This is a genomic window from Blautia wexlerae (assembly GCF_013300825.1).
Lineage (GTDB): Bacteria > Bacillota > Clostridia > Lachnospirales > Lachnospiraceae > Blautia_A > Blautia_A wexlerae_B.
Genome location: NZ_JAAIMY010000005.1, coordinates 57,672 through 115,342, shown reverse-complemented (window position 1 = coordinate 115,342; position 57,671 = coordinate 57,672). Strand labels below are relative to the sequence as shown.

Annotated in this window: 43 protein-coding genes and 1 tRNA gene (1 of these 44 only partly in view); 5 read left to right on the top strand and 39 right to left on the bottom strand. The window is 42.0% G+C overall.

The features are described from left to right. The first annotated feature begins 73 nt into the window (after positions 1-73). The gene (locus G4417_RS04510) at positions 74-1,162 is read left to right on the top strand and encodes a PucR family transcriptional regulator (protein WP_173682771.1); all 1,089 of its coding nucleotides are present in this window, start codon (positions 74-76) and stop codon (positions 1,160-1,162) included. Positions 1,163-1,352: 190 nt separating this feature from the next. Here G4417_RS04510 and G4417_RS04505 read toward each other — a convergent pair whose 3' ends face one another. The 3 genes from G4417_RS04505 to modA are packed head-to-tail and all read right to left on the bottom strand — an operon-like array spanning position 1,353 to position 4,008. After that, positions 1,353-2,411, bottom strand: a complete 1,059-nt coding sequence (locus tag G4417_RS04505) for a sulfate/molybdate ABC transporter ATP-binding protein (RefSeq protein ID WP_173682798.1) — start codon at positions 2,409-2,411, stop codon at positions 1,353-1,355. Continuing rightward, complete coding sequence (modB, locus tag G4417_RS04500) at positions 2,411-3,106, bottom strand: molybdate ABC transporter permease subunit (protein ID WP_173682770.1); 696 nt, start codon at positions 3,104-3,106, stop codon at positions 2,411-2,413. The genes G4417_RS04505 and modB overlap by 1 nt, the downstream gene beginning before the upstream one ends. A gap of 2 nt (positions 3,107-3,108) precedes the next feature. Further along, a complete protein-coding gene (gene modA / locus G4417_RS04495; protein ID WP_173682769.1) occupies positions 3,109-4,008 on the bottom strand; it encodes a molybdate ABC transporter substrate-binding protein in 900 nt (299 codons plus the stop codon). Positions 4,009-4,236: 228 nt separating this feature from the next. Here modA and G4417_RS04490 point away from each other — a divergent pair, with 228 nt between their 5' ends. Both G4417_RS04490 and G4417_RS04485 read left to right on the top strand, forming a co-directional pair. Beyond that, positions 4,237-4,449 (top strand): TOBE domain-containing protein, encoded by a 213-nt coding sequence (locus G4417_RS04490; protein ID WP_008706085.1) that lies wholly within the window; start codon positions 4,237-4,239, stop codon positions 4,447-4,449. Continuing rightward, positions 4,442-5,380, top strand: coding sequence for a substrate-binding domain-containing protein (locus G4417_RS04485; protein ID WP_173682768.1), 939 nt, complete (start codon positions 4,442-4,444; stop codon positions 5,378-5,380). Before G4417_RS04490 ends, G4417_RS04485 begins: the two co-directional genes overlap by 8 nt. Before the next feature lie 89 nt (positions 5,381-5,469). Here the strand turns inward: G4417_RS04485 and G4417_RS04480 are convergent, their stop codons facing one another. From G4417_RS04480 to G4417_RS04470, 3 genes are all read right to left on the bottom strand, one after another. Beyond that, positions 5,470-6,378, bottom strand: a complete 909-nt coding sequence (locus tag G4417_RS04480) for an undecaprenyl-diphosphate phosphatase (protein WP_173682767.1) — start codon at positions 6,376-6,378, stop codon at positions 5,470-5,472. A gap of 280 nt (positions 6,379-6,658) precedes the next feature. Next, positions 6,659-9,874, bottom strand: coding sequence for a carbamoyl-phosphate synthase large subunit (gene carB, locus G4417_RS04475; RefSeq protein ID WP_022380221.1), 3,216 nt, complete (start codon positions 9,872-9,874; stop codon positions 6,659-6,661). Beyond that, complete coding sequence (locus tag G4417_RS04470; RefSeq protein WP_022380222.1) at positions 9,874-10,950, bottom strand: carbamoyl phosphate synthase small subunit; 1,077 nt, start codon at positions 10,948-10,950, stop codon at positions 9,874-9,876. The genes carB and G4417_RS04470 overlap by 1 nt, the downstream gene beginning before the upstream one ends. A 411-nt stretch (positions 10,951-11,361) precedes the next feature. Here G4417_RS04470 and G4417_RS04465 point away from each other — a divergent pair. Then, positions 11,362-11,445, top strand: a tRNA-Leu gene (locus tag G4417_RS04465). A 165-nt stretch (positions 11,446-11,610) separates the two neighbouring features. Here the strand turns inward: G4417_RS04465 and G4417_RS04460 are convergent. The 9 genes from G4417_RS04460 to G4417_RS04420 all read right to left on the bottom strand — a co-directional run bounded on the left by G4417_RS04460 (position 11,611) and on the right by G4417_RS04420 (position 24,037). After that, positions 11,611-13,104 carry a leucine-rich repeat domain-containing protein gene (locus tag G4417_RS04460; RefSeq protein ID WP_173682766.1) on the bottom strand — a complete coding sequence of 498 codons (1,494 nt, stop codon included), beginning with the start codon at positions 13,102-13,104 and terminating at the stop codon, positions 11,611-11,613. 158 nt (positions 13,105-13,262) lie between these two features. After that, a complete protein-coding gene (locus tag G4417_RS04455; RefSeq protein ID WP_173682765.1) occupies positions 13,263-13,865 on the bottom strand; it encodes a DUF7575 domain-containing protein in 603 nt (200 codons plus the stop codon). 61 nt (positions 13,866-13,926) lie between these two features. Beyond that, positions 13,927-15,342, bottom strand: coding sequence for an ATP-dependent Clp protease ATP-binding subunit ClpX (gene clpX / locus G4417_RS04450; protein WP_173682764.1), 1,416 nt, complete (start codon positions 15,340-15,342; stop codon positions 13,927-13,929). Positions 15,343-15,557: 215 nt separating this feature from the next. Continuing rightward, positions 15,558-16,979 carry a S1C family serine protease gene (locus tag G4417_RS04445; RefSeq protein ID WP_173682763.1) on the bottom strand — a complete coding sequence of 474 codons (1,422 nt, stop codon included), beginning with the start codon at positions 16,977-16,979 and terminating at the stop codon, positions 15,558-15,560. Between the two features lie 175 nt (positions 16,980-17,154). Continuing rightward, positions 17,155-18,165 carry a glycosyltransferase family 2 protein gene (locus G4417_RS04440; RefSeq protein ID WP_173682762.1) on the bottom strand — a complete coding sequence of 337 codons (1,011 nt, stop codon included), beginning with the start codon at positions 18,163-18,165 and terminating at the stop codon, positions 17,155-17,157. A 107-nt stretch (positions 18,166-18,272) separates the two neighbouring features. Next, positions 18,273-19,685, bottom strand: coding sequence for an LCP family protein (locus tag G4417_RS04435; protein ID WP_173682761.1), 1,413 nt, complete (start codon positions 19,683-19,685; stop codon positions 18,273-18,275). A gap of 16 nt (positions 19,686-19,701) precedes the next feature. After that, a complete protein-coding gene (locus G4417_RS04430) occupies positions 19,702-21,105 on the bottom strand; it encodes an undecaprenyl-phosphate glucose phosphotransferase (protein ID WP_173682760.1) in 1,404 nt (467 codons plus the stop codon). Positions 21,106-21,188: 83 nt separating this feature from the next. Further along, complete coding sequence (locus tag G4417_RS04425) at positions 21,189-22,145, bottom strand: glycosyltransferase family 2 protein (RefSeq protein ID WP_173682759.1); 957 nt, start codon at positions 22,143-22,145, stop codon at positions 21,189-21,191. Continuing rightward, positions 22,145-24,037 carry a glycosyltransferase family 2 protein gene (locus G4417_RS04420; protein WP_173682758.1) on the bottom strand — a complete coding sequence of 631 codons (1,893 nt, stop codon included), beginning with the start codon at positions 24,035-24,037 and terminating at the stop codon, positions 22,145-22,147. Before G4417_RS04420 ends, G4417_RS04425 begins: the two co-directional genes overlap by 1 nt. Positions 24,038-24,188: 151 nt before the next feature. Between G4417_RS04420 and G4417_RS04415 the strand changes: the two genes are divergently transcribed. Then, a complete protein-coding gene (locus tag G4417_RS04415; protein WP_173682757.1) occupies positions 24,189-25,472 on the top strand; it encodes a D-alanyl-D-alanine carboxypeptidase family protein in 1,284 nt (427 codons plus the stop codon). Between the two features lie 94 nt (positions 25,473-25,566). Here G4417_RS04415 and G4417_RS04410 read toward each other — a convergent pair whose 3' ends face one another. The 24 genes from G4417_RS04410 to G4417_RS04295 form a co-directional block, all read right to left on the bottom strand. Beyond that, positions 25,567-28,038 (bottom strand): YfhO family protein, encoded by a 2,472-nt coding sequence (locus tag G4417_RS04410; RefSeq protein WP_173682756.1) that lies wholly within the window; start codon positions 28,036-28,038, stop codon positions 25,567-25,569. A 10-nt stretch (positions 28,039-28,048) separates the two neighbouring features. Continuing rightward, positions 28,049-30,493 carry a glycosyltransferase family 2 protein gene (locus tag G4417_RS04405; RefSeq protein ID WP_173682755.1) on the bottom strand — a complete coding sequence of 815 codons (2,445 nt, stop codon included), beginning with the start codon at positions 30,491-30,493 and terminating at the stop codon, positions 28,049-28,051. Further along, positions 30,486-32,999 (bottom strand): glycosyltransferase family 2 protein, encoded by a 2,514-nt coding sequence (locus G4417_RS04400; RefSeq protein WP_173682754.1) that lies wholly within the window; start codon positions 32,997-32,999, stop codon positions 30,486-30,488. Before G4417_RS04400 ends, G4417_RS04405 begins: the two co-directional genes overlap by 8 nt. Positions 33,000-33,035: 36 nt before the next feature. Then, on the bottom strand, positions 33,036-35,228 hold the full coding sequence (locus tag G4417_RS04395) for a class I SAM-dependent methyltransferase (RefSeq protein WP_173682753.1): 2,193 nt from the start codon (positions 35,226-35,228) through the stop codon (positions 33,036-33,038). A gap of 2 nt (positions 35,229-35,230) precedes the next feature. Further along, positions 35,231-36,460: an ABC transporter ATP-binding protein gene (locus G4417_RS04390; protein ID WP_173682797.1), complete on the bottom strand. Its 1,230-nt coding sequence runs from the start codon at positions 36,458-36,460 to the stop codon at positions 35,231-35,233. A 111-nt stretch (positions 36,461-36,571) separates the two neighbouring features. Continuing rightward, positions 36,572-37,387 carry an ABC transporter permease gene (locus G4417_RS04385; RefSeq protein WP_173682752.1) on the bottom strand — a complete coding sequence of 272 codons (816 nt, stop codon included), beginning with the start codon at positions 37,385-37,387 and terminating at the stop codon, positions 36,572-36,574. 12 nt (positions 37,388-37,399) lie between these two features. Continuing rightward, positions 37,400-37,954 carry a dTDP-4-dehydrorhamnose 3,5-epimerase gene (gene rfbC, locus G4417_RS04380; protein ID WP_173682751.1) on the bottom strand — a complete coding sequence of 185 codons (555 nt, stop codon included), beginning with the start codon at positions 37,952-37,954 and terminating at the stop codon, positions 37,400-37,402. Between the two features lie 20 nt (positions 37,955-37,974). Beyond that, the gene (locus G4417_RS04375; RefSeq protein ID WP_173682750.1) at positions 37,975-39,246 is read right to left on the bottom strand and encodes a D-alanyl-D-alanine carboxypeptidase family protein; all 1,272 of its coding nucleotides are present in this window, start codon (positions 39,244-39,246) and stop codon (positions 37,975-37,977) included. A gap of 54 nt (positions 39,247-39,300) precedes the next feature. Next, positions 39,301-40,431, bottom strand: a complete 1,131-nt coding sequence (rffA, locus tag G4417_RS04370) for a dTDP-4-amino-4,6-dideoxygalactose transaminase (protein ID WP_173682749.1) — start codon at positions 40,429-40,431, stop codon at positions 39,301-39,303. Continuing rightward, positions 40,424-41,434 (bottom strand): glycosyltransferase family 2 protein, encoded by a 1,011-nt coding sequence (locus G4417_RS04365; protein ID WP_173682748.1) that lies wholly within the window; start codon positions 41,432-41,434, stop codon positions 40,424-40,426. Before G4417_RS04365 ends, rffA begins: the two co-directional genes overlap by 8 nt. Positions 41,435-41,514: 80 nt before the next feature. Continuing rightward, the gene (locus G4417_RS04360; RefSeq protein ID WP_173682747.1) at positions 41,515-41,859 is read right to left on the bottom strand and encodes an EamA family transporter; all 345 of its coding nucleotides are present in this window, start codon (positions 41,857-41,859) and stop codon (positions 41,515-41,517) included. Further along, positions 41,852-42,241 carry a DMT family transporter gene (locus G4417_RS04355; RefSeq protein WP_173682746.1) on the bottom strand — a complete coding sequence of 130 codons (390 nt, stop codon included), beginning with the start codon at positions 42,239-42,241 and terminating at the stop codon, positions 41,852-41,854. The genes G4417_RS04360 and G4417_RS04355 overlap by 8 nt, the downstream gene beginning before the upstream one ends. 15 nt (positions 42,242-42,256) lie before the next feature. Further along, complete coding sequence (locus G4417_RS04350) at positions 42,257-43,444, bottom strand: ATP-grasp domain-containing protein (protein WP_173682745.1); 1,188 nt, start codon at positions 43,442-43,444, stop codon at positions 42,257-42,259. 2 nt (positions 43,445-43,446) lie between these two features. Continuing rightward, complete coding sequence (locus G4417_RS04345; RefSeq protein ID WP_173682744.1) at positions 43,447-45,552, bottom strand: pyridoxal-phosphate dependent enzyme; 2,106 nt, start codon at positions 45,550-45,552, stop codon at positions 43,447-43,449. Positions 45,553-45,652: 100 nt separating this feature from the next. Then, complete coding sequence (locus tag G4417_RS04340) at positions 45,653-47,098, bottom strand: glycoside hydrolase family 25 protein (RefSeq protein WP_173682743.1); 1,446 nt, start codon at positions 47,096-47,098, stop codon at positions 45,653-45,655. Positions 47,099-47,371: 273 nt separating this feature from the next. Next, positions 47,372-49,987, bottom strand: a complete 2,616-nt coding sequence (locus tag G4417_RS04335) for a L,D-transpeptidase family protein (protein ID WP_330598148.1) — start codon at positions 49,985-49,987, stop codon at positions 47,372-47,374. 255 nt (positions 49,988-50,242) lie between these two features. Beyond that, positions 50,243-50,506, bottom strand: a complete 264-nt coding sequence (locus G4417_RS04330; RefSeq protein ID WP_173682742.1) for an HPr family phosphocarrier protein — start codon at positions 50,504-50,506, stop codon at positions 50,243-50,245. Positions 50,507-50,522: 16 nt separating this feature from the next. Continuing rightward, entirely contained in the window at positions 50,523-51,836 is a 1,314-nt protein-coding gene (locus tag G4417_RS04325) for a YbbR-like domain-containing protein (protein ID WP_173682741.1), read from the bottom strand. After that, positions 51,811-52,701 carry a diadenylate cyclase CdaA gene (cdaA, locus tag G4417_RS04320; protein ID WP_173682740.1) on the bottom strand — a complete coding sequence of 297 codons (891 nt, stop codon included), beginning with the start codon at positions 52,699-52,701 and terminating at the stop codon, positions 51,811-51,813. Before cdaA ends, G4417_RS04325 begins: the two co-directional genes overlap by 26 nt. Before the next feature lie 67 nt (positions 52,702-52,768). Then, the gene (locus G4417_RS04315; RefSeq protein WP_173682739.1) at positions 52,769-53,866 is read right to left on the bottom strand and encodes a hypothetical protein; all 1,098 of its coding nucleotides are present in this window, start codon (positions 53,864-53,866) and stop codon (positions 52,769-52,771) included. Then, positions 53,863-54,297: a hypothetical protein gene (locus G4417_RS04310; protein ID WP_173682738.1), complete on the bottom strand. Its 435-nt coding sequence runs from the start codon at positions 54,295-54,297 to the stop codon at positions 53,863-53,865. Before G4417_RS04310 ends, G4417_RS04315 begins: the two co-directional genes overlap by 4 nt. Positions 54,298-54,448: 151 nt before the next feature. Then, positions 54,449-55,159: a ComF family protein gene (locus tag G4417_RS04305; protein WP_243872072.1), complete on the bottom strand. Its 711-nt coding sequence runs from the start codon at positions 55,157-55,159 to the stop codon at positions 54,449-54,451. Between the two features lie 112 nt (positions 55,160-55,271). After that, positions 55,272-57,536 carry an ATP-dependent RecD-like DNA helicase gene (locus G4417_RS04300; protein ID WP_173682736.1) on the bottom strand — a complete coding sequence of 755 codons (2,265 nt, stop codon included), beginning with the start codon at positions 57,534-57,536 and terminating at the stop codon, positions 55,272-55,274. A 105-nt stretch (positions 57,537-57,641) separates the two neighbouring features. Beyond that, on the bottom strand, positions 57,642-57,671 hold the final stretch of the coding sequence (locus G4417_RS04295) for a rod shape-determining protein (protein ID WP_173682735.1). It continues 960 nt past the right edge of the window; only the last 30 of its 990 coding nucleotides appear in the window; its start codon lies off the right edge, out of view; it ends in the stop codon at positions 57,642-57,644.

Below are 57,671 nucleotides of genomic sequence, written 5' to 3'. Positions count from 1 at the left end.
TGATTACTTCGATCAGACAATTTGCAAGGATTGCTATAAGCTGACTCATACCCCAAAAGAAAGGATTGACCTTATGAAAATACAACAGATTTTACAGAAATGCCTGACAGACTGGAAGAATATCAGCCAGATTGATTTCTGTCTGCTGGATTCTGATAACCATATCTTTCTCTCTACCTGCGATAAAAAACTTCCTGCAGAATCAAAACTGGAAGAATTTCGCCAAAGCAGTGCCCTGTGTGTTTCCAATACAAGCTGCTGCCTGTATAAGATCATGGAGAACCATTCCATCTCCTATATTCTGATCGTATGGGGAAAAGCAGAAAGTACTGCTACCATCGGAGAGCTGGCCGTATGCCAGGTACAGAGTCTCCTGGCTGCCTATGCAGAGAAAAGCGACAAGAATACCTTTATGCAGAATCTTCTCCTTGGTAGTTATTCCGATGTAGATGTCTTTAACCGCGCCAAGAAACTGCACATTGCAACTTCTGTTCAGCGTGCCGTATTTCTTGTGGAAACCAAACAGACCAAGGATGAGAACGCTCTCGCTACGATCCGGAATATTTTCTCTGCCCGTACCAGAGATTTCATCACAGCTATTGATGATACAGGGATTATCATCATCAGAGAATTACAGTCTACAGAAACTTATGAGGATCTGGAATCAATTGCATATATGCTTGTAGATATGTTAAATACAGAAGCAATGACTTCCGCATGGGTTGCCTACAGTAATCTGGCAGAGGATATTTCCAGGCTTCCAGACGCATACAAGGAAGCACATACAGCCCTTGAAGTAGGCAAGATTTTCTACGCAGATAAAAATGTATTCGGATATAACCAGCTTGGAATCGGCAGACTGATCTACCAGCTTCCTGTTTCCATATGTGAAATGTTTATCGACGAGATCTTCAAAGAGGAAACTCTGGATTCTATTGACGAAGAAACCCTGATCACCATCCGTACCTTCTTTGAAAATAACCTGAATCTCTCCGAGACCTCCAGACAGCTTTATGTACACAGAAATACTCTGGTGTACCGTTTCGAAAAACTCCAGAGAAAATTCGGACTGGATATCCGCGCGTTTGAAGATGCACTGACATTTAAACTGGCGATGATGGTTGTGGACTACATAAAATATTCTAAGAATCATCCGTCATAGATTTCTCAGACAATTTGATAACATCCATCTGCGTGATCAAACCGGCAGACTCTTACAGCTACGTGGCTACGCGATTCTACACCGAATAACTGCTCCACAGGGGACTTACTTGATCCGGTTAAAAAAGCGTTATATCTTCGGCAGGAATCTCTGTCATAGATACAACGCTTTTTATTATTTCTTATATATTCTATTTTGCTTCTTTCAGCAGCATCAGATGCTCTTCCGGAAAATGAATATATTTCGGAACTTTTGCATGCGGATCTTCCTCAAAATTTCCTTTGGGACACATCCACCAGACCGGCTGACAGTCTCCGCCTTTCTTGTTCTTCAGTAAATACTGATGTTCAAAGGTCGTTTCAATATATTCCACAACTTCCACTTCCATGTGGTTCTCTCCGCCTTCAGATGCACCTTTCATCCAGTGACCGCGGATTCCCACATGCGTAACATCATCCGGCACCACATCTTCGGTCTGCAGCATCAGATCCCAGTCCACTGCATAAATACTGTGTTTTCCCATTTTCTGTACAGTTGAGAAATTTTTACACCCTGTCAGTCTGGCTGCCTGCAGAATACCGGGTCGTTCAAAGAGTTTCTTGGTTTCTCCTGTAGTAAGTGCCTGACCGCTGTCCAGAATTGTCAGATGTCCGCAGAACTTGTAAGCCTCATCACGGCTGTGAGTGACCAGAATCATATCACCTGTGTACTCATTAAGAAAGTTCTGCATATCACGCTGCATGATATCTTTCAGATATCCATCCAGTGCTGAGAACGGTTCATCCAGAAGGATGACTTCCGGTTCTCCGATCATCATTCGTGCCAGTGCGACACGCTGCTGCTGACCTCCGGAAAGCTGTCCCGGATAACGTTTCTCCAGCCCGTTAAGCTGATAGCGCTCTATGTAATCTGCCACTTTTGCCTTAAAATGTTTCTTATCCCCTCTGTATCCGCATGCGATATTCTTCTCTACAGTCATGGTAGGAAAAAGTGCATAGTTCTGAAAAAGATAGCCGACCTTCCTCTCCTGCGGTTTAAGATTGATTTTCTTTTCTGAATCAAAAAGAACTTTATCATTTACAACAATTCTTCCTGAGTCCGGTGTCTGGATTCCTGCAATACAGCGCAGAGTCATACTTTTTCCGCTTCCGGATGCTCCAAGGATCCCCATTGGAGAACCATCACTCTCCAGCTTTACTTTCAGAGTGAAGCCATGAAGTTTCTTCTCAATATCCACACTGACTGCCATTACATCCACCTGCCCCTCTTCATTCCCTTACCGGAAACGATATTGATCGCCGCAACGATCACAAATGAAATGATCAAGATTACAACTACCCAGAAACCGGCCATGCCATAATTTCCTGCCGCAGTCTCCGAAGCAATGGCAACGGAAACGGTTCTGGTCTTGCCAAGAATGTTTCCTGCGAGCATGGATGTAGCACCGTATTCTCCGATTGCTCTGGCAAAGGCAAGGACTGTACCGGATGCGATTCCGGGTCCTGCTGTCGGCATGACAACTGTCCAGAAGATTCTTCTGTCACTCATGCCAAGTGTCTTGCCTGCTGCGATCAGATTCACATCCACCTGTTCAAATGCAGCGCGTGCATTTCGATACATCAGTGGAAACGCAATTACAGATGCTGCGATCACGCAGCCCTTCCAGGTCTGTACGATCTTAATATCAAAATTATCCAGCAGAAATGCCCCGAACGGACGTCTCAGACTGAACAGCAGAAGCAGAATGAAACCGGCCACTGTCGGGGGAAGTACCAGAGGCATGGTCAGGATACCATCCAGTATGCCTCTGGAAACAGGTTTCATCTTCATTACCAGTCTCGCAAAGAATATCCCCAAAAAGAACGCGATCACAGTAGCCGCGAAACCTGTTTTCAGTGAAATCCATAAAGGACTCCAGTTTATTTCTGCCAGAAATTCACTCATTCTTATTTAGCTTCCTCCGTTGTCTCTGTCTCAGCATTTGTTTCTGTGTCATCTGCTTCTTCTGTTGCTTCTGCATCTTTATCATCTGTTTCGGAAGCATCATCTGCTTTGTATGCTGTGAATCCGTATTTCTCGAATACTTTCATAGCGTCGTCAGATTTGATGTACTCAAGGAATGCTTCTGCAGCTGCTGTATCATCTTCAGATGCCTCTTTGTCTTCGATAAGGCCTACCGGATAGAGAACAGATGTCTTCAGTGCATCTGCCGGAGCTTCTGCGATAACGTCTACTTTATCTGCAACGGAAGCTGCATCTGTAGCATAAACGATACCGATCTCATTACTTCCTTCACTTACTGCAGCAAGAACTTCAGATACATTTTTACCTTCATTGATTTCCATCTTATTTACTTCATCTGTAATTCCAAGATTGTCGAAAATTTCTCTGGAATACTGTCCAACAGGAACGCTGTCCCCTGCAAGTGCGATGTTGGCTGCATCTGTGATGTTCTCGAATCCTGTAACTTTTGTTTCTCCATCCTTAGGTTTGATCAGAACGACTTTGTTCTCAAGGATATCTTCTACAGTATCTTTCTTAACCAGATCTTCGTCTACCAGAGCGTCCATCTGCTTGTCAGCTGCTGAGAAGAAGATATCGCAGCGTGCGCCTTCTTCGATCTGTGTCTGTAATGTGCCTGAGCTGTCTGCATTGTAGAGGATTTCAACATCAGGATATGTCTCATTGAAATTTTTCTGGATTTCTTCCATTGCATTGCTTAAGCTTGCTGCGATGAATGTGTTGACTTCACCTTTTAAGTCTGTATCTGCTGCGAAAACTCCTGTGCTGAGTATTCCTGCGCTCAGTGCTCCTGCCATCATTGCTGCAATTAATTTCTTTCTCATGTTTTTTACCGCCTTTTATTCAGTTTTGTTTTGTTTTATTGAGTTTTGTTTCCTTTTGTGTTTATTGTACAAAACTTTTGTATTCTTGTCAATTTTATTTGTATATGTTATCATGTAAATGATAGCAGATTGAAAGCCTTATTTTTACCGGCAAAAACAACTTTCCGGCCTTTGATCGGGTATCAGATAAATCTATAGAAAAAAATAATAAACAGTGAGGTAATTATCATGAAATTAAGTGCACGCAATCAGTTAAAAGGGAAAGTAGTAAGTATCAATAACGGAGCTGTAAACTCCATCGTTTCTATTGATATCGGCGGTGGAAACATTATCACAGCAACCATCTCCTGTGCAGCAGTTGAAGAATTAAACCTGAAAGTAGGTTCTGATGCTTATGCAGTGATCAAGGCTACTAATGTCATGGTAGGTATTGATGAATAAACTTTACACAGCTCAGGAGGTCGCAGACCGTCTGAAGATCAAAAAGACGACGGTCTATGAACTTATCAAGCGCGGTGAGCTGGAATCTTCCAAAATCGGAAAACAACTCAGGGTCAGCGAAGAGCAGTTGACACAGTATCTTAACAGAAGCAGTTCCGGCAATTCCGGAAGCGGGCAGGATATTCCATACACTTCTGTTAATTTTGAACCTGAGAGCTCTCTGCTGAAGAGAGATTATCTGCTTCATTCCAGTGGTATCATTTTAGGCGGCCAGACTTCTGCCGCCCTGGAGCTTCTTCTCGGCAAAATGTCCGCTCATCCTGATGGACTTCCTGTCCTGCAGTCTCATATGAATGACTATAACGGACTTTATTCCCTGTATTTCGAAAAGGCACATATCGCTGCTACCAGTCTGGATATAGATGATATCCGTCACCTGGTTCCCGGAATCCCGCTGGTACTTCTTTCTTTATATAAATACTCTGTCGGCTTCTATGTACAGGCCGGAAATCCTGAAAAAATTTCTTCTATGGAGGACCTGACGGATCCGAAAGTTGTTTTTATGAATCGTGAAAAGGGAAGTGCCCGCAGGGTTTATCTGGACCGTCTGTTGAAAGAACGGGGAATCTCTTCTGAAAAAATCAGCGGATACAGAAATGAAGCTGTCTCTGATATGTCATCTGCATCTGCTGTTTTTGAGCACAGAGCGAATGTTGCTTTTGGAGAAGAAATGATCGCACGTTACTTTCCGGGACTTGATTTCGTCCCTGTGACTGATATGCAGATGTATCTGACAATTCCTGCGGAATCTGTGAGAAAGCCGGGGTTCTCTGCTCTTGTGGAAATTGTACAGTCTGAAGATTTCAAAACTGAGATTCATCATCTGACAGGTTATGATACCTCTTATACCGGCGAAATGATCTGCATATAAGAAACCTGTAACATAATAAAAAGCCCTGCTGTCCGGGATATACGCTTATGACGTACATGCCGCTTATACAGCAGGGCTTTTCTTATACATTATTTACAACCAAGAAGTGTTTTTCCGATAAAGTATCCAAGCACCAGAATACCAAGTGCGATTCTGTACCATCCGAATGCCTTAAAGTCATGTTTCTTTATGTATCCCATCAGGAATTTGATCGCAATAATGGAAACTACAAATGCCACTACCATTCCCACGATCAGGATCATCACCTCTGTTCCTGTGAAAGAGAAACCGAATTTCAGAATTTTCAGAAGACTGGCACCGAACATAACCGGAATTCCCAGGAAGAAGGTAAATTCTGCTGCTACTGTACGGGATGTTCCTGCAAGGATACCACCGATAATGGTGGAACCTGAACGGGATGTACCCGGAACTACGGAGAGTACCTGAAACAGACCGATGATGAGCGCAGTCTTAAATGACAGATTTTCCAGATTTGTACAGGTTGGTCTTCTTCTCTTGTTATAATTCTCAATGACAATGAAGAGGATACCATATACGATCAGTGCAATGGCAACTACTACATAGTTATTAAATTTCTCTTCAATGACATCATTAAACGGAAGTGCGATAACAATCGTCGGTATACAGGCTACTATAATTTTAAACCAGAGTACCCATTTCTCTTTATCACAGAACTTCTCCACAAAAGTAAGAATTCCTCTGGATACTGCACCATGCCTGTTAAGCACTGTCTGTTGTTTCTTTGAAATTGGTCTGATATAAAACGGCCACAATTTGTTCCAGTAGAGAACTACAACTGCGAGGATCGCACCAAGCTGGATCACTACAAAAAATAAATTCTTAAAATCCTCTGTCACATTCAATTTCAGAAACTCATCCACCAGGATCATATGTCCGGTACTGCTGATCGGGAGCCATTCTGTGATTCCCTCTACAATCCCAAGGAAAATGACCTTTAACAGTTCAATAAAATCCATAATCTTTCCCTTCCTGTTTTCTTTTTTGTTGTTATTTTTATTTACAACGATTTTCAACCAGATCAGACAGGTTTCTGCCAGATAATAAGTAATGCAAAAGATCCGCATATATCTATCTGACCCACTGTAAATACTCATATGATTATATTACACACCATGCCACTAATACAACTGTAATCTGTATTTTTCCTGCTGATTCTATAAAATAAAAGCAGCCGCCTTTTCTCCGACAGAGAAAATTACGGCTGCTTTTCATCATTTCATATTATTTATCAGTTCTTTATCTTCTTGCAATCGTAGCAATATCAATAAGAGATAAATTATTCAGGTCTGTGTTCTCAAGGCTGGTTGCCAGTGCTTCTGCTGTATCCAAAGAAGTAAGGACATTGACACCTGTCTCGATGGCGTTACGTCTGATGACAAAACCATCTTTCTGATGCTCTACACCCTGTGGCGGAGTATCGATGACGACGTCGATCTTATGACCAAGGATAAGGTCCATAAGGTTCGGTGCAGGCTGCTCCAGCTTGTTTGTACGGATAACTTTGATTCCGTTTTCTTTGAGGACTTTGGCAGTTCCCAGTGTAGCATAGATTCTGTATCCAAGCGCTTCGAATCTTCTTGCGATCGGGATGATATCCTGTTTGTCTTCGTCTTTGACAGTGATGATCATGTTTTTGTGTTTCGGAAGACGGATTCCTGCTCCAATAAATGCTTTGTAAAGCGCTTCATTGAACGTCTCAGCAATACCAAGGCACTCACCTGTTGACTTCATTTCCGGTCCAAGGCTAATATCAGCGCCGCGGATCTTCTCAAATGAGAATACAGGCATCTTGATCGCATAATGTTTTGCTTCTGGCTGAAGTCCCGGTTCATAGCCCATGTCTTTCAGCTTGTATCCAAGGATTACCTTCGTTGCAAGAGGAACGATCGGAATTCCTGTTACCTTACTGATGTACGGTACAGTACGGCTGGAACGAGGATTAACCTCGATTACATATACATCATCTCCAAGAACAATAAACTGGATGTTGATCATACCGATAACATGCAGTGCTCTTGCAAGACGTCTGGTATATTCTGCAATTGTCTCTTTTGCTTTCTCACTGATGGTCTTTGCCGGGTATACAGAGATACTGTCACCGGAATGGATTCCGGCACGTTCGATATGCTCCATGATACCAGGAATCAGGATATCCTCGCCGTCGCATACTGCATCGACTTCGATTTCCTTACCCATCAGATATTTATCAACAAGGATCGGGTGCTCCTGTGCGATCTGGTTGATCACACCGATATACTCTTCTACGTCCTCATCACTTACAGCGATTCTCATGCCCTGACCACCAAGTACATAAGAAGGACGAACCAGAACAGGATAACCCAGCTCATTTGCTGCTTTCTTAGCTTCCTCAGCAGTAAATACTGTCTGTCCCTTTGGTCTCGGGATCTCGCATTTTTCAAGAATCTCATCAAAGAGCTCACGGTCCTCTGCTGCATCTACGTTCTCCGCAGATGTTCCGAGAATCTTAACGCCCATCTTTGTCAGTGCTTCTGTTAATTTGATAGCTGTCTGACCACCGAACTGTACAACTGCTCCGTCCGGTTTCTCGATATTTACCACATTCTCAACATCTTCCGGTGTCAGAGGCTCGAAATACAGTTTATCTGCAATATCAAAGTCTGTACTAACTGTTTCCGGGTTGTTGTTGATGATGATGGTTTCATAGCCTTCTTTTGCAAATGCCCATGTACAGTGTACGGAACAGAAGTCGAACTCAATACCCTGGCCGATACGGATCGGACCGGAACCAAGTACCAGGATTTTCTTTTTATCCGGTGTTGCTACTGCTTCATTCTCTGTGCCTTCATCGCCGTATACAGAATAGTAATATGGTGTTGCTGCCGCAAACTCTGCAGCACAGGTATCAACCATCTTATATGCTGCTTTAATCTGATATTCTTCACGAAGAGCTTTAATCTCTTCTTCTGTCTTGCCTGCCAGACGTGCAACGATGTAGTCCGGGAATTCCATGCGTTTTGCTTCAAGGAGAAGCTCTTTTGTGAGCTTTCTGGTCTTAAGAGCATTTTCCATGCCTACAAGGATTGCAATCTTATCGATAAACCAGATATCAATCTTTGTGATGTCGTGAAGCATGGACTGCGGCATACCACGACGGATTGCTTCTGCAATCTTCCAGATTCTACGGTCATCTACGATTTCCAGCTCTGCAAGGAGTTCCTCGTCTGTAAGCTGTGTGAAATCATAGGACATCAGACTGTCTACGTGCTGTTCAAGAGAACGGATGGCTTTCATCAGGGCACCTTCGAAGTTATGGCAGATACTCATAACCTCACCTGTTGCCTTCATCTGAGTAGTAAGGGTTCTCTTTGCAGTAATAAATTTATCAAATGGAAGTCTCGGGATCTTAACTACGCAGTAGTCAAGCATTGGCTCGAAACTTGCATATGTTTTTCCTGTGATCGCATTCGGGATCTCATCCAGTGTGTAGCCCAGGGCAATCTTTGCTGCAACCTTTGCGATCGGGTAACCTGTTGCCTTACTTGCAAGTGCAGAGGAACGGCTTACACGTGGGTTTACCTCGATTACACAGTATTCAAAGCTGTCCGGTTTCAGAGCGTACTGAACGTTACATCCACCTGTGATTCCAAGTTCTGTGATGATGTTCAGGGCTGAAGTACGGAGCATCTGATATTCTTTATCTCCCAGTGTCTGAGATGGAGCAACTACGATAGAGTCACCTGTGTGGACACCAACCGGGTCAATGTTCTCCATGTTGCAGACTGTGATGCAGTTTCCTGCGCTATCACGCATCACTTCATATTCAATCTCTTTCCATCCTGCGATGCAGCGCTCTACCAGAACTTCACCTACACGTGAAAGGCGGAGACCATTCTCCAGGATTTCACGGAGTTCATATTCATTATGGGCGATACCGCCGCCGCTTCCACCGAGTGTGTAAGCAGGACGGAGAACTACCGGATAACCAATGGTGTTTGTAAATGCAAGACCATCTTCTACTGTTGTAACAACCTTGGATGCTGCGATCGGCTCACCGATCTTCTCCATGGTATCTTTAAATTCCTGACGGTCCTCCGCTTTCTTGATTGTCTGGGCAGTTGTACCGATCAGTCTTATATTGTGTTCTTTGAGGAAACCTTTCTCATCCAGCTCCATGGCAAGGTTTAATCCCGCCTGGCCGCCCAGTGTAGGAAGGACGCTGTCCGGTTTCTCTTTCAGGATAAGCTGTTCTACTACTTCTACTGTCAAAGGCTCGATATAAACTCTGTCAGCGATATCTTTATCTGTCATGATGGTTGCAGGGTTGGAGTTAAGAAGAACAACCTCAATGCCTTCTTCCTTCAGGGAACGGCATGCCTGTGTTCCTGCATAGTCGAACTCTGCTGCCTGGCCGATGATAATCGGGCCGGAACCAATTACAAGTACTTTTTTAATGTCTTTATTTCTTGGCATTATTTATTTCCTCCCATCATATCCATAAATCTGTCAAACAGGTAACTGGAATCCTGCGGTCCCGGGCATGCTTCAGGATGGAACTGTACAGTAAAGATATTCTTTCCTTCGTATGCCATACCTTCGTTTGTGCCGTCATTGACGTTAACAAATGCAGGTTTTGCAATGTTTTTCTCTTCAAGTCCCTCAGCATCTACTACATAGCCATGGTTCTGGGAAGAAATGTAAACACGTCCTGTTGCAAGGTCTTTGACCGGATGGTTTCCGCCTCTGTGTCCGTATTTCATCTTATGGGTATCTCCGCCTGTTGCAAGTGCCATGAGCTGATGTCCAAGACAGATTGCAAAGATCGGAACTTCAGAATCATATAATTTTTTTATTTCCTTTATAATAGAAGTACATTCCTTTGGATCTCCAGGGCCGTTACTTAACATAATACCATCCGGATTTGCCTCCAGGATCTCTTCCGCTGGTGTCAGTGCCGGATAAATTGTAACTTCACATCCTCTTTCATTCAGGGAACGTGCAATGTTTCTCTTTGCTCCCAGGTCAAGAAGTGCTACTTTCGGACCGTCGCCTTTTAAGATTTCTTTCTCGCGGCATGTTACCTTCTCTACTACCTTACCTGTTGTATATGCTTTTAACTGGGGGATAATTGTATCTAAATCATAATTTTCATTGACGGTGATCATACCGTTCATGGTACCTTTCTCACGAAGGATTTTCGTTAAGGCTCTGGTATCAATTCCGGCAATACCTGGAATATCATGCTTTGTTAAGAAATGCTGAATCGTGTCCACGCTTCTGAAATTACTTGGGACACGGGATAATTCGCGGACAATAAAGCCGTCCACCCATGGCTTTGATGACTCCTGGTCATCATAACAGATTCCGTAATTCCCAATGAGGGGATAAGTCATACATACTGCCTGTCCTGCGTAGGAAGGGTCGGTCATTACTTCCAGATAACCGGTCATGGAAGTATTAAAGACGATTTCGCTGATAACGTCTCTCGTTGAACCAATGCTTGTACCTTTGAACACATGGCCATCTTCTAATATCAGAAATGCTTTCATACAATCTCCCTTTCTTATCTTTATATTGTGTCTATCACTTATTTTTTCCTAAATCTTCAAGATTGTATCACAGCAAAGTGCTTTTTTCAACCTTATAAGGTACTAAAAATAATTAAGTTGATATTAAAAACTTTTTTGTAATTTCAGGCAGATCCAATCACATGCATTCACTGCTTTCTCACATCCAAATACCTCTATAAAATTTAAATCATTCTCTTCTCTGTGCAACTCTACACCAGATAACTGCTCCGCAGTTTATCAGAAGAAGCTTACACTTCTACGTAACAAATTGTGCGTTTTGAGGATACTGTAAAAAAAATTAAAAAAATTTCAAAAAAGCTATTGACTTTTATCCATACATCGGTTATTATAAATGAGCAGTCGCGAGAGAGCGATTGATAAATAAGAAATGCAGAAGTGGCGGAATTGGCAGACGCGCAGGCTTCAGGTGCCTGTGGTAGCAATATCGTGTGGGTTCAAGTCCCATCTTCTGCATTGTTTTTTTATTTTCAGGAAGCTTGTTTAAGCTTCCTTTTTTATTTTCCTTTTATATCCATAGAAATATTATGACATAAAAAAGCCGGCAGTATCAAAGATTTCTCTTCTCATTCTTCCGGCTTTTTCATATATTGATTTTTACAATTATTTAGTTTTTAATGCCTATTTGACTTTAATTCCCTTTACACTGCTGTAAGAAGTGTATACTTTCTTTCCGTCCACAGTTTTGTAACCGATGACCCTGAAGTAATAAGTCTTTCCGCTTTTCAGTTTCTTAGTTTTGCTCTTGGCTGTTGTTCCCTTTACAAGTGCTGTTTTTACAGAATTCTTTTTCGTTCCGTAATATACATTATATCCTTCTACATCTGTACCGCTCCATGAAACAGACGCAACACCTTTTTTGGTGGATTTCACAGAAACTGTCGGTTTCTTTGGTGCTGCTTTTACGCTGAGTTCTGCTGAATTGGACCAGGTTTTTTCGTTCTTATCCTTATCTTTGACCTTTACGGTAGCTGTCAGTCTGTATGTATAAGTAGTACCTGCTGCAACCGTAGTATCTTCATAGGCATCACCAAACTCAGGATCATCAAGTTCGCCCTCAGCCCATGTTTTAACAGTAGTATATGCACCATTTCCTGTCTTTCTCTCAAGCTTGTAAGTTGCATCCTGAGAGCTTGAACCAATGTTCAGAGTAATTTTATCCCACGCAGAACCTGCTGAAATCTTTGCCTTGACCATCTTAACCTTGGATGCAACGCTGGCATCACAACTGAACTGCTGTGGTTCACTGATCCATTCCGGCGTAAAATCTACGGAAGATGTTTTACTTAATGTATTTCCGTCAATAAACAGAGAGGTTGCCAGACATCCCTCTGTGGCATTAGATAAAGATAATTTGGTAATCTTGTTATTCCTCAGATCGATCATTCCTCTGAAACCTGCACAGTTAAATGATGTAATTGCATTATGGGATGCGTCTATCTGGGACAGGTTTACAAGTATATCGCTGTTTCCGATATTAAGTCCTGCATTTGCCTGGGTAGTAAATTTATTATAACTTGCATCTATATAATCCAGATTCTTCAGATATTTCTTGTTCGGCATTGTTACTTTTGTCAGACTGTTATTAGAATATATAACAATCTCAAGCTTGGTACATTTACTGAGATTTAATGTTCCGCTTAAGCTGTTTTTGCTGAGATTGAGATAAGTCAGCTTCGTATTTTTTGTAACATCCACAGCTTTCAGCTTATTGCCGGAAGCATTCAATTCTGTCAGTGCTGTAAATTTCTCTACGCCTTTCAGATTGGCAATCCCAAGTCCGGATACATCCAGTTTGGTAACTGCTTTGATCTCTGTATCAGAAAGCTTCTTATCTCCATTTGTGTCAAGATTATCCAGCACATACTTGCGGAATTTCGCATCCGGGAAATTAGTACTGCTGACTGCAAGATCTGCTGCTTTGGCTGCGTCTGCCTGAAATTCCGAACCATCATCTACTGCCGGCGCCTCTTCTTCCTTTGCATTGTCCAGAATCTGTTCCTGGGCAGATGTATCATCACTAAAATCAGATGCGCTGACACTGATTCCGGAAGTCATCATTGTTGCACTGATCACACTTGCGATAAATAACTGATATAATTTTCTGTTTTTCATCTTTTACACTCCTCGTTCTTACTTCTTTATTCTTTGATGCGATATCAGATTATCATATTTTATGACAATTTGCAATATATTGATACCATATAGCACTGATTATAATATGACTATCTTACCGTTCTGTAAAAATCATTTTCTTTCTCTTGCATGATATCTTATTCTTCAGGAGTATCCTCCGCCTTCTGATCATTTATTTCTTCTGCAGGCTGTTCTTCCATTGTTTCTTTTTCCAGCGGCTGTTCCTGTGATGCTCCGGACGCATCAGATGTCTCTGCTGTCTGTGCTGTCTCAGTCCCATTACTCCCATTACTCCCTTCGGCAGTTTCCTCCGCAGGCACAGCTTCACCTTCTACATCTTCTGCCGCTTCCGGTGTCGGGCATGGAGTTCCACAGTATGGACAGAAGCTTACATTAATATCTACTTCTCTCTCACAGGACGGGCATATTTTCTCACCTTTCAGGTTAGCGGCATTATCCTTATATTCTCTGATCTTCAGATAGTGCCGGTCAATTTCCTGACATAAAGAACTCAACTCATTATCAATTCCGTCTCCCTGTGAATGTCGGCTGTAGATAACATCTCCGATATCCACTTTGATCTTCTCAATAATGCGCTCTTCCCCTGTGATTTTATTTCTGATCTTCTGTGCCTCAATCGTCTGCTCTGCGCGGGCTCCTAATTCCTTAGTTGTCTTTCCCAGCTCTTTTGTTGTCTTTGAAATTGTCTTAACTAATCCATCAAAAAAATCTGCTGCCATAATAATTGCTCCTTTCCGCCCTTTCTTTTATACAAAGGCAAAAAACATTTTCAGGTATCAATTAATGAGTTCCTTCCAGTAAGACCGGTTCCTGTCCACGGAGAAGAATTCTCGGACCACCATTCCCTTCTATATATTCCCTTGTGATCACAACTTCTCCTATACTGTCATCTTTCGGAATTTCATACATAATATCCAGCATGTACTCTTCGAGAATCGCACGAAGTGCCCTGGCACCTGTATCTCTCTCCAGTGCCTTTGCAGCAATCGCATGAAGTGCACCATCTTCAAATTCCAGTTTCACTTCATCCAGTGCCAGAAGCTTCTGATACTGTTTGAGAATTGCATTCTTCGGCTCCTGCAGAATCTTCACCAGCATATCCTCGTTCAGTCCATCCAGAGTAAATATAATCGGAAGTCGTCCGATAAATTCCGGGATCATTCCGAAACTGCGGATATCCTCCACTGTTACTTTCTGAAGCAAATGAGGATCATTGTCATATTTATCCTTAAGATCTGCATAAAAACCAATGGATGCCTGTTTATTCAGTCTTTCCTTAATAATATTTTCCAGATCAGGGAACGCACCGCCACAAATAAACAGAATATTACGGGTATTAACAGTTACAAGCGGCACCATGGCATTCTTACTGTTGGCACCTACAGGAACTTCCACCTCACTTCCCTCAAGAAGCTTCAACATTCCCTGCTGCACTGCCTCACCACTGACATCTCTCTGATTGGTATTCTTTTTCTTGGCAATTTTGTCAATCTCATCAATAAAAATAATGCCATGTTCAGCACGCTCTACATCATTATCTGCTGCTGCCAGAAGTTTGGAAACCACACTCTCGATATCATCTCCGATATAACCGGCTTCTGTAAGCGAAGTAGCATCTGCGATAGCAAGCGGCACATCCAGGAGTTTTGCCAGAGTTTTAACCAGATAGGTCTTACCGCATCCGGTAGGTCCGATCATCAACATATTGGATTTCTCAATCTCAATCTCATCCATTGTATCTGTTGCCACACGTTTATAATGATTATAAACTGCTACAGACATTACTTTCTTGGCTTTCTCCTGACCGATCACATACTGATCAAGTGTTTCCTTGATCTTATGGGGAGCAGGAATGTTCTTCAGATCCAGGACTGGCTTCTCCTGTTTCTTTTTTTTCTTTTCTTTCTTTGGCTGCTGCACCGGATTCTGGAAACTTCCCAGATCGATCATGCTTACATTCGGCATATTCAGCAGATCAGAATAATTAAATTTACCCTCATTGAACTGCTGGTTCATGGAATTAAAGCTCTTTTGCATACAGTCTGTGCAGACATGTATATTATTGGGAAGCTCGATCATCGGGCCTGCCTTGCTTTCAGGTCTGCGGCAAAGAAAACAGAATTTCTCAGAATGATCTTTCTTTTTCTCTGCATCTTCATTATTATCTATTATTTCATCATTATAGTTCTCGCTCATAATGACTCCTTTCCACATCTTTCCATATCCATTTATTCAAATGAATTATATCATACTATTTCCTTATAACAAAATGAAAGTTTTATAAATTCCGGAAATCCTGCAAATAAGAAAGAATCCTGCCCGAAAGGCTTTATTATGTTACAGGAACATTACGGAGTAATCTTCTGCAATCTAATAAAGACACCGCCTTATATATGGCGATGTCTTATAATTTACTCATTGTCCGGTCTGGTACCGAGAGTCAGTTCTATGGTATTTTCTTCATATTCTCCATTGTTAGCTCTTGCCACAACTGCTTCTATTTTCTCTCCTGATTTATAATACTGCAGCTTATCCAGCAGATCATCGCCATCACTGACCTTCTGTCCGTCAAATTTTACGATGATATCACCTTTACAAATTCCACACTCCTGCGCCGGAGAATCGTTTTCTACTCCCCGTACAAAAGCGCCGGTCGGCATATTGTACATCTGGATTGCCTCTGAAGTCAGATTTGCGAGGACAACTCCCAGATATCCTTTTTCACTGCTGTCAACTTTCTCTCTGGTCTCACGGTTCATTAATTCTTCCAGAATTGGTTTTGCTTTGGAAATCGGAATGGCATATCCCATGCCCTCCACGGCACTGTCAGCATACTTTGCAGAGTTAATACCGATCAGTTCACCTTTCATATTCAGAAGTGCACCACCACTGTTACCCGGATTAATCGCAGCATCCGTCTGGATCAGCCCTGTACTGTTCGTTCCGTCATCAGTAGAAATCGAACGGTTCAATGCACTTATCCAGCCTGATGTCACAGACTGTCCATATCCCAGCGCATTACCGATCGCCACCACCTGCTGCCCTACTGTCAGGTCATCCGAGCTTCCTATCTGTGCAATCTTGATCTGTTCCAAAGTATCTTCAGGAATATCTGATTTCTTTACTGCAACAACTGCCAGATCATTATCAGCATCTGTACCCTTAATCTTGGCACTGACCGCATCCTCAACATTCAGATCTCCATTGTCTCCTGCATTCACAGTCTCAGTCTCTGCATTTGCCACATCATCTCCAATAAAACAGACACTCAGAGTTGTAGCGCCCTCTACCACATGATTATTCGTTGCGATCAGAAGTTCATCATCATTATCTCCCACAATGATGCCCGAACCGGTTGCCGCACTCTTGTACTGATGAGAACTGTACCCAAAAAAACTTGGTATTTCCTGAACACTCACAGTAGTGATCGCAACTACAGAAGGCATAGAAGACTGAGCTACTGCCGCTACTGTTCCGTTCTCAGAAGCTGTCTCAGATACGGTTTTATCAGAAGTACTGTCATCTGATTCAGTCTCCTGCAATCCCACACTGTCTGTAGTTCCAATCTGTACCGAAGATTTGCCTCTATTCAGGAATCTGTCCGCCGTAAAATTCGCCGTCTGAAATACAAATGATGCAACCAGGCCAAAAATCACAGCAAGTGCAGCCGTTGTCCCTGCTTTCTTCTGAAAAGAATTTTTATTTCTTTTGTATTCGGAGGGATTGGATGGCTTCAAAACAGTTCCCTGTTCTTCATGGAACTGATAATGTTCATATCTGGGCTGTTGACCGGAATTATCTGGTTTTTCGCCCAGGTCTTTTTCATTGTTCATGTAATCTGCTCCCTTCTGTTCCTCTATAGCGTTCATCAAAAACACACTTTTTAATGAACAGTAACCTGTAACCATTTTGTGCTTTCACGGCTACAACATCTCTTATCTGAACTCTGGAATCAGTATAGCAATTAATTGTGTTCAAAATGTGACAATTATCGTAAATTGGCGTGTCTTAAGTACTCTGTTTCCGGTCATCGAATGCTTTTTCCTGCAATTCTTTTCTGTTCCAGTAATAAGGACTCATGGTACACGCAAGAATAATTTTTCGCGGAAGTTTTCTGTACCTTTTTCCAAGAAAATATCCCGCATATTTCATTCCGCTCTGCCAGACAAGTTGAGGGATCAGCCAGATGTGTCCTGTTCTGACCAGATAACCCAGACTTCTTTTCACCAGACGGATTCCCTCGCCCTCAGAAGGTACTCCTTCAAAGATTTCCGGATGCTCTGCCTGGGATACTCCCAGATCAAAGTTTCTGTGAAACTGCTGTCTGCCTGAATAATTATGGGAATGATACACTCTCGCATCTGCCGCATAAACTACTGTATAGCCATTCTGAACCATTGTTCCGGCATAGATCATATCTTCATTAAAGATTGCCCGTTCTGTAAAGCCTCCCATTTTCTGATAAACTTCTCTGTCATAAGCTGCACACACATTAGAACAGAAATAAGTTTTGATTCCGCATTTATCAATATCCGTCTGTGACTTTACCGAAGACTGCTCCGGGTAATTAAAAGAACGGGTATAGCGCTCCAGAAAACGGCAGTCTGCTTTCGGAAGCTGTCTTGCATAAGCTGCACCTGCATCTGGATTTTCGCTGACAGCACGGACAAGATTTCCAATTAATTTCCTGTCGGCAGGAAGTGCATCCTGTGTCATAAATATCATAATATCTGTATCTGAAAGTTCTGCTGCTCTTCTCCTGGTTCCACCATGGTCAAAATCTTTCTGTTCCAGATGGTGTACTTCAAGGAGCGGACATTTCTCCCATTCTCTGTTCCAGTACTGTTCGCCTGTATTCATAACCAGAATCCTGTCAGGACGGTATTCCTGCTCTTCCAGCCTGTGGAGCAGCTTTTCAAATTCTCTGTCTGGACGATAAGTAGGAATGATCACATCCACGGTCTTTTTCTGTCTGTCAACTGTAACACTGTCTCTGTTATATTTTTCTGCATGAGCCATCTTTAACTCTCCTTATCTAAAAAGAGGACCATCCTTTCTGACAGATGGTCCTCTTTCTATTATACCTGATTATCTGCAGCGTCTCATAGGATTGCTGCAATTTCATTTTACTGTTCTTCAAAACCTGTACCGTAATCCACACTGGAATCATCGGTAAATCCGTCATTGCCGCCGGCATAGTCTCCTCCGCCGGTGTCGTCAGTATCGTAGTTGCCGCCATTGTCATAACTGCCATCATTATCGTAACCACCGCCATTGTCATAACCGCCACTACTATCGCTGCCACTATTATCGTAGCCACCGCCATTATCATAACCGCCACTACTATCGCTGCCACTATTATCGTAATCATTGTCATAATTATAATCACTGCCGGAAGTGTTATCTCCGGACCACACGAAAGTATCTGCTGTATTTGCAGTATCAGTATCCTGTGTTGTAGTCTTGGCAGCATCATCCAGTTCGCCTTCCCCACCAACAATCTCAAGAATCTTATTGCTTCGTGCCACTACCTCAGAAGACGGAGTATAATCCTGATCATTATACAGGAATTTATGAAGTTCAACCACATTATTCACAAGATCAGTAGGAACGATAATACTTCCTTTGATATTGGAGAATTTAAATTTCTGCGGGAATCCTGTACTGTCCGTAAATTTATATCCGATCAGAGTCGGAATAAGTCCCAGAATATCCTGCTTGGAAAGAGATGTCTGAACCATAGGGAATACATCATCCATAATCTTAAAGATAGAAGAAAGTCCGGCTATCTTCGCCTTGTCAAAAAGCATTCCAAGCACTCGTCTCTGACGTTCTGTACGTCCCATATCAAGACTTGCCGTGTAACGGATACGGCAGTAAGATGTAACCTGTACACCGTTAAGATGATAAGTTCCTACAATTGCCTCCTCATCTTCCGGTTTTGGTTCCGGTTTCTCGATAGGCGTATAATCTTTACCTGTCAGTTCAGACGTTTCCACACAATAGTTATTCATATGTTCAATTTCAGCATATGACAAAGGAATATCAAGACCGCCCAGATCATCCACTACTTCTACAAGTGCTGAAAAATCAGCTGTGGCATAATCGGAAATATCCAGATCCAGATTTGTGTTCAACATGGAAATCGCCTGTTCCGGTCCACCCAGTGCATAGGCTGCGTTTGCCTTCGTATATGTGTCATCACCAACATTAAGAAGTGTATCCCTGTACACAGAATCCATCCGTACTTCTTTTGTATCATTATTTACACTTACAATGATCATAGTATCACTGTTCTGAGCGGAATACTTGGAGTCTGCCCCTCTGGAGTCAATACCGAACAGCACATAGGTCTTATATCCTGTCATTTTCGGTGCTTCCTGATTTACGACTATTTTTTCTTTTTTCAATTCCGGCTGTTCAATCTTATCAAGCCTGGAAGAAATCTGTCCATATACATACAGCCCGCCAATAAACAGCAGAAGTACAATAATTTCAAGCACAAACAGTATTTTTTTCTTTTTTCCTGGTTTAGCCATTCCTTTTCCCCTTATCTTAATATGCATTCTTGTTTATAAATCCCTTGAAAAATGTAAGGAATATAATCTTGATATCCAGCCCGATGCTCCAGTTTTCAATGTAATAAAGGTCATATTCGATTCTTTTTCTTATAGAAGTGTCTCCGCGGTAACCATTTACCTGAGCCCAGCCTGTAAGTCCCGGGCGAACCTGATGCTTCACCATATATCTCGGGATTTCTTCTCTGAATTTCTCCACAAAAAACGGCCTCTCCGGTCGTGGTCCCACAAGACTCATGTTTCCCTTCAGTATGTTGAAAAGCTGTGGCAGTTCATCAATACTGGTGTGACGCATAAACTTTCCGATGGGTGTTACTCTTGGGTCATTCTTTACTGTCCATGCCTTTTTCTCTTCTGATTCCAGCTGTACCTCCATAGAACGGAACTTATACATCCAGAATGTCTGGTTATGAAGCCCAACCCTCTCCTGTTTATAGATCAGTGGTCCCGGTGATGTCAGCTTAATGATCAGACACATCAACAGCATCAACGGTGAAGTTACTATGATTCCAACAATAGATCCCACAATGTCCATCACCCGCTTGACCAGTGCATTGAATGTATTGTTTAACGGCACATAACGGATATTGATAACCGGAAGTCCCAGTATATCTTCTGTATATGGTTTCGTTGGAATGATCTTATTATAATCCGGGATAAACTTTGTGTGTACTCCGGACTTTTCGCACAGTGCCACAATCTCTTCCAGACGGTAGTACTCACTTAATCCCAGCGTGATAGCTATTTCATCCAGCCGGTTCTCCGGAAGTATCACATTCAGGTTGGCAATCCTTCCAAGAACCTTGATTCCTTTATACTCTGTCCCTGCCGGAACATTATCATCCAGTATTCCACGGATCACATATCCCCACTGGGGATTAGCCAGAACCCGGTCAATGTATTCCTCTGCCGCGCGACTGTATCCCACACAGATCAGCTGTTTCTGATTCAGCCCTTTTTCCCTCATATCCCGGAGCAACATGAATATCAGCATCCGCACACACCACTGAAGCACAATATTGATCACATAGAACATGATGTAGGTAGAACGTGAAAAATCACTCTCATCTATCATGTAAAATGTAAACATGAGAATAAGGAGCCCAAGCGAGTTGGCTTTTATAATATTAGCCAGTACAAGCCGACGCCCCTGCATCCGCATGGGAGTATACAATGTAAACGCCTGATACAGCAGCAGATAAACCGGTACAATGAAAACCAGCATCAGCATATACTGCCGGAAGCTTCTGGTTCTGACTGCGGTTGCTGCCATAGGACCAACGAAACGGATCAGCCACGCCAGGAAATAGGACAGTACCAGTACAACTGCATCAATGATCATATGGAGACGACTGAAATTCTTTTCATTGTCCTTTAGCAATCTTTTGTCACCTCATTTTTTTATCGTTTCTATATTATAATAGTTGATTTACAAAAGCAATAAAAATTTATTTTTCTTTTTTATCATCCGCATAAACGCCTGAAGATATTCGCCCACAATTCAATCTGGATCCTGAAATAGTTTGAAAGATTCCGAAGTCTGAAAGGTACTTTCCGATTTTTTCTGCTGATCTGAAACCCATTCTTAATTCCTGCAATATACTCTCTCCCGAATCCTTTTAATGCAAAAAACAGAATTTTGATTCCAAATCCCGCAATAAGAAAGGGAAGATTTATAAGAATCTGAAAAAACGGCATATTTTTATAAATCAGATAAATATTATTTCTGGAGGAATACCGGATCTTAAACTGATTATATCTGGAGCCACTTGTACCGCTTCCCACATGATATACCATGGCATTAGGTACATACCAGTTTTCATATCCATAGATCCTGGCCCTGTATCCCACATCCATATCCTCCAGATACGCAAAATGTTCCTCATCAAAATATCCTATCTTTTCCAGGATTTTCTTTCTGTAAATAGCAGCACCTGCACAGGAAGCAAAAATCTTCTCTTCCTTCTCATAAGTATGGATATCTTTTCCCTTTCCTCTTGCATATGCCCATCCCAGTGCACAATAATAGTTTCCGGCATCGTCAAGTCTGTCCCTGTCATGAAACTGAATCATTCTGGCTGCACATGAAAAAGCCTTCGGATGTCTTTTAATAGCATCTGTCATTTCTTCTATGAAGTTATCCGTTACCTCGATATCATTATTCAAAAGCAATACGTAAGGGGAACGTGATGCCCTGATCCCCTCATTCACAGCTTTACAGAAACCGAAATTCTCCGGCAGTTCAATCAGATGCACCCAGGGATATCTCGCTGCTACAAATGCACAGCTCCCGTCACTGGATCCATTATCCACCAGAATCACTTCAAAATCATCCACTGTCTGGCATTCAAGTCCTGCAAGCACACCGTCCAGATAAGCCATCCCGTTAAAGTTCGGAATAATTACTGATACTTCCTGCATTATTTCCTCCCCGTTTTCTCTTTCTTCTGTCCATCTTCTGCTGTTTCCATTCCCGGAATCGGTTTCAGAGAGTAATTCCACTTGGCGAGAGAAAGGTTTTTATTATAGTATGGATCTCCATTCTTAAGAATATCAATCCAATGACAGCGCATATATTCTATCTCTGTCTGAAAACGGCGTACTTTTTCCACACTGTCCTCAGCACCCCGGGTTTTCGATTCCATATGATAAAGCTTCGCATACGGATCATATACGATCAGATGCTTACTCTTTCTTACTTTCAGGCACAGATCAACATCATTAAATGCCACTGCCAGTTCTTCGGTAAATCCGCCTGCCTCCTCAAAAACTTCCTTCTTCATCATCAGACACGCTGCCGTAACTGCGCTCATATCCTGCAAAAGGGATGCTTTATGGAGATAGCCGGTACGGTCTGCAGGCATATCAACAAACATATGTCCTGCAATCCCGCCCATTCCGATCACACAGCCTGCATGCTGGATCGTATTATCCGGATATATAAGCTTCGCGCCAACTCCGCCAACTTCCGGACGCTGACACACACCAAGCATTTCTTCCATCCAGTCCGGATTAATAGATTTTACATCATTATTCAGAAACAACAGGTATTCTCCCCTTGCATGGGAAGCACCAAAATTATTAATCGCAGAATAATTGAATTCCTTTCCCCACCGCAGAAGGCGGATCCTTGGATCAGATGAGAGTTCTTTGTAATATTTGAAGATTTCTTCAGTAGTGCTGTTATTCTCAATGATAATAATCTCAAAATTCCGGTAGGAAGTATTCTTCTCCAGCATTTCCAGACAGGTCTGAAGAGTTTCCTTCTCATCTTTGTTTGGAATGATCACAGAAACTAACGGCTGTCCCTGCACCGGATATTTCACGCGATAAAATCCCAGATCCTGTGTATGGCTTACTACACCCTTTGTACCGGTTCTCAGAAGATTCGCCTCTATCGCTCTCTTACCGGCTTCAAAAGCATACATCTTACTGGCAGGGTTATCTGCAGTGGATGCCTTGTGTGTTCTCCAGTGATAAAGGATTTCCGGAACATGCACCACTTCTCTGGCATTCTCTGTGCAGCGAAAAATGAAATCATAGTCCTGAGCGCCATCAAATTCCCTTCGGAATCCGCCAGTTTTCTCCACAATACTGCTGCGTACAACAAAGAAATGACAGATATAATTATTGGAACGGAGCAGATCAAGGTTGAAATCCGGTTTCAGATGAGGCTGAAAATGTTCGTCCAGTTCTGTCGTAACTTTATCTTCATCCGTATATAATACATCCGCCAGCGGATGCTCCTGCAATGCTTTTACAACCTCATACAGTGCATTCGGAGCCAGAAGATCATCATGATCAAGGAGACCTGTAAATTCTCCCTTCGCCATAGCAAGAGCCCTGTTAGTATTCTCAGCAATCCCAAGGTTCTCTTTTAAATTATGAAATCTCACACGCGGATCCCGGGCTGAATAGTCTGCCAGCACCCGCTGCATCTCCTCATTGTCAGGGCTTGCATTTGCAATGCATAATTCCCATTCTCCATAAGTCTGGGCAATCAGTGATTCAATCATCTGCCTGAGAAATTCCACAGGTGTCTGATATGCAGGTACTGCAATACTGATCAGTGGTGACCAGGCAAATTTCTGTTTCTTCTGTGCTTCCAGTGTTTCTTTATCCGGAATATATGCCGCATACCATGGACCATACGGTATTTCTTCCGGCTCAAAACGTTCATGAAGCCTGATCCAGAATTCTTTCGGACCATAGTGCTTCAGATAACGAAATCCTTTCTGGATCGTATAGGGAGAAAGTTTCTTCAGCATTCTCGTCCACTGAATCTTTCCTCCTGCTGATTGTTTCTTACTCATATGATAACCTCGGTTTTTATTATGATTTTTTATTTTAACATTGTATGATATTTTTTGCAAGAAAGGCTGAAAATGTGTTATACTGTTTCCACATATAATAATTTAAAGACAGAAAGTTACAGATTTTTATAAACAGGAGTATTATCATACCATGAAGAAAAAAAGAATTGCCGCAGCACTGCTGGCTCTGGGACTTGGTACAGTTACTGTATTTTCACAGATTCCCGCATTCGCTGCTGAAGAAACCTCTGACAACACAGCCGCCGCTGCACAGCAGGTACAGACTGCCGATCCTTCAGTTGTCGCTACCAACGGGATTGAGGGATGGCCACAGGCATCTGACATCTCTTCCACGGCTGCAATCGTAATGGAAACCTCAACCAATACGGTTCTCTATTCCAAGAATGCAGATCAGGCACTTTATCCGGCCAGCGCAGTAAAGGTTATGACCTGTCTGCTGGCACTTGAAAACAGTAATCCGGATGATCAGGTAACCATGACTGCAACCGGTGTATCCGGTGTCACTGACGGAGGGGCCAATATTTCCGCTCAGTTAGATGAAGTATTTACCATGGAACAGTGCCTGTATGCGATCATGGTTGCTTCTGCCAATGATATCGCACTGCAGGTAGCAGAACATATCAGCGGTTCTGTAGATGCCTTCGTGCAGGCAATGAATACCCGCGCGCAGGAGCTTGGCTGCACAGATACTGTCTTTACCAACCCTACCGGACTTCCGGATGAGAATCAGCACACAACTGCACGTGACATGGCACTGATCATGGAAACCGCCATGGAAAATGACACTTTCCGCACAATTGCAGCTACTACTTCCTATACCATCCCGGCAACAAATGTTTCCGGAGGTGACCGTGTGCTTACCAACAATTTTACAATGATCAATAACACAAGCGATGGTTATTATGATGCCTGCATCGGCGGAAAAGAAGGATACACGGAAGCTTCCGGCAGTACTCTGGTCTGTGAAGCATCCAAAAATAATATGAAGCTTGTATGTGTGGTTTTGCACGGTGCCTCCGGTGCCACAGATAATGAGGCCATCACACTTCTCAACTACGGATTTGATAATTTTTCTCCTCTGACGATTGCAGACAATGATTTTAACCGTCTTTCAGGTGGAACTGTGATCGTGCCAAACGGTACCGGTGAGGACGGTCTTACAACAGAGGACACATCTTCTGACGGTCAGATTATGCGTCAGTATTACTTCAGCAAAACCCCTGTGGGAACTGCAGTCCTTGAAGATACACAGCAGGAAACCGACGATGCTGCCATTACCGGTCAGAAAAATATGGAAGCAGCCAAAGCCTTTTCGGCTTCTCATACAGATGTTCCCTATTATATCATCGGTGCGATCGGAGCAGCGTTCCTGCTTTTCTTCCTGTTCCTGATGATCAGAGTGATCAAATCCTGATGTAGCGGATTTGCCAGACATCTCACAAATATTATAATTACAAAATGGCTGTCGCATTTTATATGGATTTTTCCCTGTGCGACAGCCACTTTATTTATAAATTTCTTTTCTTTTTTCTGCTCTGATAAAAGCATATGGAAATATAGATAAACCAGCAGACCACACCTGCAGCCATTCCTGCCTTCAGTCCCGGAACCTGATAAGTCAGTTCCAGCTGGTGTTCACCTTTATCAACCTGAAATGCAAGAAATCCCAGATCTCCTTTCTGGGTCTGCACTTTCTCTCCGTCAACAGTCACCGTCCAGCCTTTTTCCCACGGAATCATGCACATTACATAACCATCTGCCTGCGCCGATACACTTCCGGTCAAATATGAATCTTTCTCTGCCGCATCTAATGTGACTGCAGATTTTTTCTGTTCTTCCAAAACCTCTGTCAGTTCAGAAAAATCCGAAATATCTACCCCATCCTCTGTTACCAGATAATTTTCCAGAATACGCTCTCTGTTCTTCTTTCTTTTTTTTCCGGTACATAATTTTCTAAGACTTTCTTCAGAAACAGTATTCTCATAAAACCTTGCAACATCTGCCTCTTTTACATTTTTATATAAAAAAAGCTGACCAAACTGTCGAAGATATTTATATTTCGTATCATCAAGGTCCGGTTTCTCCGAAATAAGATACCTCACACCCATAAAAGAAGCAAAAAATGTATCCTGTGCAATGGGCCAGAACGTATATCGGTTCCTGTCCATGTACAGGAACTCCGGATAACAGGTATTCACAAATTCTTTTACACTTCCATTCATAACTGAATTATATGTACTGACTCCTCTGTAACCCTGGATCTGTGAATCCATGGAAACAGTTCCTGACGAGAAATCTTTCTCCACTCTGTAAAATTCATGATCTGTTTCCTTTAAATAATTCAATGCATCCTGAATATCCTGATTATACAGACTTCTGTAATAGGTCTGGGGTCTGTTCAGTACTGCCCTTGCCTGGGTTTCCGAATCCTCCGATGCTTCAAGACGTGCAGTTTCTTCTGCCAGTGCCGCAACCTGTTCCTGTGGGGTATCTGTTTTTCTCAGACAGATACGATCCGTATACGTTATCCCACCTTCTGATATTACGTTAACAAATACCATTACTGTCAGCAATCCTGTAACCAGTTTTCTTCCCTTTTTCCCGGAACTGACGCTCAGATACAGCACACATACGATCATAACAGTACCTGTTGCTGCAAGAATCATGGCATTTTCTCTGTATTCCCCAAAAACACTGTCCGAATACCCGCAAAAATATGCCCTCAACATCAGTGCTTCTGTGATCATCAAGGCCAAAATACTGATTCTGCCTCCCTGCCTGAGATAATCCCACATCCAGGCAAATGCTATCAGAAAAAATGCTATGAATATATATGTATAACGATTCGTAGGCGTTTCTGTGAATGCATTAAACACACGTCCGCCAAGAGGCAATAATAATGTAAACAGCATTAATACCGCTGCGCAGTAAACACATCCTCTGACTTTTCTATCCTTTTCTTTTTTTCGGAATACAATAAGAAACTGAACCAGAAATATCACGGAAAGTGTCGAACAGAATAATATGGGATCTTCGTAGTAATTCTTATATCCCTCATACTTTGCCTTTCCCAGTTCCTGCAGGTTTTGCAGATTGGTAGAAAACGGGCGGATCAAAAGCGAATTATAATAATTGACATTCTTATATGGCAGGAGATAATTTTTCAATATTTCCAGTATACTGCCTGATGCAGAAGAAACCCTGGAAGAATTCATAATGCCCTCTGCCATAGGCAGAAATATTCCCAGACTCATACCAATTCCCAGAACGATTTGTACGCATCCGATAAAAAACTTCCGGCATGCTGCACCCGGCTTTTCTTCTGTCATAATGGATCTGAACAGCAGATAAAATCCAATTCCGATCAGGCTCATATAAGACAGATATACGCTGTAGATTCCACTCAGAAATACAGCCACACAGAAAAAAGTTTTCCCCTTTTTTCCGCGTATATATTTCTCCGCAAACAGAAGCATAAGCGGAAAATACACAGTGACCATTCCAAATTGATAATGCTGTCCCCATACCAGCAGATAACCATTCATTCCATAAGCAAAGGCCGCTATAAATTTCGCCTGTTTACTGTAAGAAAATTCCGAGAGAAACATATAAAACACAATTCCGGCTGCCAGAATCTTCATAATCTGTAAAATCACCAGATAATACAGCATGTGTGCAGGTCCAAGTATAACCCCGATCATCAGAAGGAGGATCAGGGACGGATCCATCTGAAACCATGAAAAAAGATTAATTCCGATTCCATTGGTAAAATCCCACAGTGCAAAGTTCCCCGCCCGCAAATGGTTCACAACACTTGCATAATACGCAGTATACTGCTGCCATGTATCGCCGCCCACATCATTATATACCATAACAAGATCACCAGACAGATACTCCCGGAACAGAAACAGGCAGCTTACAGACAAAGCTGCCATAAGCAGCAGCTTTGTTTTAGATTCCTCTGACATATTTTTTCTCATAAATCTGCCCCTATATCCGTTTCAGAGAAAAATCCTGACTCTTTAATGTAAGATTCGGATTATAATACGGATCACCATTTCTCAGAATATCCGGCCATCTTTTTTCAAAAACAGAAATCTCTCTGTTGAAACGTGCCACCTTTTCCGGAGTATCCTCCAGTCCTCTTGATTTGGATTCATAATGATAAAGTTCAGCGTAAGGATTATATACGATCAGGTATCCGGCCTGCCGCAGTTTCATACAAAAATCAATGTCATTAAAGGCAACCTGAAGTTCTTCGGAAAGACCTCCCACCTTTTCAAATGCAGACCTTTTTACCATCATGCAGGCAGCCGTAACAGCACTGTAGTCCTGTGCACAGATAATTCTGTGACAGTATCCTGTTGTTCCTCTTGGCTGAAGTACAAAGCAGTGTCCTGCAATTCCTCCAAATCCGATGACAACTCCGGCATGCTGGATCGTATCATCTTCATAGTATAATCTGGCACCTACTGCGCCTACATCACTGCGCATACAGTAGCCTAATAATTCTTCCAGGCAGTTCGGATTAATGATCTCTGTATCATTGTTCAGAAGAAGAAAATATTCTCCCTTTGCAAAGGAGGCACCATAATTATTGATAGCAGAATAATTGAATACCCCGTCCCAGTAAACTACATGGACTTTTTTATTCTCCGCTTCCAGTTTCTTATAATATTCAAACGTCTCAGGATCTGTGCTGTTATTCTCCACGATCACATATTCGTAATTTCTGTATGTGGATTTCTGCTCTATGGAATCCATACAGCGTTTCAGATCATCAATGTGATCTTTATTCGGAATAATAATGGAAATCAATGGATCATGATCACGGATGAACTCTGTTCTGTAAAGTCCCGGAAATTCTCCGTCAGATACTTTTGCATGAACTCCCACCCTGTTATAATGCTCCTGAACTGCCCTTCTTCCTGCATCAAAAGCATAGGTTTTGCTTTCCGGATTCTCAGCAGTAGAATTCTCATGACACCGCCAGTGATACAGGATCTTCGGTACGTGGTAAATTTCCTCATCCTTTACAGCTTCCACACATCGGAAAATGAAATCATAGTCCTGCGCCCCGTCAAATTCTTTGCGCAGCATTCCCACCTTTTCGATCACGCTGCGTGATACCACAAATAAATGGCAGATATAATTCACTGTGCACAACAGATCCGGATTATAGTCTGGTTTGAAATGTGGCTGAAAAAATTTATGTCCGTCCATGGACATTTTATCTTCATCAGAATATACCACCAATGTTCCCGGATGATCATTCAACGCCTTTACACATTCAAATAATGCATGAGGGGTCAGTTCATCATCATGATCCGCAAAAGCAATAAAATCTCCGGATGCAGCTTCTATGGCACTGTTCGTATTCTCCGAAATCTGAAGTGTCCTGTCATGTGTGATCACTTTAATCCTTGCATCCTTCGCACAAAGTTCTTTCAGAATTCCGGTAAGAGGTGAATCTGTGCCACTTCCATCGGAAAGACACAGCTCCCAGTTTGGATAGGTCTGCTGCTGCACAGACTCTGTCAGTCTTCTCAGATACTTTTCCGGAGTTTTGTAAAGCGGAACAACGATAGAAATCTTCGGACTGTATGACAGTTTTGTTCTTCTCTGTTTCTCAAGCTCTGCTTTTCCCGGAAGATGACGGACAATCCATTTCTGATATGGAATTTCTCTTGTAGAAGCTGTCTTTATTTTGGAGACAATCTTCCCTGCAAGTGCAGTGCCTCCCTGGGTTTTCCAGTAATGAAGTCCTTTTTTTGCATATCTGTCCACTTTCTTTGCCAGAACTTCCATTCTTCTTAAGGGAACAACCTTCACTGTTTTTCTGTTTCCTGCCTTAAAAACCACATACAGACATTTACCGTGAACATTGGTTACTTCTGTGAAAAATCCTGTTTTCTCCGGATTTTCCAGTTCTTCATAAAGCTGATTCACATCCACACGGTCTGTTCTCTGAATATCTGCATCCAGAGGTTTCTTATTCTCATCAAAAATCTGGATCGCAACCGGCTTACTGTCAATCACCCATCCTCTTAAACGCACCATTCCCTGCTGTACTTTTTCTTCTTCAAAGTAAACCTGCGGCCTGTCTCTTTTCTTTCTCAGTTCGCCGGCTGATATGGAAAACCATACTTTTTTCCTGTCCGGCATATCTGCGTAGATCACCAGCTTCTTGGATTCTTCCAGACTGTCCGGTATCTCCAGCGTAGCTGTGATCTGCTCTCCACGCATAAGATCCGGATCCTTAAAACGCTCCAGGGCACTGACCATCTCTACTTTCTTCACCGTCGTCTTCAGCTTATGACCGTCCAGATATGCTTCCATCTTCGCATCTTTTGGCCAGCTTCCCTGCACGATATACTGATTTCTGTCCAGCAGATGAAATCTTTCTCTTGTTACTTCAAATATTTCTTCAGGCATGTGATTCCCCATTTCTTTCTTCTTTTCTCAGGGAACAATTCCCCTCTTTTAATGACAGGTTAGGACTGTAATAAGGATCTCCCTTCAGCAGTTCTCTTTCCCATTTCCGTCGGAAACATTTCATTTCCTTCGAGAAACGCAGTTGCTTCTCAGGTGTATCTTCAAGACCTCTGGACTTGGATTCATAATGATATAACTCCGCATAAGGAGTGAATACAATCTTCTGTCCCATATGTCTTACCTGCATACACAGATCAATATCATTAAATGCCACTCTCAGTTCTTCATCAAACCCGCCTGCTGCCTTAAACACAGAAGTTTTCACCAGCATACATGCAGCAGTAACGGCACTGATCTCCTGAACACAGACCATGCGGCCCATATATCCGATGTCTTCCCTTCCGGCCTTACACATAATATGTCCTGCAATACCTCCAAGCCCAAGAACCACACCGGCATGCTGAATGGTATCATCCGGATAATAAAGCTTTGCACCCGTAATTCCCACGCCATCCTGCTGGCAGATCTGAAGCATCTCTTCCATCCAGGAAGGAGTGATGATCTCCACATCATTATTCAGGAACAAAAGATACTCCCCTCTTGCTTCTCTTACTGCAAAATTATTGATGGATGAATAATTGAATTCTTTCTTCCATACAAGAATCCTCACATTCTCATACCTTTGTTTCAGTTGCTCATAATAGGCAAAAGTTTTCTTATCTTCACTGTTATTCTCTACGATCAGAATCTCATAATTTTTCCAGGTGGATTTCTCTTCTACAGAGGCAATACAGAGTTCCAGATCATCAATATGATCCTTATTCGGGATAATAATGGAAATCAGCGGTTTTCCTTCTATTTCCACATGACTTCTGTACCATCCCGGGCGTTCTGTCAGCTCTACATCTGCCCGGATTCCCGCACGTTCATAGTGTGCTTCTATCGCTCGTTTTCCTGCTTCAAAAGCATATCGTTTACTTTCCGGATTGGCCGCTGTAGAATTCATATGACTTCTCCAGTGATAAAGGACTCTTGGAATATGAACAATCCTTTCCGCCTTCTCGCAGCAGCGAAAGATCAGGTCAAAATCCTGTGCTCCATCATATTCCCGGCGAAATGTTCCTGCCTGATCCAAAATCGTTCTTTTTACCACAAAAATATGACAGATATAATTATTCTCTCTGAGTCTGAACAGGTTAAAATCCGGTTTAAAGTTTGGCTCAAAGTAATGCTTTCCATCCATGCTGATCTTATCTTCATCCGTATAGATCGCATCTGCTTTTTTCTCAGTGATCGCCTTTACAATATGAAAAAGTGCATCCGGTGCAAGAACATCATCATGATCGCAGAGCATGATATACTCTCCCATTGCAAGCTTAACGGCTGCATTTGTATTTTCGGAAATACCTTTGTTTTCTTTCAGCTTCTTATAAGAAATGCGGATTTCCTGTTTGTATTTTTTTCTCAAGAATTCGCTGACTTCATCTCCCTCGCTGCCGTCTGCCAGACATAACTGCCAGTTGCCATAGGTCTGTGCGAGCACTGAATCCACCATTTCCTTCAGATATTCTAAGGGAGTGTTATACAGTGGGATTACAATACTGATCAGAGGTGTAGTTGAAAAAACTGCTGCCCTCTGCCTTTTCAGTTCTTTTCTTCCTGCTACATGGTTTCTCAGCCACGCTTCATAATCCTGAGACGAATTATCCTGCTGATAAGTTCCCACATAACGAACAAAATCTCCCAGACCTTTTTCTCTGATATATGCAAAGTTCTTTTCTCTGTTCTCCCAGGATAAAAGCTTCATTCTCTGGTGAAATACTGATTTTTCTGCCTTCAGTTTCTTTATGTCCACCACATGACATTTTTCTGTCTCCGCACCTTTAAAATAAACAAAAAATTCATTTCTGCGCTCATCAGAAAGATCTATTGAAAGCGAAAAACCTATCTCATTATTTTCTTCACGTCTGATTTTTCTCTCTTCCAGCACATCAGGACGGCGCATACGTCTGATCTTACAATTGATCACTGTATGAGACTTATCTTCTACAATAATCTCATCTGACCCCAGCTGATCCAATACCCATCCCTCGATCAGCAGTGTGGTCTTTCCCAGTATTTCTTCTCTGTCAATATGATATTCCAGCAGACTGTCTGTGCAGAATTTCTCCAGTTCTTCTGTATTTGTTTCCCACAATACTGCACTTTCCTGTTCTGCTGTCACTGTCAGTTCCAGCCTTTTATATCTGCCGGTCAGTTCCCGGATTTCCGGGATTTTTACTGCAAACCCGATATTTGAAGCTTCCCTGAGTTCATCCAGACTGTGAGATACATCTGCTCTGTCAAAACGTTCCGGCGCAGATATTGTAATCTCCTCCCCGTCTCCTTTCAGAGAAAATTCACACTCTGCACCCTCAGTCTGCGCAGCCCAACCTTTCAGGATCAGAGTATGTGCAGTCTGATCATTATATATCTTTTCATCCACACTCCAAAGTATTTTTGCCATAATTATATCCTTTTACGTTACTGCTTTGCCTGTATGTTATACCTTCTTTACATTTCTGTACATCTTCCACAGTTTACTGTTCTCCACTGTCCGGAGTACATTCTCCTGTTTCTGAAGTTCTGCCTCACGTATTCTGAAATTCTGCTCCCGTTTCTGATATATATTCCAAAATTTCTCAGAGGTCTCTTTCTCATCCTCGAATTCCAGTTCTATTTCAATAGTTCCGACATTCTCAGGAATCCTCTGAATCTGAATCTGCGGATCAGCGGCGCCAAAGTAATACAGATTTTCACCTAACGAAACTCCATTTGTACAAAACTGTGCAGAAGTTCCATCTTCCCAATGTATTCTGCAGACACGTATCCCTGTTCTTAATTCTCCAGGATCAAGGCGCAGACTCTGTATCCGCCCGGGAAGTTCCATTTTCACTATACATCTGCGGTCTTTAATCGGGAATTTCACTGAGTTTTCCTCGCTGAATCCACTGCCTGTATCCAGAAAAATCTGCAGTTTCTGTGCAGCTTCTTTTTTCTTCTCCTCATAGAATATTACAGCATCGGCTTTACCGGGTGAAATTCTTCTGTAAAGACTGAGCATGGATGCATGGCTGCCCAGCATATATTGCTGAAAGTTTCTCTCCATCTCAGCAAATACCTTACAATCTTCCTCTGTAAGCCCTGCTTTCTCATAAAAATTTCTCTGTCTGAGTACTTCCCGTTTCCCATCACTCTCCAGATAATAATGAATCATCCGATATACAATAAACTGTGACGGTACAGGAAAAGAAAATGTCCACTCATAATCAATCACAGATGCCCTTCCCTGTTCCAGGATAATATTCGCCGGTACAAGATCAATATTTGATATAGCAGCACATTTCAGTCCGGGCTTAAGTCTTACATTCCCGAATACTCTTACAAAATCTTCTGTTTTGTAAAATTCCTCTCTTTCATGGATTTTCTTTACCATGTCTGTATAAGTAAACAGAAGTTCCTCTGCCTGATCTGTTTTTCCTTCTTTAAGTAACGTGTCAAGCTTTTCTTCCAGTGTGATCCCGTTAAGAAATTCAAACTCAGCATAATTCTTTCCGCCTTTACACTTATTTACGGAAATACCGGACTCTTTATATAATTCACTGAGATTCAGGGAGATCTTTTCCAGCCTGCTGATATGTTCAGATGCTTCCTCTGTTTCCGGATATTTTCTCACTGTTTTTTCTCCGGACTCTGTACCGGATATCTCTGTCCGGATATCAAAATGCCTGTCTCTTTCATTGGAAAATTTGGCATATAATGTCTTTATTTCAGGCTGCTCCCTGCCGATCAGAAGCAGGAAAGAGTTGGCAAACTGCGGATACAGATCATTGTCCAGAAGTGTATCATATACAGAAGATTCCTGAAAAAGCTGCAGACGGAATCTGTCAAAATTGTATTCTGTACGGTTCAGCTCACCTTTTGCCGGAAGATATCCGTCAGAATAGACTGTCATCGGAAATTTGTAATCCGGAAACGGATAATACCAGGATGCTTTTAAATCTCCTGCACTCTTCAGGATTTTTCCAAATTCCTTCTTTGTGAAAGTCTTTACCCCGCTGGTACGCGGGTATCCTTCTATTCCCTCAAAAAGAGTTCCGAAATGATCCTCTGTACAGCCGGCCCAGTATTTCAGTCCCAGCCGGTTTTCAATGGCAAGAATAATCTTCCCATCCGGTTTCAGATGTCTGGAAATAATCTTCAGAAAATCCACATAAGGATCTTCACTCTGAATATATGCCTCCCCGTACTCAAACACACCAATCAGAGTAATATAATCGTATTTTTCTGTCAGATTCTGTTCAATCTCCTGGAAATTTCCCACAAGGATTTTCAGATTATCCTGATCTTTGTGTCTGTACGCATTGATCCTGCTTCGTTTCATAGACAGATCAATACTGGTGACTTCTTTTGCTTTTCTGCAGAGTACTCCGGTAACAGCACCGCATCCTGCACCTACCTCCAGAACCTTTTCTTCGCCTGTAAAAGGAAGCCAGCCTAAAATATTCTCTCTGATATGTGAAAAGTGATACAGGATTGGCCAGCTCTCCTTCTCTCTGATCACATTGTTAAACTCCTGCGGTGTATAATCTCTGGCAATGGCAAGCATCTCATCTTCGATCGCACCGTCACTGTATAGATCCTTTCCCGGATAATACGTGGTATCCAGATATACTTTTCCAATCATCTCTCCCATGGTTATCCCTCACACTGTACTTCTATTTTTGAATTCATATCATAAAATCCAACCGTATTCTTACTGGAAACCACAGTAATATTACATGCATCGTAAAGTCTGTGGAACACAGTAAAATCTCCGTCCTTATATCCTGTACATCCGAAGGACAGAAGATATTCACCGCCCTGCAGATTCATATCCTGTGTAAATGTCACAGTGCATATATCTCCTTTTCCTGACCTCTCGATCTGTACTTTCTCGAACATGGTATTGGTTCCGGTGATCTCTGTACCTTTTATATTCTTAAAGGTATATGCAAGAATAGGCTCCTGAATATCTTCATTAAATCTTGCTTTCAGCCTGATCTTAAAAGAAGTCCCCTTTTCAATAGTATTGGAAAGCATCCCCTTATCATCAAGCACTTCAAAATCTATGATCTCAGCCATACGGTTTCCATACTCCAGAAGATTGGGATTTGCCTGAAAGCTTCCATGATCTTTTTCTGTTTTCGGCGTGTTTTCTCCGCTGTCAGTTCCATTCTGTTTCACAGGGTTCTGTCCTACCAGAAGCTGCTTATACAGATCTACCATCTGCTTCGGTGAACCTTCATCCAGCTTTACACCCTTATTTAAAAGAATTACCCTGTCACAGTATTTGGATACGCTGCTCAGGTCATGGCTTACAAACAGGATTGTCTTTCCCTGTTTCTTAAACTCTTCAAATTTGTGGTAGCATTTTGCCTGGAAAAAGACATCACCTACAGATAATGCCTCATCTACCACCAGGATTTCCGGATCAATATTGATCGCAACAGCAAAAGCCAGACGCACGAACATACCGCTGGAATATGTCTTTACAGGCTGATGGATAAAATCTCCAATGTCTGCAAATTCCAGAATATCGTCCAGTCTGGCATCAATTTCTTCTTTTGAAAAGCCGATCATGGTACCGTTAAGATACACATTTTCAAGACCTGAATATTCCATATTAAAACCGGCACCAAGCTCCAGAAGTGCGGAAATCCTTCCGTCTACCTTTACTTCACCCTCTGTGGGAGTCAGCACACCGGTAATGATTTTAAGGATGGTAGATTTACCGGAACCATTGGTTCCGATAATTCCCACGCACTCCCCTTCATTAATATCAAATGTCACATCATGCAATGCATAGTGCTCTTTATAAAGTTTCTTTCTGGTAAGCCCCAGTGCTTCTTTCAGTCTGTCAGATGGCTTATCATACAATTTATACATTTTGGTGAGATCTTTCACCTGAATTACTTTCTTACTCTCCACGTTATCATTATTTCCTTTCTGCCATACCTGTTTCTCTGACACTTTCTTTATTACAGGATATCTGCCTTTTTACAGCACATCTGCAAAATGTATGCGCAGGCGTTTAAATACCCAGCTTCCAAACAGGAAACACAGAATTGTAAATACCCAGAAATAAACAGTCCATCCCGCATGTTCCCAGAACCAGTTTTTCATCAGAAATGTATCCCTGTATCCTGAAACAATATAATACATAGGATTCAGTTTCAGGATTTTCATGATCATGGGATGTCCCTGCAGAGGTGAATTCTCCACGATCCACATTATCGGAGTCAGCCAGACTCCCACCTGAAGCACAATATTGATGATCTGTGTCAGGTCTCTGAAAAAGATAACAATTGCACTTGTTGCATAGGAAAGTCCTAATACCAGAAGGAACACACATCCACTGTAATAAATGATCTGCAGATAATAGATGTCAGGAAATTTTCCATAGGCTGCATACAAAATAATGGTAAACAGCACAAAGAATGCATGTACAAACATGGCAGAAATAATCTTCACCACAGGAAGCACACTGATATTAAAAACTACTTTTTTTACCAGATAATTATATTCCAGCAGGGAATTCGTTCCCCCGATCAATGCGTCCTGAAAGAAGAACCACGGTACGATTCCTGCAACCAGGTAAAGAACAAAGGGAACTCCCAGATCTCCTGTGCCTGAACGAAAACCCACAGAGAATACAAACCAGTATACCAGAATTGTGATCACAGGCTGAATAAATGCCCACACGATTCCCAGATAGGAACCTGCATATCTGGTCTTAAAATCATTCTTCGCCAGCTTACCCACAAGACGTCTGTTTTTATAAATATCCATCGGTAATGAAAAAATCGTATTCAATCTCACGTTCTCCTATTTACGGTAATCCTTAAAGCTTCCCCATTTTGTATCTTTATCAGAAAAGCTTAATTCCATTCCTTCCGGAATCGGCCATTCAACCCCGATATCCGGGTCATTCCAGATCAGTCCGCCCTCATCATTCGGATGGTAGAAATCAGAACATTTATAGACAAATTCCGCATGGTCAGACAGAACAAGAAATCCGTGCGCAAATCCCTTGGGAATGAAAAACTGCTTTTTATTCTCCGCTGAAAGAACAACGCCAAACCATTTGCCATATGTCTCAGAACCTTCACGAAGGTCTACTGCCACATCAAATACCTCGCCGTTTACAACACGTACCAGCTTATCCTGAGGATAACTGATCTGGAAATGGAGTCCGCGGAGAACACCTTTATGAGAGCTTGACTGATTATCCTGTACAAACTCTACATCAATCCCGGCTTCTTTAAAATCATTATAGTTATAGGTTTCCATAAAGTAGCCTCTTGCATCTCCGAAAACTGTAGGTTCCACAACCTTTAAACCTTTGATTCCACCACATTCTGTAACTTTGATTTTTCCCATTTTCTTTTCCTCTTTTCTATTTATCTTCTTTCTTTTTTTACAAGTGCTATGACCAGAATGATCAGAAGCAGTACCATCCCGGCCATTATGATCAGCAAAATCTGTAACAGGCTATGTGATGTTTTTTTTTCTGTTACGGCATCTGTACTTTCTGTACTTTCATTTTCAGCCTCATCATTATCTGCCCTGTTATCAGTGTCAGGTTCTTCTGTCACGGCCGGTGTATCCGGTACCTGTGATACCAGAGGAACTGTTGCCGTTCCCACCATATAATCCCCCAGATAATAGGTTTTCTGTTCACTGTCATTGCCTGTCTGTGTATCTGCTGTCAGCGAATTTATATCTGTTCCATTTGGAACCAGAACACTTCCGCCCTCAACCTCAATCCTGCTGAAATTATCATATGCATAATCAAACATTGCTGCTGAATCAGCAACCGCATATCCCTGTTCCTGTGCCTTCATGGTAACAGCAATATAAGTTCCTGCTTTTCTCTTCACCACTGTGACAAGTGTACTTCCCGCAGCATTTGTAGATCCTGTTTTTCCTCCAATGCAGCCCTCATAATGATAGGGAGATTCCTCGGCAAACATAGGATGATGTGTATGAAGTCTTCTTGACTCACTGTTCATATTCGTCGGTTTTATCGTATAGGTCTGCTTCTTCATGATCTTTCGGAAAGTTTTATTTTTTATAGCTTCCCGCATGATAAGTGCCATATCCCTTGCAGTCGAATAATGATTATCGTCCGGAAGTCCGCTTGCATTGGTAAAATGCGTGTTCGTACATCCAATCTCTGCAGCCCTCTTATTCATCATATCAATAAAATTCTGCTCTGTACCTCCCACATATTCGGCAATCTGAGCAGCCACTTCATTGGCAGACTGGATAAACAGAGCGTAGAGACAATCCCTCATACTCATCACTTCTCCAAGCTGCATTCCGATATTTCCGGAATCCCAGGAAATATCTCTGATACCTGTTTCCGTAAATGTAACCTGATCATCCAGAGAAGAATTCTCTACGGCAACAAGGAGCGTCATGATTTTTGTGATACTTGCCGGATAACGCTGTTCATCACCACCCTTATTATATAAAAGGATTCCACTGTCTGCATCCATTAATACACCTGTATCAGAGGTAATCTCCGGACCTGTGGGCCATCCCGGGATCTGATTTGAAGAAATATCATATTTTGCATTCAGATCCACTGCTGCTGATACATCTGCTGCCGGAACTGCCAGCATACAGGCAGATAGTCCGATCAGCAGTAACCGTTTCCATTTTTTCATAATAATCTTTTAATCCTCTTTAAAACCTTCCAGTTTCCGACAGACAGATAATCGTTAAAATCCATCAAACTGATCAATGGTATCCGTCACATATTTTACATCTTCCATATCAAGATTATAAAACATGGGCAGACGAACCAGCCTTTCACTTTCTTTTGTTGTATAAACATCTTCTCCGGCGAATCTTCCGTATTTTACGCCTGCAGGTGCAGAATGCAACGGTACATAATGAAACACGGAGCAGATTCCCTTTTCTCTCAGATACCTGATCAGTCTTGTCCGGACCTCCATATCATGTACCTTAATATAATACATATGTGCATTATGAATACATTCCTCCGGCACAAATGGCTGCTCTATTTTTCCCTCTGCTGCCAGATGTGCCAGATTTCTGTGGTAATACTCATAAATTTCCATACGTTTATTATAAATCTTCTCCCTTTCCTCAAGCTGGGCAAAGAGATACGCTGCATTCAATTCACTTGGAAGATAGGAGGAACCATAATCCATCCAGCGGTATTTATCCACCTGTCCACGGAAGAACTTGCTTCTGTCTGTTCCCTTTTCCCTGAGGATTTCTGCTTTCTCCTGATATCTGTCATCATTGTAAAGCAGAGCTCCGCCCTCTCCCATGGTATAATTCTTAGTCTCATGGAAACTGTAACATCCAAAATCACCAATAGTTCCAAGTGCCTTTCCCTTGTAGAATGCATCCACACCCTGAGCAGCATCCTCCACTACCTTCAGTCCGTACTTTCGGGCAATCTTCATGATCGTGTCCATCTCACAGGCAACTCCTGCATAATGAACTGGTACGATCACCTTTGTTCTGTCAGTAATCGCCTGCTCGATCAGCTTCTCATCCATATTCATGGTATCCGGTCTGATATCCACAAATACAATCTTCGCCTGCCGTAAAACAAAAGCATCGGCAGTGGATACAAACGTATAGGAAGGCATGATTACTTCATCCCCGGGTTCTATCTCACAGAGATAGGCTGCCATTTCCAGTGCATGTGTGCAGGAGGTCGTCAGCATCACATGACCTGCGTGAAATCTCTCTTCCATCCATGCAGAGCATCTCTTTGTGTACTCTCCGTCTCCGCAGAGCATCCCTCTATGTACTGCATTCTTAATATATTCAAGTTCCCTACCTACATACGCAGGTCTGTTAAAATCAATCATCTGTTACCTCATCTGTTTTTCCTGTATTTTCCGGTCTTCCGGTTCCATCAGATATCTCAGAAGGTTCTGTTTCTGCAACCTTCTTTACATTGCGTGTCTCACGCACAACATACTGTGGCGTTTTATTAATATTAAGGATCAGCTTTCCTATGTATTCTCCAATGATCCCCAACATCAGGAAACAGATTCCAAACAATACAAGAAACGCACACATCAGAGAAGACCATCCGATCGCGATCGACGGATCCAGAAGCTTCCTTATAAAAACTACAATCGCCCCCACAAAACCGGCCGCTGAAAATACTGTTCCGAAAAAGGTTGCCAGACGCAATGGAATGACCGTAAAATTCAGGCAGGACATAAACAGCTTCAGCCCTCTGCGGAAATTGTAATTGGACTCTCCTACCTCTCTGGCAAAATGTTCGATTTCTATATTTGCGATATTATGTGTGGTGCGGAAAAAAAGTACCTGAAGAAAAATATTATACCCATCATATCTGACCACTTCATCCCTGACATACTTCCTGCAGCACCAGAAGCTGCTCATCTGGATATCCTTCGGTCTGTCCAGAAGATGCCAGAGCAGAAATCTGCTGACAGCTCCTGTGATATTCTTTATCACAGAAAATTTTCTCTGCTTAAATACCCCAAAAACAATGTCATATCCCTCTTCAATCTTTGCCAGAAACTGAGGAATCTGGGACGGATGGTTCTGCATATCATCATCCATTCCCACGATCAGATCACCTTCCGCCTGAGACATTGCTGCCATGATCGCATTATGCTGTCCAAAATTCTTTGCCAGATTAATGCCTTTCACATTGGGATAACGATCAGCCAGACAACAGATAGAGTTCCATGTACCGTCTCTGGAATAATCATTTACAAGAACAAACTCACATTCATATCTGTCCAGTTTATCAAATTCCTGTATAGCCAGTTCCACAACTTCTCCGATAGTGTGTTCTGAATTGTAACATGGTATAACAATAGATACCAACATTTCCTTTGTCTCTCCTTAATATCTGTTTATCACTTTCATATTACCGCCATATGATATGACGAAATTTTAACTTATAATATCTACAGGGAAAAAATCAGAATCCCCAGCATGATCAGTCCGATCCCTGCAAACTTTCTCTTTCCTATCTTCTCTCCTAGGAATAAATATCCCATAACCGTCACAAAAATATACCCTGCCGATTCCAGGATTGGCTGCATGGACAGGGGTATATTCTTCAGTGACAACATAGTCAGAATCACCGAACCAAAAAACATCCCGTATGCAAAAATAACCAGGGGATTGATATATTCCCGAATATGGTCTTTATAAGTTTTATTTGCCGCTTTTTTCAAAAGGATCTGAGAAACAGAAGATATAAATACCGAAAATAAAAGCAGACACACTGCACCTACGGATTTACTCATGCATCTCTCCTCCCTCATTCTCTGATTTCCGGCTGATTACCAGATAAATCCCCAAAAATATTACTGCGGCCCCTGCCAGCATATTCCATGTTATCTTTTCCCCAAAGATCAGTCTTCCCCAGATAATGCCCCAGATCAGAGTAACCGGTTTGTTTGCATATGCGACCGTCAGCGGCATCCTTTTCAATACCTGCTGCCAGATAATGGCATAGCCAAACATAATCACAAAAACCAGACCAAACCAGAATACAAACTGTATAGAAAAAATATTATCTGTATAACCGGATGCAAGCTTCGAACACACCCCGCTTAAAGAACTGAACAGAAGACTTATATGTAACAGTAAAAACAGGCTCTTTTTTTCATTTATATAATCACTCATGCTATTTTCTCACAATCAAGCTATAAATTCAATGCTAATTTTAGACAAAACCTCAACCAGACGATTCTCACATCCCTGCAGGTTTTTCCCTGTCAGAATCACCTGTCCGAGCCTGTCTCTTCCGTTTTCATAATGGCGGATTTCATCACCCGGGCTCACATTAAAAGAAAGATCGGTCAGATCCGGCTGCGGATTGTTTTCATTATGTATCTGTTTCAGGATTCCATCTTTATCAGAAGTAAGGATATGAGACAAAACTGCCGGTCTCAGGCTTTCTCCCGCAAACAGATTCTTTACATCCATATCCATGGCAAGCCTGACGATTGCTTCATAATAGTTTATTCCATAATAAAGCCCTGCGATTTCCGGCAGACAGTTTCCTCCTGCCCTTCCCGTAATTTCAATCACATAAATCTTTCCGTCCTTCTCCATCAGATCGCAGTTTACAGGACAATTATCCATTCCAAGAGCATTCAGGGCCAGAATTACCTGCCTGCGCACTTCTCCTCCGAGAGTTTTCTGCTTTCTGTATGGAACCGAATGTCCGATCGGTGTGGGCACAAACCCCGGATAATTTTCAATATTATTCGGAAGGCAATACAGAAGTTCCCCATCGCAGATCATTGCCTCACATCCCAACATCTCGCCTTCAATAAATTCTTCCAGCAGACAATAATCTTTTCCGGTTGCTGTCATTGTATCTGCATAATGAGAGTAAACTTCTTCTTTTGTATTGCATCGAAAAATCCCTCTGCTTCCCATAAGATCTACTGCTTTAAGGATTACCGGGAATTTCAGGGTTCCGACTGCTGTTTCCAGCTCTTCTCTGTTTCGTATACAGATATGCCGTGCACAATTTACGCCATTCCTTACAAACGCTTCTTTCATAAGATATTTATCTGAGCATAACTTTCCTGCTTCCGCTGAAAGCCCCTTAAGTCCCATATGTTCACAGACATATCCCACAGAGCGGATTCCCGCATCCAGACAACAGGTAGCAATTCCATTGATCTTATGTTTCTGCGCTGCCTCCAGAACAGCTTCCGGATCTGAGATATCTGTATAAGAACACTCATCTGCCAGTTGAAATCCCGGCCAGTCTCCCGGCGTACTGACAGCCACAGTTCCAATCCCCAGATCAGCGGCAGCCTTATACAGGGGAAGCTGAGAATAACTTGCCCCAAGAATCATCAGTTTCTTCATTTCTATTTATCATCCTCCAGAAAATCAAAGAATAGCGGAAGACCTCCTGTATGGAGAAATAAAATATTTTTCCCTGTAATCTTCTGCTTTTTCAGATATTCCATCATACCATAAAAAGCCTTTCCTGTATATGTCATATCAAGAGGAATTCCTTCACGGTCATAGACCTTCCGGATAATCTGCGCTACTGCTTCGGAATAAGAAGCATACCCGCCTTCCATATATTCATCTGTAAAATATATTTTCTGTTCCCAGTTCTCCGGCAGCATCTGTGAATAAAGTTCTGCATACTTTCGAACATTTCCGGCAATCACTTCTTTTCCGCGTTTCTCATTTCGGGATACGGAGATTCCTACGATTTTACAGTTATCTTCATATTTCAGGCTTCCTGCCAATAGACCAGACTGAGTAGCGTTGGTACTGGATGCAAGGAAAATATAATCGAAGAATGTATGATTTTCTTTCTCCCAGTTGTACAGTTCATCATATGTTTTCTCATAGGACCGCATAGGAATATGCTCATTTCCCTCACCCCTTGTATTTCCGTAAATATAATAGGGACGGTATCCTTTTTCCGTAAGTTCATCCATGGCCGTCTGCACAGCCTCTGCTATCGTCTGTTTGCCGCAACGGATTTCTCTAACTCCCATCCTGCGGATAATACGGCTGTTATTCGTCTCACGGTTATCCTTAATATCTTCTGTATTGTGGATCATATAACACGGAACAGACAACTGATGGCAGAGAGTTGCCAGTATCCTGCAGAGATTGGAATGATAATTCCCATAAATGATCATACTGTCACAGTGCTTCTCTTTCATATCCTCCACAAATTCCCGGGCAAACCGAACCTTATTCCCCCCGAAAGAAAACGGAAGCAGATCATCTCGTTTCATATAGAAATGATTTTCTTTGTCATAACTGCCCAGTTTCTGAACTGGTGTTTCAAATATCTGGATTGGATTCACTTCCGGTCCCGGATGCAGAAGTTTCTCCATTTCTTCCATAGAATCTGTCTGAAGAATATAAAATCCCGGTCTGCTTCCACTATCCACAATAGATGCTCCCTCCACAGCACTTTCCTGCACAATTTTTCTGACAGTCTGTGGATAATTCTCCTTTATCCGGTTCAGATTGTGGATTTCTTTCATATTCATCAGAAAACGTATGGCAGAAACATGCTGTTTCACATTCTTCTTTATCTGAGGCGGATTTCCGGCAGCTACATCTATTACCATGCCCACAAAATCCTGTCCGGAAGATAATGGCACAAGATCTGAGCCTATACAGTCACCGCCCATTCTTGAACCAATCTCAATAATTCTTACATTTCCATCTCTGTCAATACGCAGCTCACTGTGCCCTGCGCCATTCTCCACTTTCAGGGCATCCAGTGCTGCAAAAACTGTTTTCCTGATTTTCTCTTTTATCTCCGGTTTCAATGGTGCAGGTTCCAGATGTCCGACTTCTATGTAATGAGGATTTCCTGTAGTATATTTCTTTGTGACAGCCAGAAGAGTGTGTCTGCCCTGATAACTGATCGTCTCTACACTGTATTCCGAACCTTTTATATATTCCTCTATGATTGCTTTCTTTTCAAAAGACTGTTCTATTGCCCTGGAAACTGCAGCCTGCAATTCCTCCTCACATTCTACTCTGGTAATCCCACGGCTTCCTGAACGGTCTGTAGGTTTCACAATGACCGGATATCCCGGAACCTGTATTACGTCATTCTCCCCCACAACGCCAAAAAACGGAGTCCAGATCCCTGCCTTTAAAAATGCACTGCGCATCTGAAATTTGTTAGTGGAATTTTCAATACATTCTCTGCTGTTTCCCGGAAGTCCCAGTTTTTCTGCCAGATACTGTACTGTAATATTTGCCAGATCTGATCCTATGGTAGTGACTGCCTGCGGTCTGATCTGCTGACATATCTTCAGGATTTTTTCTTTTTCCGTAATGCTTATTTCATAAAAATAATCTGCATCTTTGGCTCCTGTCGCACCTTCTCTCCAGGCAAACACATGAGTTTCATATCCCATTTCATGAGCTTTCTGAATTAACGGCCTCTGAAAATCATTTGCACCTATGATCACAATTTTCTTCATATCCACTCTCCTCACATTTATGATTGCTATAGTTATTGTTTCTGTATTTCCATTTAAAAAAGACTCCGCAATTATAAGAGTCTTTTTTGTCAGGTTACTTCTATTTCTTTTTATACTGTTTCATGCAGACACCTGCGGAATTGAAGACAGATACTACTTTCCTGGAACTGGTCAGCGTAATGTTCTCGGCACGTGTTCCTGAAACTGCAGAACTGCCTTTAAAGAAATAGTATTTCTTACCTTCCAGTGTCAGCCATCCTTTATATGCTTTTCCATTTTTCTGAAAATAATAAGTATGAACTTTTCCATTCTCATTTACCTGCGTCATTCCGCTCTCATACCTGACACCATCACTTCCGAAATAGTAAATATCTCCATTTGCTCTGGTCACCCGGCGGTTTTCATACATATAACAGTATTTTTTGTTAAACCAGTAATACTTCCCGTCTACTTTTTTCATACCTTTGAGAGCATAACCGTCTGTGCCAAAATAATAGGTTTTGCCATTTATAGTTTCCCATTTATCTGATACACGATCACCATCTTCATCAATGAAATAGTATTTCTCATCTTCTTCATACAGACCACTCTCTATTTTATCCTGCCCGTTTGAAACAACTGGTTTTTTTGATGGAACATAATCAGACGCCTGTTCTTTTCTCGGTGTGACTTTTTTTGTATAATCTACATATCCAAAATTAACATCAACATCATTACCTGCCGGTATTCCGGCTACAAGTCCGCTGGTACTGTTCAGTCCGCTTTCAGTATTTCCATCTGTACATTGCCAGATAGTATAATTATATCTGTCTTTGTCCGGTGCCTGGATTGTATCTCCATATCTTGCGATCCATACATCAATTCCCGATAAAAGAGACCAGTCTATATAATTATCATACCAGTTTGTATTACAGTATACCATTGGATAGTATCCCGCCTTGCGGACCTCATTGCAGAAGGCAAGTGCCATCTGAGAAACTTTTTTTGGTGAAAGATTACTTGCTTTGGCATATTCCAGATCAAATACAACCGGATAGGAGACTTTATATCCCTGCATTTTCTCAATTGCATACTGTGCCTCCTTTAATGCCGTTTCAGCAGATAAAGCCGTACTGTATACATAGGTTCCTACAGGTACTCCTGCCTGTTCCGCTTTTATCATATTAGACTCATAAATATAATCATAATGATTCAGGCCATAAGAAATACGGACAAATGCAAAATCAATGTCTGATTTCTTTACCTTTGTCCAGTCAATATTCCCCTGCCATTCAGAAACATCTATTCCTCTTGTGATAGCTCCCGGGATAACTTTGCCGCTTCCATTATAGCAGACTCCGTTTATCTTCTTCCATGCTTTAGCATTTACTTTGCTTCTTCCCTTATCTGCAGCCACGCCTCCTGCTGCCGGTACCATTTCCTCTTCAGCTACTGTATCACGCCTGTCATAGTGTGGATTTGCCATTACCGGAGATGCATATGATCCCACTGTAATCGTGGCCGCCATCAGACAGGTCATAAATTTTTTTGTGATTTTTCTGTTCATCCTCTTCTCCTGTTCATACTTTTTTGCTGACACTTTTTCACTTTTTATGTAACTGTTCATTTTCTCCTCTGTCAGGAACTGCTGAATAGTTACTTTTTTATTACAATTTTATTAATACATTATACACGTCCCGTTACCTGTCTGCAAGTCGTGTCCTGTCTTAAATCAAATATTTTAAGAAACGCATCAGGAAAATATCCTGATGCGTTTCTTTACATCCCCATCACTGCTTATTGCTCTTCATAACTCCCGCAGGGGACTTACTTGATTCAGTTAAACCGCCGGGTCTGTCGGATCGTAATTTCCAGCTCCTCTTAATGGAGTCAGAGGTTTCTTTCCAAGAGGTCCCTTTAAGGCATCATCAGCCTTATAAGCACCGTCAAAAATGTAAATAACCGATCCGTTACAGTTATAATATACCCATTTTGCATCGCCAACGCAGGCTCTGATACATCCGTGTGATGCCGGATATCCCAGTTTATTGTATTCACCTGCCGGAAGGTTGAAAGAGTTCGCCTGACCACACGCTACAGAATGAACAAAGATTCCTCCCTGACCAGCTCTGTCTACATGAGTTCCATACTGTCCCCATGACGGTCCCATCAACGGCTGCCATCTTGAACTTCTGCTCAGCGTAAATCTTCCTGTAGGCGTCGGTGTGCCAGGTAATCCTACTGATACACGGATTGTCTTCACCGGAATTGTTCTGGCCGAATCGGCAAAAATCGTCATAACACCATTGGTTCTGTCTACCTGTACAGTATACGGTCCGGTATATCTGCTGGTCAGATCTGTGATACGGTTTCCATTTTTGTCAAAGTAATACAGCATACCATCGATCCACTTACTTGTATTAGTCACAAATCCTGTTCCATCCTGATTAATATACTTCACAGTATTTGCCGCATTACTTATAACAACCCAGCCTGTTCTGAATACTCCGTTTGAATCAATATAACCATTTACACCATTACGAGCCACAAACAAGTTGGTCTGAACTACGTAATCTTTCAGATAATAATACTTTTTATTAAATTTTTTCCATCCGTTTTTATACAGACTTCCTGTAGAAGATGCGATATACCATTTCTTTTTATAACGCACCATAGTGTTTTTGTATACTTTACCTTTATGTTCTGTAGCAGAAGAAACTTCAAACAGATAACCCTTACCATTAATTTCCACAAAACCACTTGCCAGTTTTCCTGACGGCATGAAATAGTATCCATTAGATGTCCATTTATCAGTATAATGATTTCCATTAGCATCAAAATAGAACCATCCGATAAACTTGCCCTTTGTATTTGTTATTGCATTCCATCCATGTTTCTCAACTACACGTCCGGCTACACTTCCAAAATAGTAATAATGGGTTCCTACTTTTACCCATCTCTTTTTCCATGTAGCTCTTTTGCCGCTTGATCCGAAGTAATATCTGTAATTACCAAATTTAACCATTGCGTTTTTATAAATGATACCATTACTGTCTGAACCATAGTAAGCACCGTTGGAAGCTTTCTTAAGCTTTGACTTGAGAACATAACCATTGCCATCAAGCAGATATGTAGGTGTATCTGTACCAAGTCTTGTAGCTATCACGCCACGTTTATAATATTTACCCACATTTGCAGGATTACTTCCCTGATTATAATATAACCAGCGTTCTCCTTTTTCATCATCTGCACGGCGCCATCCCTCATGGAACATTCTTCCGGGGATTATACTGTCTTCTTCAAAATAATACAGATTTGATTCTCCGTTAACAGTAAGAGTGATATCACCGGTTCTCGGTTTACCATCTTTATCCAGGCAGTAGTACTCATCATCAATCTTAAAATAACCGGTATAAGTGTCTGCTGCTTTTGCTTCTTTCTCAAGCTGCTCTACTGTTTTCAGTTTACCGTCTTTGTCATAATACTGAAAGGCAGTTCCTGTCCATTTCCACTCATTCCTTACCTGCTGACCTACAGTAGATGTATAAGGTGTAACAGTCTCACCCTCGCAGCCACTATAAATGACAGCATCATCTGTTTCTGTAAAATACATAAGATCTGCTGAAGTTTCCGCAGCCTCATCAGCAAGAACTACCGTCCCATCATCTTTAAGCTGCACTTCAGCCTGTCCGGTTACAAGAAAACCGTTTTCATCAAACAGATAATATCCTGTATGGCTCTCTCCCTTATACACTGTATTGATCTTTATGATTCCATCCATTACTGTATAGAAATCATCCTTTCCGGATGCATCCGTATCCGGTAAAGTTGTATCTGCAGTATTTGCTGTATCTGCGGCATTTGCTGTGTCTGTAACAACATCTGCATCTGACGCACTGGTTGTATCTTCTGCCACATCTGTATCTGACGCATTCGCTGTGTCTAATATAACATCTGCATCTGTTATCTCTGTGTTTGCAGAAGCTGCATTCTCTGTTCCTTCTTCAGAAACATCTGCCTTATTTTCTGAGTCCGCATTACCTGCTTGCTGTTCGTTTGCAACAGGAGCTGTCTTTTGGTGTTTCTGAAGCTTAAACTCATTTCCCTCACGGATCCAGTCTTCTGCATTTACCACAAGTGCTCCTGACGCATCTGCTGTCACTGCCTCTGACGTTGCTGACGTTATCTGAGCAGATGCCGGTGTTTCAGTACCGTCTGCTGTTGCAGAGAAGACATCCTCTGTCTGATCCTGAGGTGCTGTCTGCTCCTCTCCGGAAGTGAAGATGTCTTCAGTCACTTCTGTTTCCTGCTGCTCAGTATCATTTACTTCTTCTGACTGCTGTACAATTACATTGTCATCTCCGTCAGGAGAAGTAAATACCGCTGCTCCGGCTTCACTGACAGTTGCCATTGTCATAATCAGACTCAATGTAACTGCAACTACTCTTCTTTTCACAATAATATCCTCCTCTTTTACTTTATATTGTTACTGTCCAACTGGTGCACCGACAAGATTGTTACAAGAATCAACTTATCGTCACACTGTACACTGTCCGCATAATAGTTATATATTTACTCTCATCACTGAAAACGCCTCTCGACAGATTCCTGCCTGTGCTCAACAATTATAAATAATCTGCTATTGTGCGAAAAATGTAGGAATGTCCAGCAGCTTTAGATTTTATAACAGTTTTTAAGATTTCTTTACTGCCTATTCTCCCAATCCACTGTCAATAGCTCCTGCCAGGTTATCCAGTGCCTTCTGTTCATCAGGACCCTCGCAGAAAATTTCTATCTCATCTCCACATTTTACACATGCTCCGAGCACACTCAGCACACTCTTGGCATTGGCCATTCCTCCTCCATATGCAAATGTGATCTGTGACTGATATTTCATTGCCTCATTACACAAAATCCCCGCAGGCCTCAAATGAAGGCCTGTGGGATTCTTAACTGTTACTTTTCTGTTAACCATTTCCATGTTCCTCTTATCACTTACTGCTGTCATCTGCAGCTGTTCCGGATGAGATTACAACTTCCGTAGTCACATCTTCTACTGTCTCATATCCATCAGGCAATACAATCTTAACAGGAACTTCATAATCCCCTTCCTTTTTACCATCCAGATCTATAGATGCCTTAATATCTCTCTCAGAATCCAAATCATCCATATCCTCAGTATCTGATTTAATACGGACTGCTATCTGCGCTGTTACAAATGTCACCTGCAGATCATCCGGTTTATTCCTTACCTCGATATTCTTGGTCGGAACATCAAACTCACGGCTTCCTTCCGGCAGAATACTTACTGTCACCCATACATCTTCACTGGAATCGCTGGTCAGTTTCACATTATCGGGAAGCAGATTTTTAATATTGATTTTTTTCTCAACATCCTTCGATTCACCGGAAATATCTATGCTGTCTGACGGTATCGTGATCACATTATCATTTGCAGCCAGACTCTCCAGACCTTCTATGCTACCTGCAACACTGATCGTATCAGGAACTGTCTTTACAATACCTGCCTGATACCCTTCTGCCGGTGTTCCGACATATCCGGCTGAAATCCCTACTCCCTGCCGGATCTTCCAGAGTTTCGCCGTTACTACAACCTTTGCATTATTCTCAATCCTCAGGGAATTCATTTCAGAATCAGAAAGGACTTCCTGATTTTTATCAATAATCGTAAGATTGGCATCCTGTGTAAAATCCTGGGTATTTCCATCCAGATCAATTGCAGCATTTACCTTATCTATTTTATTTATCAGAGTCTTGGGTCCTGTAATTCTTACTTTCTCAGGATTAGCTGTAAGGCTTCCCACCTCATAATCCTTGCCCGGCTTTGTATCCCCACGACTGACATTGACCACAAATTCCTGAGTTTCTTTCTCATCAAGGTTTACACTCAGATTCTGTGGAGTAACTTTAATGTCATTTGCAGATACACCGGGTGTGGAACAATTTACTGTAATCGGAACCATTACCGGATTTGTATCCAGGCTGACTACCTGCTGCAGATCAGCTGTTGCAGAGATATCCGTAATTTTAATTTTATCCCTGACCTTCTTCGTTGCAGTAATAGCAATTTTCACGTTATCCTGATTCTGCTCCGGCATACACATTTTTCCGATCGTATCTGACGATTCTACATATTCTTTATTTATCAGTTCTACATCATTGATAGTATAATAATTGGTTCCTATGGGATTATCAATATTCATGACAATCAGCCACACTACGACAGCAACAGCGACAGACATGATTTTAAGAGGTATGTTATCCGTTATTTTTCTCTTCTTCATGTTTCATTCTTCCTTTCAGTAAATGACGAAGTTTGCTGTTGTCTACTACTTGTTTGTTCTGTGCTTTCACAAGAATTTCTCTGAGGCCTGCACTGGTCAGCCCTCTGGTCAGCCTTCCATTCTGCGCTACGGAAACCTGTCCGGTCTCTTCAGACACGATGATCGTAACGGAATCTGTCTGTTCACTGATACCCACACCGGCTCTGTGCCGTGTTCCCAGTTGTTTGCTTAATTCCATGTTATCTGACAACGGAAGATAACATGTTGCGGCCACAATCCTGTTCTCTCTCACGATCACCGCACCATCATGAAGAGGAGTATTATGTTCAAATATATTAATCAAAAGCTGACTTGTAAGGATTGCATCCAGATTAATACCTGTTCTGATATAATCGGTAAGCAGTTCATTCTGTTCAATAACGATCAGAGCTCCCGTCTTAACCTCTCCCATATCAAAACAGGCCCTTACCAGCTCACTGATTGTCTTATCAGTAAATCTCTCCTTTACTTCCTTGCCCGCGTCAAATGGTATCAGTGCCGCCATAATTTTCTTCTTTCCCAACTGTTCCAGAACTTTTCGGAGTTCAGGCTGAAAAATGACGATCACGCCTACTATCAGTGTACTTGCAAGATTTGAAAAAATCCAGAGGATTGTATTCATCTTGAAAATATACGCAACAAGAATAAACAGGAGAACAACCAGAATACCCTTTAACAGGGTATACGCATGAGTATATTTGATCCATATCATAAACTGATACACAAAAAATGCGATCAACGCAATCTGTATAATATCTATGATACCAATTTTAGGAAATGCCATTCTTGTCAATATATCTATCAGATTTCCTGATATATCCGTCATACTGTTCTCCTTCCTTTATTATTTTATGAAATTGATCTGGAGCGTGTTTGAATAAACAGATCCTTTTTTACAGATTCTTTAATGATTCTTCCAGTTTCTTCTCGAAATCGACATCATTCATATCAGAATTTCTTTCTACAGGTGCTGCCTCTTCCGGTATCTGTACCTCATCTTCATCACCGTGGAAAATAGGATTTGCATAAGAAACAACTTTCTCCGGTGCAGGCCTATCAGCCGCTTCCGTATCTCCGTTGATCTTCTTAATACTTCTCTCCGAAGTGGCAACTGATGCCTTCGGTACTGCCTTAACATAATAATAATATTCATCATCCTCGTATTCCAGCCGTTCAGTACGACTGTAGTCTCCACCGAATACGAAAAATTCCAGCAATAACCCTATCACAACGGAAATCACAGTATAAATAATCTGTGCAATTACATTAATATTAAGTCCGAAATAAAATCCACCAGCCAGAATTACCAGCACATATACTACCCCACCTGCGACAATGGCAATTCTCCATGCATAATCAAAGGAACGGGTACGGATAAGATTTACAAGTAAAATAACTACAATAAAGGCAATCACTGTGATCCACATGCCCCAGTTCTGAACGATTCCATCTGCCAGAAGCTTCAGTTTATCAGCCATAATAACATCTGAATTCTCCAGCAATTTGTGCTGCACACGTATAAACCTGATAAAATAATAAAGAATAACGCCGCAGCCTGCCGGAAGTGCAGATGATGCACTGCACAGAAGTCCACTGCCAACAGGAAGAAGTGCCGGGACACTGAATCCAAATGAAAGCGGCGTAAATACCAGAACCAGATTATTTCCCGCACTGAATCTCAGAAATAAAATTGTCATAAACAGGATCAGCACAAGCATAAATCCCGCAACCTCAATCCCGACTGCATAACTATGTGCGATCATAAGCACAAATCCGACAAAAATCATTACGCCGGAAGGCAGTATAGAACAGATCAGAGCCAGAATAAGCACAATAAATATATTATTAAGCTGTGTCATATAGCCCATATTTGCATTGATCCACAGAAAATATACCAACGCCAGAACAAAACGCAAAAACGGCAGGATATAAATTTCATACTGACCATACAGGTTTTTTATTTTCTGTTTTAATTCGAGTAATGCTGTCATTTTTTATATCCTCCTGAAACTCCTCTTGCTGAAGATTTTTTCTCTTCACGGCTGTATATTTTATTTAACTGCGTAAGTTCCTCATAGTAATTCTTTACACTCTTCTTCGCTTTACGGTACTTAATTGTGTATTGGATATATGTCAGCACCGAAAAAAGTACCAGAACTATCACATAGCCCACAACCGCTTCTATTCCAATTGAAACAAGGTTCATCTTATGAATATTATCTATCAGATATTCGCCAAAATACACAGCTATACCAGCCAGAACCAGACAATAGCTGATCGTCACAAGAAAAAAGTTCTTGATCATCGCAAGTCCGATATAGTCACTTCTGTAATACCTGCTGACCGGAAGATATTTCTTTCCTTCCCCCTGTTCATACATGGCAAGTCTGTTCATGATCTTTATCTTTTCTTCATTTAACATAAACTACTCCTTACTGTATGCTTTTCCTTTCGTCATAAGTTGATATCCGTGGACTATTGTACAGATACATCCTGTTTCCGTCCTCAATATCATGATATAATCATACATATTAATTGTAACATATATCATTATTTATGGAAAGTATTTTTTCTCATGTCCTTCCTATACAGACTGTAAGAAAATAAACATTTTCCGCGCCTTTTTTCTTCAGACAGAAGGCCATGGCATCTATGGTGCTTCCTGTTGTATAAACATCATCGATCACCAGAATATCCTTACCTCTGACATCTTCTGACACTGCAAAAGCCTTCTCCAGATTCTTTCGCCTCTGTAAAGCATTTAATTTCTTCTGAGATTTTGTCTTTATAACCTTTCTCACCAGATTCGTATCAGTCATGATCCCTGTATAACAACTGAGCTTCTCTGCAAGATACGCAGCCTGGTTAAACCCTCTCATCCTCTCCTTTGATCTGTGTACAGGCACAGGCACGATCAGATCCGGGTTCCATTCCCGCAGTTCTTTCTGCGCATATCTGTACATTGCTCTGGCATAAAAGTCACCATATTCTCTGCATCCATAATACTTATATCTGGTAACAGATCTTCTCATGATTCCATCATAGACAAAAATACCTCTTCCCTGTTCGTACACATGTCTGTGCTTCTGACAGTCCCTGCAGTATTCTCCTGTTTCTATGGGCTTTCCACATTTGTAACATCTGGGATGACCAATTGGACGAAGTGCTTTCTCACATTCCGGACAGATCATCCTTCTCTGATCCTTCAGAATCTTCTGACAGACCGGACAGCATCTCGGATAAAAAATATCCGCAACTATATTCAGGAGCCGTTTCATTTTCATTTCCTTTCACTATTTTACTCTCTGTTTTGCTATCCTCTGTATTTCTGTTTTTCTCATATTATCGGAATAAATTTTTTTGTTATTATTCAGTCATAGATAACAGTCTGCAATATCATTCTTCACCATCTGTATTATTATCCCCTGTAGTCTCACTCAGTTCTCTGATCCGTTCATCCAGTGCACTGTATCTCTTCTGCTGTTTTTCATTGCGTATCATCTCTGCAAAGGTCTCCTCGTTTCCCACAACCGTCACACATTTTCTTGCTCTGGTAACTGCGGTATAAAGAAGGTTCCTGTTTAAAAGCATCTGTGGTCCGGAAAGCAATGGAAGTATGACTGCCGGATACTCAGATCCCTGAGACTTGTGGATTGTAATAGCATATGCAAGTTCCAGTTCCTCCAGCTGTTTGAACGAGTACATTGCAAAACGTCCATCCTCAAATTCCACTTCTGCTGTCTCAGCAAATTCATTGATTTCCCTGAGGATTCCGGTGTCTCCGTTAAATACTCCCACGCCTTTCTCAATGACAACCCCATATCGTCCCCGGATTTCCCATTCCATCTGATAATTATTTCTGATCTGCATGACCTTGTCCCCTGTGCGGAACAGCCGGTCTCCAACCGCCCTCTCGGATTTCCCGTCTTCCGGCGGATTCAGATATCTCTGCAGGATCTGATTCAGCCGCTCTACTCCCAGAAGCCCCTTTCTCATAGGCGTCAATACCTGTATCTCAAAGGGTTTCGCATCTACATAACGCGGCAGTTTCTCCTGGATCAGTGCAATCACTACTCTTATAATGATATCTGCATCATATCTCTTCAGAAAAAAGAAATCCCGGCTCTTATTATTGATCTGTACCTGTTCTCCTTTATTTATCTTATGGGCATTTACAACAATATCACTCTCTGATGCCTGTCTGAATATCTTAGTCAGTTCCACTACCGGGAAACATCCGCTTCGGATAATATCTCTCAGCACATTGCCAGGACCTACACTTGGAAGCTGATTCTCATCCCCCACAAGGATCAGTCTGGTTCCTGCTGTCACGGCAAGAAGAAGAGAATGCATCAGATGGATATCCACCATAGACATTTCATCGATGATAATTACATCTGCCTCCAGAGGATTCTGCGCATTTCTCTCAAATTTAGCTGAATGCCCGTCCCTCTCTTCCTCAGGCATTCCTTTCAGTTCCAGCAGACGGTGAATTGTCTGCGCCTCATATCCGGTAGTCTCTGTCATTCTCTTTGCAGCACGTCCGGTAGGTGCAGCCAGCCGAATCTCTGCACTTTCTCCCTCAAAAAAGCGGATGATCGCATTGATCGTTGTCGTTTTACCTGTACCGGGGCCTCCTGTAAGAATAAAGAGTCCATGATCCGCTGCTTCAGTGATTGCTCTCTTCTGCATTTCATCCAGAACAGTTCCTGTCTCTTTCTCGATCAGCTCAATTCTGTGCCTGACAAGCTCTTTATCCTCAGGACACACAATATTCAGTTCATTAAGCATCCTGGCAGTGTTCAGTTCCAGATAATAATACTGTGCCGGATAAACGATAGTTTCTCCGCTTTTTTCTTTCAGCACCAGCTTCCTGTCAATAACCATATCCATAAGGTGTTTCTCCATATAGGATTCATCCACTCCCAGAAGTCTGGCACATCTTGTAAATAACTGTTCCCTCGGAAGATAAGTATGTCCTTCTCCCGAAGCCTGCAGAAGAGTATACAGCATTCCGCTGCGGATTCTGTAATCTGAGTCTGCGTGAATACCGACTCTGGCAGCAATCTCATCAGCAATCTTAAATCCCACACCGGAAATATCTTCCGCAAGTCTATAAGGATTCTCCTGAAGGATCGTATAGACAGATTCCTTATATTTCTGATAAATCTTTGCGCCCAGGTTCAGGGAAATCCCATATTTCTGCAGAAAGATCATAGCCTTGCGCATATCCGCCTTCTCACTTACCTGTTCTGCAATCTCCCGGGCTTTTTTCTCGCTGATTCCTTTTACCTCAGCAAGCCGTTCAGGCTCTTCTTCTACGATCCGAAGAGTATCATCCCCGAATCTCCTCACGATCCTGGAAGCCAGTGCAGCACCAATTCCTTTAATAGCACCGGAACCCAGATAGCGTTCTATTCCATAAGTATCCTCCGGCATCTTCTCTGTAAAGGAACTGATCTGAAACTGTTTTCCATACACCGGATGATGAGTATATACTCCGGTTGCTTCAATAGACGCCCCCTGTGTGACCGCCGGGAAACTTCCCACGCAGGTTAACTCTTCTTCTTTTTTCGTACCTTTCAGTACCATAACTGTATATCCGTTATCTTCATTTCTGAAAATAACATGATCTATGTATCCTGTAACAGTTTCGCTCATGTGCTTTTCTTACACCTCCAGCTTCCTCTATAGCACTTTCAAAGAATAACGTGAATTTCAACTGAATAACACAAAAAGGCACTGCGCTATACAGTACCTCCTGCTTTATCCGTCAAAACGTGCCATTACCTCTGC

Bases quoted from the DNA above. Each gene is read 5' to 3' on its own strand.
- G4417_RS04460 (WP_173682766.1), bottom strand. From the start codon at position 13,104: ATGAAAAACAGAAAATTATATCAGTTATTTATCGCAAGTGTGATCAGT.
- G4417_RS04445 (WP_173682763.1), bottom strand. From the start codon at position 16,979: ATGAACAATGAAAAAGACCTGGGCGAAAAACCAGATAATTCCGGTCAA.
- G4417_RS04485 (WP_173682768.1), top strand. From the start codon at position 4,442: ATGAATAAACTTTACACAGCTCAGGAGGTCGCAGACCGTCTGAAGATC.
- G4417_RS04510 (WP_173682771.1), top strand. From the start codon at position 74: ATGAAAATACAACAGATTTTACAGAAATGCCTGACAGACTGGAAGAAT.
- modB (WP_173682770.1), bottom strand. From the start codon at position 3,106: ATGAGTGAATTTCTGGCAGAAATAAACTGGAGTCCTTTATGGATTTCA.
- G4417_RS04415 (WP_173682757.1), top strand. From the start codon at position 24,189: ATGAAGAAAAAAAGAATTGCCGCAGCACTGCTGGCTCTGGGACTTGGT.
- modA (WP_173682769.1), bottom strand. From the start codon at position 4,008: ATGAGAAAGAAATTAATTGCAGCAATGATGGCAGGAGCACTGAGCGCA.
- G4417_RS04390 (WP_173682797.1), bottom strand. From the start codon at position 36,460: ATGTATAAATTGTATGATAAGCCATCTGACAGACTGAAAGAAGCACTG.
- clpX (WP_173682764.1), bottom strand. From the start codon at position 15,342: ATGAGCGAGAACTATAATGATGAAATAATAGATAATAATGAAGATGCA.
- G4417_RS04455 (WP_173682765.1), bottom strand. From the start codon at position 13,865: ATGGCAGCAGATTTTTTTGATGGATTAGTTAAGACAATTTCAAAGACA.
- G4417_RS04300 (WP_173682736.1), bottom strand. From the start codon at position 57,536: ATGAGCGAAACTGTTACAGGATACATAGATCATGTTATTTTCAGAAAT.
- G4417_RS04490 (WP_008706085.1), top strand. From the start codon at position 4,237: ATGAAATTAAGTGCACGCAATCAGTTAAAAGGGAAAGTAGTAAGTATC.
- G4417_RS04360 (WP_173682747.1), bottom strand. From the start codon at position 41,859: ATGAGTAAATCCGTAGGTGCAGTGTGTCTGCTTTTATTTTCGGTATTT.
- G4417_RS04470 (WP_022380222.1), bottom strand. From the start codon at position 10,950: ATGAAAGCATTTCTGATATTAGAAGATGGCCATGTGTTCAAAGGTACA.
- G4417_RS04350 (WP_173682745.1), bottom strand. From the start codon at position 43,444: ATGAAGAAACTGATGATTCTTGGGGCAAGTTATTCTCAGCTTCCCCTG.
- G4417_RS04400 (WP_173682754.1), bottom strand. From the start codon at position 32,999: ATGGCAAAAATACTTTGGAGTGTGGATGAAAAGATATATAATGATCAG.
- G4417_RS04330 (WP_173682742.1), bottom strand. From the start codon at position 50,506: ATGGTTAACAGAAAAGTAACAGTTAAGAATCCCACAGGCCTTCATTTG.
- G4417_RS04405 (WP_173682755.1), bottom strand. From the start codon at position 30,493: ATGCCTGAAGAAATATTTGAAGTAACAAGAGAAAGATTTCATCTGCTG.
- G4417_RS04305 (WP_243872072.1), bottom strand. From the start codon at position 55,159: ATGAAAATGAAACGGCTCCTGAATATAGTTGCGGATATTTTTTATCCG.
- G4417_RS04395 (WP_173682753.1), bottom strand. From the start codon at position 35,228: ATGGGAGAGATGATTGGAAAAGTATATCTGGATACCACGTATTATCCG.
- rfbC (WP_173682751.1), bottom strand. From the start codon at position 37,954: ATGGGAAAAATCAAAGTTACAGAATGTGGTGGAATCAAAGGTTTAAAG.
- G4417_RS04420 (WP_173682758.1), bottom strand. From the start codon at position 24,037: ATGAGTAAGAAACAATCAGCAGGAGGAAAGATTCAGTGGACGAGAATG.
- cdaA (WP_173682740.1), bottom strand. From the start codon at position 52,701: ATGACGGATATATCAGGAAATCTGATAGATATATTGACAAGAATGGCA.
- G4417_RS04505 (WP_173682798.1), bottom strand. From the start codon at position 2,411: ATGGCAGTCAGTGTGGATATTGAGAAGAAACTTCATGGCTTCACTCTG.
- G4417_RS04435 (WP_173682761.1), bottom strand. From the start codon at position 19,685: ATGGCTAAACCAGGAAAAAAGAAAAAAATACTGTTTGTGCTTGAAATT.
- carB (WP_022380221.1), bottom strand. From the start codon at position 9,874: ATGCCAAGAAATAAAGACATTAAAAAAGTACTTGTAATTGGTTCCGGC.
- G4417_RS04355 (WP_173682746.1), bottom strand. From the start codon at position 42,241: ATGAGTGATTATATAAATGAAAAAAAGAGCCTGTTTTTACTGTTACAT.
- rffA (WP_173682749.1), bottom strand. From the start codon at position 40,431: ATGATTGATTTTAACAGACCTGCGTATGTAGGTAGGGAACTTGAATAT.
- G4417_RS04310 (WP_173682738.1), bottom strand. From the start codon at position 54,297: ATGTTAAATGAAGAAAAGATAAAGATCATGAACAGACTTGCCATGTAT.
- G4417_RS04340 (WP_173682743.1), bottom strand. From the start codon at position 47,098: ATGAACAGAAAAATCACAAAAAAATTTATGACCTGTCTGATGGCGGCC.
- G4417_RS04480 (WP_173682767.1), bottom strand. From the start codon at position 6,378: ATGGATTTTATTGAACTGTTAAAGGTCATTTTCCTTGGGATTGTAGAG.
- G4417_RS04375 (WP_173682750.1), bottom strand. From the start codon at position 39,246: ATGAAAAAATGGAAACGGTTACTGCTGATCGGACTATCTGCCTGTATG.
- G4417_RS04440 (WP_173682762.1), bottom strand. From the start codon at position 18,165: ATGGCTCATGCAGAAAAATATAACAGAGACAGTGTTACAGTTGACAGA.
- G4417_RS04325 (WP_173682741.1), bottom strand. From the start codon at position 51,836: ATGAAGAAGAGAAAAATAACGGATAACATACCTCTTAAAATCATGTCT.
- G4417_RS04315 (WP_173682739.1), bottom strand. From the start codon at position 53,866: ATGACAGCATTACTCGAATTAAAACAGAAAATAAAAAACCTGTATGGT.
- G4417_RS04425 (WP_173682759.1), bottom strand. From the start codon at position 22,145: ATGCAGGAAGTATCAGTAATTATTCCGAACTTTAACGGGATGGCTTAT.
- G4417_RS04345 (WP_173682744.1), bottom strand. From the start codon at position 45,552: ATGAAGAAAATTGTGATCATAGGTGCAAATGATTTTCAGAGGCCGTTA.
- G4417_RS04410 (WP_173682756.1), bottom strand. From the start codon at position 28,038: ATGAGAAAAAATATGTCAGAGGAATCTAAAACAAAGCTGCTGCTTATG.
- G4417_RS04365 (WP_173682748.1), bottom strand. From the start codon at position 41,434: ATGTTGGTATCTATTGTTATACCATGTTACAATTCAGAACACACTATC.